General features: G+C 52.6%; 49 protein-coding genes and 3 tRNA genes (1 of these 52 running past the window's edge). 28 read left to right on the top strand and 24 right to left on the bottom strand.

The window, feature by feature from the left end; genetic code table 11:
* Window positions 1–715, top strand: partial view of a threonine aldolase family protein gene (locus ACTNE6_RS14335; RefSeq protein ID WP_442497228.1) — the 3' portion only. It extends 356 nt beyond the left edge of the window; only the last 715 of its 1,071 coding nucleotides appear in the window; its start codon lies beyond the left edge, outside the window; the stop codon is at window positions 713–715.
* 150 nt (window positions 716–865) lie between these two features.
* On the opposite strand, the gene ACTNE6_RS14330 is transcribed toward ACTNE6_RS14335, so the two are convergent.
* The 3 genes from ACTNE6_RS14330 to ACTNE6_RS14320 all read right to left on the bottom strand — a co-directional run bounded on the left by ACTNE6_RS14330 (window position 866) and on the right by ACTNE6_RS14320 (window position 2,242).
* Window positions 866–1,258, bottom strand: coding sequence for a hypothetical protein (locus tag ACTNE6_RS14330; protein WP_442497227.1), 393 nt, complete (start codon window positions 1,256–1,258; stop codon window positions 866–868).
* Window positions 1,259–1,508: 250 nt separating this feature from the next.
* Window positions 1,509–1,676 (bottom strand): hypothetical protein, encoded by a 168-nt coding sequence (locus tag ACTNE6_RS14325; RefSeq protein WP_194972184.1) that lies wholly within the window; start codon window positions 1,674–1,676, stop codon window positions 1,509–1,511.
* 110 nt (window positions 1,677–1,786) lie between these two features.
* Complete coding sequence (locus tag ACTNE6_RS14320) at window positions 1,787–2,242, bottom strand: hypothetical protein (RefSeq protein ID WP_442497226.1); 456 nt, start codon at window positions 2,240–2,242, stop codon at window positions 1,787–1,789.
* Window positions 2,243–2,398: 156 nt separating this feature from the next.
* Between ACTNE6_RS14320 and ACTNE6_RS14315 the strand changes: the two genes are divergently transcribed.
* Genes ACTNE6_RS14315 through ACTNE6_RS14305 form a run of 3 tightly spaced genes read left to right on the top strand, consistent with a single transcriptional unit; the run spans window position 2,399 to window position 6,849 of the window.
* Window positions 2,399–4,507, top strand: coding sequence for a c-type cytochrome (locus ACTNE6_RS14315; protein WP_442497225.1), 2,109 nt, complete (start codon window positions 2,399–2,401; stop codon window positions 4,505–4,507).
* Window positions 4,497–6,005, top strand: coding sequence for a hypothetical protein (locus tag ACTNE6_RS14310; RefSeq protein ID WP_442497224.1), 1,509 nt, complete (start codon window positions 4,497–4,499; stop codon window positions 6,003–6,005). Before ACTNE6_RS14315 ends, ACTNE6_RS14310 begins: the two co-directional genes overlap by 11 nt.
* A 58-nt stretch (window positions 6,006–6,063) precedes the next feature.
* A complete protein-coding gene (locus ACTNE6_RS14305; protein WP_442497223.1) occupies window positions 6,064–6,849 on the top strand; it encodes a hypothetical protein in 786 nt (261 codons plus the stop codon).
* A 333-nt stretch (window positions 6,850–7,182) separates the two neighbouring features.
* On the opposite strand, the gene ACTNE6_RS14300 is transcribed toward ACTNE6_RS14305, so the two are convergent.
* Window positions 7,183–8,457: an esterase/lipase family protein gene (locus tag ACTNE6_RS14300; RefSeq protein ID WP_442497222.1), complete on the bottom strand. Its 1,275-nt coding sequence runs from the start codon at window positions 8,455–8,457 to the stop codon at window positions 7,183–7,185.
* A gap of 587 nt (window positions 8,458–9,044) precedes the next feature.
* Here ACTNE6_RS14300 and ACTNE6_RS14295 point away from each other — a divergent pair.
* From ACTNE6_RS14295 to ACTNE6_RS14280, 4 genes are all read left to right on the top strand, one after another.
* Window positions 9,045–9,548 carry a hypothetical protein gene (locus tag ACTNE6_RS14295; protein ID WP_442497221.1) on the top strand — a complete coding sequence of 168 codons (504 nt, stop codon included), beginning with the start codon at window positions 9,045–9,047 and terminating at the stop codon, window positions 9,546–9,548.
* Between the two features lie 397 nt (window positions 9,549–9,945).
* Window positions 9,946–10,152 carry a C2H2-type zinc finger protein gene (locus ACTNE6_RS14290; protein WP_442497220.1) on the top strand — a complete coding sequence of 69 codons (207 nt, stop codon included), beginning with the start codon at window positions 9,946–9,948 and terminating at the stop codon, window positions 10,150–10,152.
* 224 nt (window positions 10,153–10,376) lie between these two features.
* A complete protein-coding gene (locus tag ACTNE6_RS14285; RefSeq protein WP_442497219.1) occupies window positions 10,377–10,850 on the top strand; it encodes a hypothetical protein in 474 nt (157 codons plus the stop codon).
* Between the two features lie 9 nt (window positions 10,851–10,859).
* Window positions 10,860–11,081 carry a hypothetical protein gene (locus ACTNE6_RS14280; RefSeq protein ID WP_442497218.1) on the top strand — a complete coding sequence of 74 codons (222 nt, stop codon included), beginning with the start codon at window positions 10,860–10,862 and terminating at the stop codon, window positions 11,079–11,081.
* Window positions 11,082–11,584: 503 nt separating this feature from the next.
* On the opposite strand, the gene ACTNE6_RS14275 is transcribed toward ACTNE6_RS14280, so the two are convergent.
* The gene (locus tag ACTNE6_RS14275; RefSeq protein WP_434485284.1) at window positions 11,585–11,845 is read right to left on the bottom strand and encodes a hypothetical protein; all 261 of its coding nucleotides are present in this window, start codon (window positions 11,843–11,845) and stop codon (window positions 11,585–11,587) included.
* A 385-nt stretch (window positions 11,846–12,230) separates the two neighbouring features.
* Here ACTNE6_RS14275 and ACTNE6_RS14270 point away from each other — a divergent pair, with 385 nt between their 5' ends.
* Together ACTNE6_RS14270 and ACTNE6_RS14265 are read left to right on the top strand one after the other, a co-directional pair.
* On the top strand, window positions 12,231–12,929 hold the full coding sequence (locus ACTNE6_RS14270; protein ID WP_442497217.1) for a pirin family protein: 699 nt from the start codon (window positions 12,231–12,233) through the stop codon (window positions 12,927–12,929).
* 11 nt (window positions 12,930–12,940) lie between these two features.
* On the top strand, window positions 12,941–13,549 hold the full coding sequence (locus ACTNE6_RS14265; RefSeq protein ID WP_442497216.1) for a nitroreductase family protein: 609 nt from the start codon (window positions 12,941–12,943) through the stop codon (window positions 13,547–13,549).
* A gap of 242 nt (window positions 13,550–13,791) precedes the next feature.
* Here the strand turns inward: ACTNE6_RS14265 and ACTNE6_RS14260 are convergent, their stop codons facing one another.
* The 3 genes from ACTNE6_RS14260 to ACTNE6_RS14250 form a co-directional block, all read right to left on the bottom strand.
* The gene (locus ACTNE6_RS14260) at window positions 13,792–14,514 is read right to left on the bottom strand and encodes a hypothetical protein (RefSeq protein WP_442497215.1); all 723 of its coding nucleotides are present in this window, start codon (window positions 14,512–14,514) and stop codon (window positions 13,792–13,794) included.
* Window positions 14,515–14,535: 21 nt separating this feature from the next.
* Entirely contained in the window at window positions 14,536–16,662 is a 2,127-nt protein-coding gene (locus ACTNE6_RS14255; protein WP_442497214.1) for a S8 family peptidase, read from the bottom strand.
* Window positions 16,663–17,193: 531 nt separating this feature from the next.
* Window positions 17,194–19,350, bottom strand: coding sequence for an amylo-alpha-1,6-glucosidase (locus ACTNE6_RS14250; protein ID WP_442497213.1), 2,157 nt, complete (start codon window positions 19,348–19,350; stop codon window positions 17,194–17,196).
* Window positions 19,351–19,577: 227 nt separating this feature from the next.
* Here ACTNE6_RS14250 and ACTNE6_RS14245 point away from each other — a divergent pair, with 227 nt between their 5' ends.
* Window positions 19,578–20,312: a hypothetical protein gene (locus ACTNE6_RS14245; RefSeq protein ID WP_442497212.1), complete on the top strand. Its 735-nt coding sequence runs from the start codon at window positions 19,578–19,580 to the stop codon at window positions 20,310–20,312.
* A 380-nt stretch (window positions 20,313–20,692) separates the two neighbouring features.
* A complete protein-coding gene (locus tag ACTNE6_RS14240) occupies window positions 20,693–21,433 on the top strand; it encodes a TSUP family transporter (protein ID WP_442497211.1) in 741 nt (246 codons plus the stop codon).
* A gap of 412 nt (window positions 21,434–21,845) precedes the next feature.
* Here the strand turns inward: ACTNE6_RS14240 and ACTNE6_RS14235 are convergent, their stop codons facing one another.
* From ACTNE6_RS14235 to ACTNE6_RS14185, 11 genes are all read right to left on the bottom strand, one after another.
* On the bottom strand, window positions 21,846–22,787 hold the full coding sequence (locus ACTNE6_RS14235) for a glycosyltransferase family 2 protein (protein WP_442497210.1): 942 nt from the start codon (window positions 22,785–22,787) through the stop codon (window positions 21,846–21,848).
* Window positions 22,780–23,982: a glycosyltransferase gene (locus tag ACTNE6_RS14230; protein ID WP_442497209.1), complete on the bottom strand. Its 1,203-nt coding sequence runs from the start codon at window positions 23,980–23,982 to the stop codon at window positions 22,780–22,782. The genes ACTNE6_RS14235 and ACTNE6_RS14230 overlap by 8 nt, the downstream gene beginning before the upstream one ends.
* Before the next feature lie 30 nt (window positions 23,983–24,012).
* Window positions 24,013–24,894 carry a glycosyltransferase family 2 protein gene (locus ACTNE6_RS14225; RefSeq protein ID WP_442497208.1) on the bottom strand — a complete coding sequence of 294 codons (882 nt, stop codon included), beginning with the start codon at window positions 24,892–24,894 and terminating at the stop codon, window positions 24,013–24,015.
* An 11-nt stretch (window positions 24,895–24,905) separates the two neighbouring features.
* A complete protein-coding gene (locus tag ACTNE6_RS14220; protein ID WP_194970171.1) occupies window positions 24,906–25,682 on the bottom strand; it encodes a glycosyltransferase family 2 protein in 777 nt (258 codons plus the stop codon).
* Between the two features lie 40 nt (window positions 25,683–25,722).
* Window positions 25,723–26,667 (bottom strand): class I SAM-dependent methyltransferase, encoded by a 945-nt coding sequence (locus tag ACTNE6_RS14215; RefSeq protein WP_442497207.1) that lies wholly within the window; start codon window positions 26,665–26,667, stop codon window positions 25,723–25,725.
* Window positions 26,668–26,757: 90 nt separating this feature from the next.
* On the bottom strand, window positions 26,758–28,071 hold the full coding sequence (locus tag ACTNE6_RS14210) for a lipopolysaccharide biosynthesis protein (RefSeq protein ID WP_442497206.1): 1,314 nt from the start codon (window positions 28,069–28,071) through the stop codon (window positions 26,758–26,760).
* A gap of 22 nt (window positions 28,072–28,093) precedes the next feature.
* Window positions 28,094–29,341 carry an O-antigen ligase family protein gene (locus ACTNE6_RS14205; protein ID WP_442497205.1) on the bottom strand — a complete coding sequence of 416 codons (1,248 nt, stop codon included), beginning with the start codon at window positions 29,339–29,341 and terminating at the stop codon, window positions 28,094–28,096.
* Window positions 29,342–29,344: 3 nt separating this feature from the next.
* Window positions 29,345–31,741: a polysaccharide biosynthesis tyrosine autokinase gene (locus ACTNE6_RS14200; protein ID WP_442497204.1), complete on the bottom strand. Its 2,397-nt coding sequence runs from the start codon at window positions 31,739–31,741 to the stop codon at window positions 29,345–29,347.
* Between the two features lie 51 nt (window positions 31,742–31,792).
* Window positions 31,793–32,911 (bottom strand): polysaccharide biosynthesis/export family protein, encoded by a 1,119-nt coding sequence (locus ACTNE6_RS14195; protein ID WP_194970166.1) that lies wholly within the window; start codon window positions 32,909–32,911, stop codon window positions 31,793–31,795.
* A 14-nt stretch (window positions 32,912–32,925) separates the two neighbouring features.
* On the bottom strand, window positions 32,926–34,350 hold the full coding sequence (locus ACTNE6_RS14190; protein ID WP_442497203.1) for an undecaprenyl-phosphate glucose phosphotransferase: 1,425 nt from the start codon (window positions 34,348–34,350) through the stop codon (window positions 32,926–32,928).
* Between the two features lie 364 nt (window positions 34,351–34,714).
* On the bottom strand, window positions 34,715–38,365 hold the full coding sequence (locus ACTNE6_RS14185) for a hypothetical protein (RefSeq protein WP_442497202.1): 3,651 nt from the start codon (window positions 38,363–38,365) through the stop codon (window positions 34,715–34,717).
* A gap of 370 nt (window positions 38,366–38,735) precedes the next feature.
* Here ACTNE6_RS14185 and ACTNE6_RS14180 point away from each other — a divergent pair, with 370 nt between their 5' ends.
* The 5 genes from ACTNE6_RS14180 (at window position 38,736) to ACTNE6_RS14160 (ending at window position 43,745) form a co-directional block, all read left to right on the top strand.
* Window positions 38,736–40,196 (top strand): ATP-binding protein, encoded by a 1,461-nt coding sequence (locus tag ACTNE6_RS14180; RefSeq protein WP_442497201.1) that lies wholly within the window; start codon window positions 38,736–38,738, stop codon window positions 40,194–40,196.
* 7 nt (window positions 40,197–40,203) lie between these two features.
* Window positions 40,204–40,776 carry a hypothetical protein gene (locus ACTNE6_RS14175; protein WP_442497200.1) on the top strand — a complete coding sequence of 191 codons (573 nt, stop codon included), beginning with the start codon at window positions 40,204–40,206 and terminating at the stop codon, window positions 40,774–40,776.
* Window positions 40,777–40,781: 5 nt separating this feature from the next.
* Entirely contained in the window at window positions 40,782–42,383 is a 1,602-nt protein-coding gene (locus ACTNE6_RS14170; protein WP_442497199.1) for a sensor histidine kinase, read from the top strand.
* The gene (locus tag ACTNE6_RS14165) at window positions 42,380–43,108 is read left to right on the top strand and encodes a response regulator transcription factor (RefSeq protein ID WP_442497198.1); all 729 of its coding nucleotides are present in this window, start codon (window positions 42,380–42,382) and stop codon (window positions 43,106–43,108) included. The genes ACTNE6_RS14170 and ACTNE6_RS14165 overlap by 4 nt, the downstream gene beginning before the upstream one ends.
* 184 nt (window positions 43,109–43,292) lie before the next feature.
* Window positions 43,293–43,745, top strand: a complete 453-nt coding sequence (locus tag ACTNE6_RS14160; protein ID WP_194970160.1) for a hypothetical protein — start codon at window positions 43,293–43,295, stop codon at window positions 43,743–43,745.
* Window positions 43,746–43,801: 56 nt separating this feature from the next.
* On the opposite strand, the gene ACTNE6_RS14155 is transcribed toward ACTNE6_RS14160, so the two are convergent.
* The 3 genes from ACTNE6_RS14155 to ACTNE6_RS14145 are packed head-to-tail and all read right to left on the bottom strand — an operon-like array spanning window position 43,802 to window position 49,713.
* Window positions 43,802–47,518, bottom strand: coding sequence for a pyridine nucleotide-disulfide oxidoreductase (locus ACTNE6_RS14155; RefSeq protein WP_442497197.1), 3,717 nt, complete (start codon window positions 47,516–47,518; stop codon window positions 43,802–43,804).
* A 57-nt stretch (window positions 47,519–47,575) separates the two neighbouring features.
* Window positions 47,576–48,463, bottom strand: a complete 888-nt coding sequence (rsgA, locus tag ACTNE6_RS14150; RefSeq protein ID WP_442497196.1) for a ribosome small subunit-dependent GTPase A — start codon at window positions 48,461–48,463, stop codon at window positions 47,576–47,578.
* Window positions 48,463–49,713 carry a M48 family metallopeptidase gene (locus ACTNE6_RS14145; protein WP_442497195.1) on the bottom strand — a complete coding sequence of 417 codons (1,251 nt, stop codon included), beginning with the start codon at window positions 49,711–49,713 and terminating at the stop codon, window positions 48,463–48,465. The genes rsgA and ACTNE6_RS14145 overlap by 1 nt, the downstream gene beginning before the upstream one ends.
* 90 nt (window positions 49,714–49,803) lie before the next feature.
* Between ACTNE6_RS14145 and orn the strand changes: the two genes are divergently transcribed.
* The 11 genes from orn (at window position 49,804) to ACTNE6_RS14090 (ending at window position 57,100) form a co-directional block, all read left to right on the top strand.
* A complete protein-coding gene (orn, locus tag ACTNE6_RS14140; protein WP_434485550.1) occupies window positions 49,804–50,367 on the top strand; it encodes an oligoribonuclease in 564 nt (187 codons plus the stop codon).
* 6 nt (window positions 50,368–50,373) lie between these two features.
* Window positions 50,374–51,081 carry a fluoride efflux transporter CrcB gene (gene crcB / locus ACTNE6_RS14135; RefSeq protein WP_331819411.1) on the top strand — a complete coding sequence of 236 codons (708 nt, stop codon included), beginning with the start codon at window positions 50,374–50,376 and terminating at the stop codon, window positions 51,079–51,081.
* Entirely contained in the window at window positions 51,078–51,395 is a 318-nt protein-coding gene (locus ACTNE6_RS14130; RefSeq protein WP_442497194.1) for a DUF190 domain-containing protein, read from the top strand. The genes crcB and ACTNE6_RS14130 overlap by 4 nt, the downstream gene beginning before the upstream one ends.
* Window positions 51,396–51,418: 23 nt before the next feature.
* Window positions 51,419–52,690 (top strand): serine--tRNA ligase, encoded by a 1,272-nt coding sequence (gene serS, locus ACTNE6_RS14125; protein WP_442497193.1) that lies wholly within the window; start codon window positions 51,419–51,421, stop codon window positions 52,688–52,690.
* A 285-nt stretch (window positions 52,691–52,975) separates the two neighbouring features.
* Window positions 52,976–53,479, top strand: coding sequence for a hypothetical protein (locus tag ACTNE6_RS14120; protein WP_442497192.1), 504 nt, complete (start codon window positions 52,976–52,978; stop codon window positions 53,477–53,479).
* 391 nt (window positions 53,480–53,870) lie between these two features.
* A protein-coding gene (locus ACTNE6_RS14115) for an IS1 family transposase (protein WP_442497191.1) occupies window positions 53,871–54,553 on the top strand; the annotation gives its coding sequence in 2 pieces (ribosomal slippage) (window positions 53,871–54,195 and window positions 54,195–54,553; 684 coding nt in all).
* 245 nt (window positions 54,554–54,798) lie between these two features.
* Window positions 54,799–55,260: a tetratricopeptide repeat protein gene (locus ACTNE6_RS14110; RefSeq protein WP_442497190.1), complete on the top strand. Its 462-nt coding sequence runs from the start codon at window positions 54,799–54,801 to the stop codon at window positions 55,258–55,260.
* 7 nt (window positions 55,261–55,267) lie between these two features.
* A complete protein-coding gene (gene gltX / locus ACTNE6_RS14105) occupies window positions 55,268–56,686 on the top strand; it encodes a glutamate--tRNA ligase (protein WP_442497189.1) in 1,419 nt (472 codons plus the stop codon).
* A gap of 31 nt (window positions 56,687–56,717) precedes the next feature.
* A tRNA-Ala gene (locus ACTNE6_RS14100) sits at window positions 56,718–56,793 on the top strand.
* Window positions 56,794–56,823: 30 nt separating this feature from the next.
* Window positions 56,824–56,899: transfer RNA gene (locus ACTNE6_RS14095), tRNA-Glu, on the top strand.
* A gap of 125 nt (window positions 56,900–57,024) precedes the next feature.
* Window positions 57,025–57,100 (top strand) — tRNA-Glu (locus tag ACTNE6_RS14090).
* A 125-nt stretch (window positions 57,101–57,225) separates the two neighbouring features.
* Here the strand turns inward: ACTNE6_RS14090 and ACTNE6_RS14085 are convergent.
* Together ACTNE6_RS14085 and ACTNE6_RS14080 are read right to left on the bottom strand one after the other, a co-directional pair.
* Window positions 57,226–57,468, bottom strand: coding sequence for a hypothetical protein (locus ACTNE6_RS14085; RefSeq protein WP_442497188.1), 243 nt, complete (start codon window positions 57,466–57,468; stop codon window positions 57,226–57,228).
* Window positions 57,468–57,650 carry a hypothetical protein gene (locus ACTNE6_RS14080; RefSeq protein WP_442497187.1) on the bottom strand — a complete coding sequence of 61 codons (183 nt, stop codon included), beginning with the start codon at window positions 57,648–57,650 and terminating at the stop codon, window positions 57,468–57,470. The genes ACTNE6_RS14085 and ACTNE6_RS14080 overlap by 1 nt, the downstream gene beginning before the upstream one ends.
* Window positions 57,651–57,671 lie beyond the last annotated feature (21 nt).

Raw genomic sequence — 57,671 nt, 5'->3', positions numbered from 1 at the left:
TGATCCAAACCACCTCATAGCCGAGATTGGGCGTTTTCCGCCTAATTTTGTACACGTAGGGCAGCCTATGGCAATTTCCATAACTCAGGCTACCGAAATCGGCACGCTTTATAAACCTGATGAAATTGCCGCCATTGCGGAAATTGCAAAAACTTACGGTTTGCCTTTGCACATGGATGGCGCGCGTTTTGCGAACGCATTGGTTGCGTTGGAACTCACCCCAGCGGAAATGACCTGGAAACGAGGCGTGGATATTGTTTCTTTCGGCGGGACCAAAAACGGTTGCTGGTGTGCTGAAGCCTTGGTTTTTATGAATCCGGAGTTGGGCAAGGATTTACCGTTTATCCGTAAACGCGCGGCACAACTGTTTTCCAAAAGTCGATTTATCGCCTGCCAATTCGATGCTTATTTGCAAGATGGGCTCTGGCTGCATCTGGCGCGCCATGCCAATGCTATGGCTGAGCGCTTGCGAGAAGGCATCGTTAGCTCTAAACGAGCCAAATTAGCGTGGCATCCAGAAGCCAATGAAGTCTTTTGTATTTTAGACAAAGCCCATGCGGACGAACTCCAGAAAAAAGGGGCGGTTTTTTATCAATGGAACCCTCCACGCGTAGGGCCAGGACTGTTGGCTCAACACGAAGTGCTGATTCGTTTGGTAACAAGTTTTGCGACAGAGGCGGATCAAATAGATCAGTTTCTTGAGCTTTTGGGTTGATATTTGAGCGTCAACCTAAAGCCGCCTTCATAATATTGATTATAAGGATCCGGGATAAATCTGTTGTGGCACATAAAATATCAGAACAGGCTCAACTAAATTTGAGCTTGAGCCTGATCGCCAGTTTGTCATTCTAAAACACAGCTGGGTTTATAAAATGGGAAAAATAATGTAAAGCCACGCCGGTTTCAGGTTTGAAACCCTGAGCCTTAGCTGATTATTTTCATTAGTCATCTTGATTGTTTCTTTGGTTGTAGGCAATCTGACTGAACCATCTTCGACAATAATTTCCTTTGGTTTTGCCAGTTTTGCGTAGTCATTGGCAATTTCTGAAAGCTGTTCAGCTGATTCGATATGGCCGAGCTGCTTAAGAGAATTCGAGATGAGGCCCAGCTCAAAGTCACACTCTTTTGCGGGCAGTCCTTTTTGCAAGATTCGACTGCTTTCCTCGCGTAGAGACCTGAACTCAGAATATTTCGCAACGATGATGCCAGAGTAAATACCTGTAACTATTGATAAAATTAATTGGACGATTTCAATCATGTATAGCGCCTAAGTTGAATAGTGAGGCTGAGCAAAGAGACCTCATAAGTAATTATCCAAACTTAGGTATTTTACATTCTTTCTCAAACTGAGCAGATAAAATAATCTTTTAGCAATTCTTTAAGCTGAATAACATCAGAAGATAGCTTAAGCATCAGTTTTGATGCGGCTAGGCTTGGCGGACTGAGGTGCTATAACAGTATGAAGCGTATTTTGAAAGCGTCTCACCAAAATTCAATGAAATAATCTATTACTCATAAAACTGGTCTACCAGCTTTTTAAACCAGAGCGGCCGGAAAATCATCACATATAAAATCAGCACTTCCAATACAGGAAGAGGTAGTACATGCAAAACGATCAATATCAGCAATACGATGACGCCAACGACCAGTTTTGAAAAAAATGACACTCTATTCATAATCGGATTCTAAATTGGCTTATTTATTGGACTGCCTCAATTGGTTCTTGTGATGAGTCTGCGATAGCGGGCATCTCACGTTGTGCAGTTCACCCATGGTGACTGCTTCGTCATGATAATCCTTCATAAAATAGCACTGTTCCGCCGCGCCGCCTGCAATCCGGATGAGGCCAACCTTGTCCTTGGACAGTTTCGGCTTCAAGACAGTATTCACGGTCCAGCTTCCTGACCTGATCGTGGCACGTGCCAATCAATCCTTCAAAGAGTCCCGTAACCACCTCATTGAGGCTCTCCTTTGTCTTGTTCATGCGGGCGTTTTTCTTTGTGTCTTGGCAGATCGACTCTATTGCAGATTCAATCAGCATTTCCATGCCAAGGCGATAGAAGCGTTGATTCGCTAACCGTATATATTTCGAATCAAATACACAATATGTATGAATACCTGTATGTACTAAATCGCATTTGATAGGCATCTCGCTCAAGGTCGCTACGTTGTAAGTAATTGCACGAATGGACGTCCTTCGAATCAGCGCCCTATATTCATCATCTCCAGTTTCGGCTTTCAAATTTTTACTAGCTAATAATCATATTAAAAACAATGGGATAGGAGTTTTTCCCGATTGATATCGTGTTATTTATTGGTAAATATTCGATGCCGTTTCACACCACATCCATTCTCTTACTTTTTCCTTCGAGGAGAGTGGGCGTTAAAACGGTTGTTTATGAGAAAAAAATCATTCCGCTTCTACAGAATAGCCGCTGCAATCCTGTTGCTGGTCAGTCTGGTTCTGATGCAAGAACCTGCGATGGCTGCACAAGAACGTCCTGATATTTGGCGAGTTTCGCCGCGTCTGGCAAAAGTAGAAAATCCGATTATGGCCGATGCATCCTCTTTGACCACAGGCAAGAGTCTATATCTGCGCGAATGCCGACAGTGCCACGGAGAAACCGGGAAAGGGGATGGCGCAATGGCCGCTTTTCTGGGCAATAAAGTGGCAAACCTGACCAGTCCTGAGGTTTTAGGGCAATCTGACGGGACAATCTACACGAAAATCAGAACGGGCAGAGCGCCTATGCCCGGCTTCAAGAATTCCCTCGCCAAAGAGGAAATCTGGCATCTGATCAATTTCATCCGTTCCGGATTCGGGCACAAGGGCAATTCATCCGGCGCCGGGCGAAACACAGCCAGCAATGCCGATGATCAGTCCGGGGAAAAAGCTCACAACGAACTATTCAAAAAGTCCGAGTTTCCTTCCGCGCAGGCGTGCGGAGCCTGTCATCAACAAATCTACCGTGAATGGTCTGTTTCGCGTCACGCTTTTGCGCAGATCAGCCCGACATTCCTGGCTTACCAAGCGACGTTGGTGAAATTGACCAAAGGCACCTTGGGCGACTTCTGCGAGCGCTGCCATACCCAGGTGGGCATGTTTTCCGGCGAGCCGATTCTCACCCGCAACAGTAACCGTTCGAAAGTGGCTTTGGAAGGGATCACCTGCGTCGTCTGCCATCGGGTTCCTGAAGCCTACGGTAAAATCACCGGGCGGTTTCCGCTTGAGCCTGGCGATATCAAAAATCCCATTTACGGCCCCCGAAAAGGGGATGAACTGCGGCGCGTGTTCGATTCACATCGGGATAATCCGCCCAGAACCCATCGTGAGGCGCGCCTTCTCGAACAGGTTTCCCAACCGGGCTTCTGCGCCCGTTGCCATGATGTGCGATTAGTCAACGGCATCCGCTTTGAGGATCTGTTCAGCGAATACAAGCAGACGCCGGCGGCTGAAAAAGGATGGACCTGCCAAGACTGCCATATGGGGCCGACTCCCGGCGTTTTTTCTGAGTACCCGCCGGCTTCGGCGGCGATCGTGCGAGGCGAGAAAACCAGGCCTGCCCGGCGCACCAACCATATGTTTCCAGGGCCCGACAGCTCCGTAGTGCATCCCGGCATCTTTCCCATTAACCCGGAGGCGCAGGAGTTCGCCACACCGGAGGAATGGTTGAGTTTTGACGTCGAAGCCGGCTGGGGTACGGAAAAGTTCGAAAACAGCGTTGCCAAGGATGCGGAATTTCCGGGCATTTGGGCGGATCCCGAAGAACGCAAGGCGGCCAGGGAAATTATCGATCAGCAGCTGGTGCTATTGGGCGAGAACCGAGCTCGCGCCACGACCTTACTGCGTAACGGATATGGTCTCGGCGAAGTCAGAATTCTTGAAAAAGAGGATGGGCTCAAGTTCAACGTCGAAGTCAAAAACTTGACCGAAGGCCACAGTGTGCCTTCAGGGCTGATCGCCGAGCGCAACGTATTCTTGCAGGTGACGGTTACCGATGCCGGCGGCGCCGTGCTTTTTCACTCCGGCGATCTCGATCCTAACGGGGATGTGCGCGATATCCATTCTTTGTATGTGCATAACGGCGCCATACCGAGGGACGAGCAGCTGTTCAATCTGCGCTCTCCAATACTAGTTGGCACTATTCACGGAGGCGAGCGCGAGCAGGTGATACCGGCCAATTACTCTTTGAATCCACTGATTTTCATGCGCCCCGCGGATACGCCGGCGGTATTGTTCGGCGGCATTCGCGACCTTCGGCTGCAAAAGAAAAGCATCGAGGCGCTGGGAAATCGCTGGGCGAACTATTCTGTTGAGCCCGAACTCCTCACCGGCCGCAAGCCTTATCGAATAAACATCAAACTCGTGGCAGGCCAGCTTCCTCCGCATTTAATCAATGCCATCTCGGGAGCGGGCTTTGAGTACGGGCTCAGCGCCCGTGCGATCGGGGATAAGCTGGTTGATCTTTACCGCGTTCTTTGGGAACGAGATGTTAATGTCGAATAAGTCCAATGCGTGCCGATATTTGGGGGTACTGCTTTGGCTGGCTATGTTCACTTTAACTGGAAATCCTCATGCGGCAGCTCAGGATGGCAAGCAGCCAAGCGCAACGGAGGTCCGGAAGCAAACAGAGCCTCCCATTGCCGAAGGCCGTAATGCCGTCAATTTCTACCGCAGCCCGGCTGAAACAATTAGCAGCCAAGACCCGTTGCGCCTGTCCAATAAGATTGTTCAATACCCGGTCGATCCGGTGGATCGACCCGATCCTCTTATAGAGATCGGCGACCCTTTTATCGGAAACGGGCCGATCCGGCCGGGATTCAAGACCTTCACCGGCCAAATGCTCCAGCCTTCGTTTTTATTGTTCGGAATATTCCGCACCGCTTTCCAGAGCTTCGAAAAAAACGGCAGAAACAACCTTGAATGGGCCAACCGGCTCGATTTGAACGGCAGCCTGAACCTTTCGGGAACAGAACGGCTGGTCTTCTCCATGCGGCCGCTCGATCGCGAAACCGGGGATTACACCGGATATAATTTCGAGCCCAACAATGATGACGGCTGGCGGGAAGAACTCAACGGCAGGCTGACCAAGCTCTATTTTGAAGGCGATTTGGGCGAGATATTTCCAGGTCTTGACCCGACTGACTCCCATACCTATGACATCGGATTTTCCATTGGCCGTCAGCCGATCAAGCTCCAGGACGGGATGTTGATGAACGATATCATCGATATGGTCGGAGTCACTCGCAACTCGCTGGTGTTTGACGGTATAGCAAACCTTCGTTTAACAGGTTTGTACGGCTGGAATCGCCTCAATCGCGGAAGCGGCGAGCTCGGCGATAACCACTACCATTCGGCAAACCTGTTCGGTCTGTTGTCGGAAGCCGATACCGCATTGAACAATACCCTGGCCCTGGATTTCATTTATGTCGCCGACGATCAGGATGAAAATGCTTGGTACATGGGCATCGCATCGACCCAACGCTTTGGCTGGCTGAACTCGACGTTCAGGGTTAACGCCTCCATCCCTGAACACAGCTCATCAAAGAACGTAGGGAGCGGCGCGCTTTTGCTGTCTCAATTGTCCAGCACGTTGCCTGGTTCCGACGATGTCGTCTATTTCAATACATTCTGGGACGTCAACCGGTTTACATCGATCGCGCAAAGTCCGGATGTGGGCAGCGCCGTGGCAAACGTCGGGATTTTGTATGGCCCGGTGGGCATGGGCCGTTACGGAATCCCGCTCGGGCAGCAGATCGACGATACCGTTGGTACGGCGCTCGGTTATCAGCTGTTTATCGGCGGTATCGATGACCAGCTTATCTTTGAAGTCGGCGCCCGTACGAGCACTCAAGAGCAAGAGGAAGGCGCAGTGGGGTTGGGTGCCCGCTATCAGCGCGCTATCGGCCGCCACCATGTGCTGCGCCTGGATGGCTTTGTGGCCGGCCAGGAACGGGAGAATGTTTCTTACGGCTTGCGTACAGAATGGATGGTCAAATTCTGAAGCAGTTCAGCAATTGGACAACCGAGTATTTCATAATCATCGAGCAAGGAAAAAAGCTATGGGTGAAACTAATTACCGTTCAGGAATTGATCGGCGTTCCGAAGCTTATGGATATAATGTGGCCTATAGACGTTTCAGACACATTTCCGTGAGTGAACGAATTTTAAATACGGCTTTTCTGCTGACTATTGCGATCGGTTATATGGTTGCCCTGGCGAATATGTATTACACGCATCAGAGCCGCGACGGTATAGCCGGCTTATCCATAGACGATGTGATCATTGCCTATCACGGCTCAAACGATCAGACTCGGTTGGGCGCAGCGATAAAAGGCATTATGGAGCCCAATTTAAAATATAAAAGCGATAAGGACGTCATATTGAAATGGATACAAAATGGCGCAAAAGAGCCGGAGTATAACGATCACATTGCCCCTATCCTGAACCGTGATTGCATCATCTGCCATGCTCCGGCCATTAATCCGTCCCTGCCGGATCTGACCCATTATTCGGGTGTGGCAGAGGTTGCCCATGCCAACGGAGCATCGCTGCCGTTTCTGATCCGGATTTCACATATTCATCTGTTCGGTATGGCTTTTCTTCTGTTTTTTATAGGCAAGACCTTTCTGCTTTGCGATCTGAATAATATCGTCAAGAGAGTTTCGATAATCATCCCTTTCGCTGCAATGCTGCTGGATGTCCTGTCGTGGTTTCTTACCAAATCCTTTCCCGCGTTTGCCTATGTGGTCGTCGCCAGTGGCGCTTTGATGGGGATCTCTATGGGCATGCAGATTCTGGTCAGCATTTATCAGATGTGGTTTTATCCCAGGAATAAATTTAGATAGGTTTGCTGTAAACCGAATGGATAAATGGCTACACATGCGTAGCATCAGTCCCTGGTTCCCACGGTCCTCAGTGGGAACGAGGAAACCGCCGCTTTTAGCGGCGGTGCTCGGCGCGGCAAACGGTGCTTGTCATAACATCAGTTATTAATTGCTGGACGCATTATGCTATCGCAGAAAAGAAAGGGCTAGATCATCAGATACGGCCAATGCCATCAGCCGTTCAAAATTTGACGCCTACAGGCGTTATGCAAGCCTGTGGGGCGACTTCAGTTGCCCCACAGGTTTTAAAATCGCTTGTTTCGGCGGTTGAACAGAAGCTGCGTAAGTCCTGGCCTATTGTAAATTCTTCAAAATTTCCCCCCCTACGCCAATATCTGTCGTTTCACAGGTATGGGTTTCGCCTAGTTCTCCGATAGTAGGGACATCTATTTTATTGCCGCATTCTTCCCGGAAAGGAACCGCAATCCTGACCGATTTCTGCTGGGGAAGAGTTCTTGCCACAGTCTTCAGATCCTGGTCAGTGTCCGATACGATGCCATCCCCGTCTTTGAAATCAATCAAACCGACCAGAGTGGACTGACCCGTTGCAATGATCGAAACATAGGCTACATCGGGCGGTAGGGGATGAGCAGTTAAGTTGTTAAGAATGTTCAAAGCGGAACTGTCTGGCTTTAAATCTTCGATTGCCACACTGTTCGGGTCTATATCCGTAGATACCAGATCGCAAATACTGACGCTGCCGGTAATATCGGGAATACCAATACTGGTGTCATTGCACGCTTCGGCCCAGAAGCTTCCCTGGTGCGGCGCCCCAACGGTAATGAGTTTCGCGACATCTTTTCGATAAGGTATTGTCGCTGCGGCATTTGACTCTCGCGCCAGGCCTTGCAGATATTCCCTGGCTGCAAGCGTCCCCATGCTATGGCTCACCAGAAGAACCTTGGTTTTGCCGGGATTTGCATCCAGGACCGCTTTGATGACTGCAGCCAGTTCGCCCCCTTGCGCATCGAGGGGCAAACCCTGATTATCAGTGAAATTCAGCGTATAGAAGTCGCCGGCATTGCCTGTGCACTCAACACCGGGAGCGGACGGGCAGGTAATGCTGGCTGTTCCGGTGGCCGGATCGTAAGCGGGGATGCCGCCGAATGTCCAAAGGCCATTGTTTATCAGGTAGTCTCTAAAGAGCACCCAAGTTTCTGCAGAAGACGCTATGCCATGAATGAATATGACCGGATAAGGCCTTTCCCCGCATCCCGACGTTCCCAGCCAAGTCGATAAACTGCCCACATCCTGCAAGGTGCCGTCCGGCCTCAGGTAATACACATGGTCGTCTGCGGAGGACACGCCCAGATAAGCATTGGTGCCCGTGTAATGACGGTAGGTGTAGGGTGAGGAAAACTGCGTGCCTGAAACCGGCGGTGAAAACAGATTGGGATAGAATGTTTGCGCCCAGTTGAACAGGCATTCTATGTTATTGAGCGTCGGTTCTGCATCCGCAGCGTGTGCCGGGAAGTTAATAGCCGCTGTTGTGTTGCAGATCACTATGAGAATTATCAGCCTTAATATCTTCGCAAGTGAGGAATAGCCTATGTGTTGTTGGTTGTTCATAGTCTTACCCCAAAGGCATGTGAAGCGATTTTCGCTTGTCTGTTTCTTGCCGTTGTTATTCGATTTCTGTTGAATCAACCGGCAAAGTTTCAAAATTCGTGAGATTGTCCTAACTCCCGATTGCCCGCTTTCCGTTCCGATTGGCCAGTTTTGTGTACTGTATTGGGATTATTATCCCTTGTCTTTCAACATTAAAATCGGCGCAAATACCTAAGCAAAACTACGCAATAGCTTGTCGGCATCGTGCAAAAGTTTGCCATGCCTGTGAATGTGCCGGAATTAATGCCTTCGTTATATTTCGGATCAAAATTTTATAGGCTAAAGTGACAGAGCTGATGAAGCATAGTCACTCAGGCTATCCAGAGAGTATTGCGATTATTTAAGAGTGGCTTTCTGAATTGATTAACTGTTAGGCACGGGCTGTTTTTTATCTCGTTTGCTGTGGTAGCGATAGGTTGTTAAACCGATCTTCAATCCATAACTTCATCATATGGATATGTCCGCATAGGTACGAATTTACTTGTGCCCCTTGCGGGTATTTGCACTAAACACCAACGGCTTATACCAGCAAATCGCTATGTTGCAATATGAAAACAGCCAAAATCATCAACATTGAAAAATGGACGCAAAGCGAAGAGGCCAGTCCTCTGAAACTGGCTGAACTGCCGTTATCTGTTGAGGAAATTGAAGCATGCATCGGACAGTGTTTTGAGGAATATACAGAACATGGTTTGGGAAATTGCTACCGGGCATTTATTTCTATCGACGGCAAAGAAGTATTCATGCGAGGGGTTGCATCAAAGAGCAACAAAGAACCGGGCGTAATAGCTCAGGTTTACAGCCACGAAGAAGATCCCGGCCTTGTTTTGACTTATGTATGCGAGCTATTAAACATCACTGGAAAAGACATGCGCTGGGTTACGGAATTTTTGTCGGAACCAAAGTTTCTGCTTTACAGGATAGATGCCAATGCCAATGCCAATGAAATTGAAATGAAGCGCTTTCATCTTGAGAGTTCAGCCAAATGGGTGGCGGAAAAATACAGTAAAGGCGGCCATAAACAGCTTTATCTGGTGCGTCGCGCAACATAAGAGGTGAATACTCTTTATTTCGGGGCAAAATGCAAATGAATGATTGTTTGAAAAAACTGGATTTGATCTGGCATTTCTAAATGCTGGTTTAGATTGAGCCTGATAGCGGCCGTTTCAGTTCGATCCTAAGCCGTCTATGCATAGCGTTTTTTAAATGTCATTTCAGGGCGATATTTCGGTCATTCAAAATGTGGCTTTAGAATTATCCCGGACCGTTTATCATGCATAAAATGTAGTTAAACCGTTTAGAAAATCTGGTACTCAAGCTCATCCTTGACAGTAAACTGTAAAAGGACATATGTTAACCGGACCTGGACAATAATTTGTCGGGCGACTGTAAAGAAATGCAAACCTGAGAACCCTCAGGGTTCACAAAACATCACAAAGGAGGCTAGTCATGGCACAGATGGCATGTCCGCAATGCGGGGCGGTGTTCGACAATAGGGATGACCTCAGGGAACACCGAAATGTATGCGGCGGGGAGTTTGTTTCCCCGGAAGGAGAATTCAAACACAAGTGCAGCCGATGCGGTCAGCGCTTCAACACCGAAGAAGCTCTCGGAGCGCATCACATTCGGGCGCATGCAGGAGAACAAGAGCCCTGACAGCAATATCTCAAAGTGGGAAGAATTGCTGTTGCGAACGCACCTGTTGGTTTTCTTTTCTTGGATCTATTGATGTTTTTATAGAAACCTATGACGCCGCCCAGCAAGACACTGCACCAGCGACAATTCCGTTATGCTCCATTGCCGCTGGTGAGCTTGGTCGTTAGGCTTTTTGTAGTTGTAGCGTTGTAGTTAGAAATATTTATAACTGAATGGAGATGACAATGGCTAAAACGGAATGTGATCTTTATCGCTCTGTAATGGATAAATCGTTTAAAAGCATTAAGACTGGAACTTATCCTGGCGATGGAGTACTCGACCCTCGTTGGGAGTCCACAGAATATTTCAGCAAAAAACTTGGCCGCATGGTGACGAGCAAAGCGGATGTTGATGTTGTAACAGGTCAAAGTGAGCCGGAGGTCCTGCCCGGTGGCGGAACGTCCTTACACAATGTTCCACATTGGTTTCCAAATCACGACTTCTGGATTCCAGAAGGCACAGAATATAGCGATGAGTTGGTGATTCGAAAAGATCAAAAAGAAAAAACCAGTCCTTACAACCCAGATTTAAAGGGTTATCATTATCAAATTGAGTGCAAAACCAGAATGACCATCCCCACAATGAAAGGTTATCTGAATAACATGGCACGGGCTGCGGTTGTTCGTCAATGTGAATTGGCAAAAATCAATTCAATGTAAGGAGTGAGCATGCCAGAGATTAGCATTGAAGCATTAATTGTTTCCATTCAAGCTGTTGCTGCTGAAATTCGCGCTCTTCGAGAGGCTATACAGAGCGGCGACGCCGAACCAGAGGAGTACGAACTATTGGAGGAGCGACAAAGAGCTGCTGAAAATCTTGAAGCAGCTTATAACAAATTGGCAGTTAATGTGCTTAACCTTCCACCCTATGAGCAACTAATATCTGGGTAATTGCCTTGAAGGAGGCACATAGGTTGCCACATCAAGTATGTAGGTGCGCTGACGACTGCATGGACGCAGGAGGTAGAGCAACGCAGGAGCAGTTGCCGAGACATGAAGCGCATCGTTTGCGATCAATGCAGTTCATATAGCGCGTACGGTGGGTTGTAATTCCTAAAGCCAGACGGGGCTTGTTGCCCCGTCTGTAATGTTTCATGCAGTTGGCCATTGCTGGCTTCACGAAAGGCAAGGTAAGCAGCGGGGTTGGAAACCCCGTCGCGCTACAGCAAAAATCGACTTTTAGTGGTCTTTGTCGGCAATCGCTGAAATGACTGGTTTATGTTTTTGGCCCAAAATGCGCGAAGCCTGCATTTTGGGCCAAAAACATAAACCGGATATTGAAAAACATTGAACAGAAGGCCGCTTTTGGAATTTTTTAATCCAAAAGCACAGATTTTCGAGATTTCCTTAAGCTTATACCCGCTTTTATGATTTATCAGGCTGGCTGATTCAGCCTATTGTTTCATGATTTCTTCGGCAGCCGCTTTTAATTTGGCTTCATTGGCTTGGACGGGTTTCATCATGTCATTTTTAGAATTTTTAGCAGCTGCGACTAATTCATCAACAGTTTTGTATTTACTTTTTAAAGTGTCAAAGCTTGGAGAAACCGAACCATTATGACAACCTTTGCAACTATCTGATTCGCCAGCGATTGATAGGGATGGCATTAAGACAACTAAAGCCAATGCAGTCATTGCTAACAGAAGTTTTTTCATTCTAGATCTCCTCGGTTTTATTAGTAATTATTAATCTTTGAGATAAAGTTTGAACATTTTTTCGATATGGCTTTGAATGCTCAAGCGATTAGACTTAGATATAGATGGTTTTATTCATCTACAAAAAACTTTCTATCATTCCCTGAATCTCAATGCAACTCTTTACAACCTTCGCACATGACATTGTGTGCGGCTTTGAATGACTGTTTTCCGGCCAAGTATCCGTCTTTTCGAAATGGCCCGATTGTCTTTCAGGAAGCGATCGTTCGAAGTCCAACGTTATTTGCCCGTAACTCTATCTACAGCAATCCCCAAATACATGATGGATAATTTTTGCCGGTTCGAAGTCTATCAGTCAATTAGTTCACCAAGTGGAGGGCTGGCGATGATTCAGATCCGGAAAGCTGGCGAGCGAGGGCGCTCCCGTCTTAGTTGGCTGGAGAGCTATCACACGTTCTCTTTCGGCCAGTATTACGATCCGCAGCACCAGGGCTTTCGGACGCTGCGGGTCATCAACGAGGACCGGGTCCAGCCGGGGCAGGGATTCGGCACCCACTCTCACCGGGATATGGAGATCATCAGCTACGTGCTGGACGGTGCGCTAGAGCATCGGGACAGCCTGGGCAACGGCTCGGTGATCCGCCCCGGGGACGTTCAGCTCATGCGTGCGGGCACTGGAGTCACGCACAGCGAGTACAATCCCTCGAGCGAAGACCTCGTTCATTTCCTCCAGATCTGGATTCTTCCCGACGAGCAGGGGCTCGCGCCAGCCTATGAACAGCGCCACTTCCCGGTCGAGGCGCGGCGCAATGGCCTGCGGCTGATTGTCTCCCCGGACGGCCGGGACGGCTCCTTGCGCATGCATCAGGACGCGGAGCTGTATGCCGCCGTCTTGGAGAACGGTCAGTCCGTGACCCATGAGTTTGCCGGGGGACGCCATGCCTGGGTGCAGGTGATCCGCGGCCGCATTCGCCTGAACGGCCTTTCCCTGCAGGAAGGCGACGGCGCCGCCCTCAGCGATGAGCCACAGGCGGAGATGACGGCCGACAGTGAGGCCGAACTGCTGGTGTTTGACCTTGGATAGGAGTGACGACGATGACCCAAGACAAAGAGGCCCATACCGACTACCCGATCGAAGAATCATTGGCGAAGAGATGGAGCCCTTACGGTTTCGCCGACCGGGACGTCGCCACGGAAGACCTGCTCTCCATCCTCGAGGCCGTGCGCTGGGCGCCGTCCTCCTACAACGAGCAGCCTTGGCGCTACCTGCTGGCGCGCCGGTCGCAGCCGGAAGCGTTTGCGAAGCTTCTGTCCTGTCTGGTCGAGGGCAACCAGGTGTGGGCGCAGCATGCGCCCGTTCTCCTCATCGGAGTCGCGATGCTCGCGTTTCTGAGAAACGGCAAGCCGAACAAGGCGGCGCTGCATGATCTCGGCCTCGCGGCGGGGAATCTGTGTGTGGAAGCCACGGCCCGCGGACTGTTCGTTCACCAGATGATCGGTATCGTTCCGGAGCGGGTGCGCGAGCTGTACGGGGTACCCGAAGGGGCCGAGCCTCTGACCGCAATCGCCATCGGCTATCTGGGCGATGGCGGTAATCTCCCGGAGGCGCTTCAGGAGCGGGACCGCACGCCGCGCTCGCGGCGTCCAATCAGCGCCTTCGTTTTCGAGAACGCCTGGGCTGAACCGACCGAGATCGGCAAATAGCGAATCACTGGGCTCCGATATGGAGGATAAAGCTGATTTGAGCGGCCAAAAGGAAGGCGATTGATCCTGACGCGTGTTCAGGCTTCTTTTACGCCGGGTCGTTTCTCCGCGAATACCAACGGTTTTATATCTGAATTTATGTCTCCGGATACTATTAGAAATTGGGGCGGGCCGGGGTGCAAACTCCGGCCCGCTTGGGAAGCAGCCTTCAAAAAATCAGCCGCTCGGCTGGTTAGCTATTTTTATGGGGTTGTCGGCGTAACTGGGACGATTGCCAAGTATGCTTTCGGCGGAATAGGAGGCTGAGGCTGTTTCTCACCCGGCATAATAATATCGCTAGAGCTTGTCCCTACCGTCATCTGAGTGACGGGCAAGCAGATCACTGATTGCCTATCCACTGAACCGCCTATTTGCCACACCCGGTAATAGCGCCGGTTGCTGATCATGTCCTGAAACGAATCCTCTTCGGTCGCTTCCGCGTCCTTCCTTAACCCATAACCTACCCATATTTCCCCGTCCCCGGCGAACTCGGCCACATCTATCGGGGCATAATAGGAAATGCTCGTCGGTATGACCGATTCCAGTTTTGATGAAATTATAAAGGCCTTGGAGTATGGGTACTGATTATCGTCAGCAGCAACCCATGTAGAACCATTGTATAGCCATAACGCATCAGGCTGGCTATTGCGGCGAAAGCCGACGAATACGTCCCCGGTTTTTAAGTGGTCTTCCGGCGGTATGAGCAGATGATGATCCAGAATGGTTTTGTCGGGCGCGCCTCGCAGAGTTGTTTGTTCAAAACAATACTGTCCCGGCTCCGAGAATTTCATGGTATTTTCCACATATTGCGCGGCACCTATGGACTCAAGTTCCGGCGCCCCGGTTTCGGCCTGCGAAAAGGGGGCACCAAGCAGACAGGCTGCGGATGCGCCGCACAATAGCGCGTGTCGGATAAAGCGTTTCATTATTTATGTCTCCGGATAATATTAGAAATTGGGGATACGAATCCGCCGATAAGTTTGGATGCCGACGGGTGCGGGCAAGCTGTAGGTAACAGGGATGCTGCCCGTGGTAACGATCCAGGCCGTGGCATCTGCGACGCTGATGCCGGGAACGGCGGCCTTGATGGCGGCATACACACCGGCAGCGTGCGGGGCTGCTTGCGATGTGCCCTGCAGTTGTTTGGTGGCGGTAGTCGAAGCGCGATCCGCAGATCTGATCAATGATCCCCCTCCGCCACCCGGAGTCAACAGGATTGGTCCCTTGTAGAGGGCAGGATCGCCGATGTTTGCAAATCCAGCAAGAGCTGTACCATTTGTGTCGTTAACAACGGAGCTTACCTTAATAGTATGAGGGGTACAGGCTGGCCAACTGATTCCATTGCGGCTCCCATCGTTCCCGGTAGCGACCACGACTGGAACTCCCCGAGAAGTCAAGCTCTCTATAACGGCCGACAAACCGTTGCCACAATCTTTAGAGTAGATTCCTCCGCCAAGGCTCATGTTGACCACATAAGGATTGTTCGTGTCAGGCGTCGTGGCCGATAATACGGCGTCGAGGACAGCCTGAATGTCTCCATTAAATGATCCTGCCTTTAAGTTCGTTTTATCATACGAGAACACTTGAGCTGAGATCAATTCAGCGTCGGGTGCAACGCCTTGAAGGCTCGATGGCGAAATATAGGGGCTTTGGCGGCCTGCCGCGATGCCTGCGACATGCGTGCCGTGCGAACAATCATGATGATCAGTAGCTGCGGCCAAAGAAGCACAGGTTGTCACGTCTGCATACGGCTCTCCGGAGCCGGCCAGGCCTAATGGGCTGTCGCCTTTGACATCCTTGCTGGGGCAGATCGAACGATAACCATCACTGCTATCCGTGCCGAAGCAAGCTTCATAGGTGACCTTGGTCACGCCATTCATTTTGAAGAGTTCGTGATTTTTTCGTATGCCGCTGTCCACGACGATAATTTTCTGCCCGGCAGCGCGATACCCGGCGTTCCATGCCGATTGCATATTCATTAATCCAGTGCTGTCGGTCAGCATCGCCTCGGCGACAGGCCGGTTCAATTCGATGCTGAGAATTCTAGGATCGGCATTTTTATACAACCGCGCTAAGACGTCGTATGGGACACGTGCATGAATAGCCCCGGTTGCGGCATAGCTTGCCACAATTGCGGACGTTGACGATGTATCGGCATCGGCCAATATATCATCAAAGGCTCGCTGATTGGCGTCGGCTTGAGCCTTTAACGCTTGGGGCGACATGAAGCCGGCCTTTGCGGAAAAAATGGCGCCGCCGCGCAGTGTAATGATAACCTCGGCCGATCCGTCGGCTTGTGCGGATTTCAGTACATCAGCCGGCCATTGGGCCGGACGGGCATCAACAAAGCCTATCGGCTTGATTGCCCTTACGTCCTTGCTTTCACGCAGTTCATAAAACGCATTTTTGTCAATTCTCGCCCGAAAACTCGGGCTGGGCGCAGGCGCCCGGGACGGACTGGCGTCATAGTTTTTGAAGGTCCGGGCAACAGGATGCGCATTGATATTATTCAGGCGCCTGGCGATCTGGTCTGACAGTTCCGGTGAAGGCCGGAACACGGTCTTGCCGTTTTTGTCGATATCGTAGTCGCCTTCATCGATGTTCAGAAACACTTCAACAACGGCAAAGCCTTTTTCATTGATAATGGATTCGATGGCGTCGAGGCTGCCGTCGGAGCCATAAGCTCGAATCCGGTAGGCCTGCGTGACATCGGGCGAGAAATCTATCGCGTTAGTGCTGTTCGCCAGAACGCTAAGACCTTTTGCATTGACATAAACCCCCACTTGGCCGATGCCGTTGTTCCAATATCCCGACGTCATCGCATCTTGCCCCAGTTCTGCTAACAAGGCTTCCGCTTTCGCTTCTGTTTCTGCGTTTACGGATGCCAAGTCATTTTTCATTCTTTCCAGCGTTACCGAGTTATCCAGCGTCACCAAGACGCGAACCGCACCTTTGGAATGCGCTTCGTTGAGCAATCTTGCATAGTCGGCAGGGTCGGATTGAGCGCCAAAGGCAATAGGCGTCGCAAGCAAAGTAGGCAGCGCCAATATGGCTGTTGTTTTTGATTCAAACATGGTTATTTTTATTATTCCATTAAAGTAAGATCTTAAATTATTTTCATACTAGCCAGTATGAACTGCGGCGAGAAAACCAGAACAGCCAGCAGGCCGGAAGAAACCAGCCTAGTAAGTAAGGTACGCAGCAGGGGGCGCACTCTAACATATGATTTCAGCCTGCACAATTTTTAAGGTCAAGAATTTCCCGTTTATGCCGGTCAGTTATGCGGCTATGCTGTGTTATCCCACTGATTTGAAAGAAAGCACGCAATCCCCTATGGGCAGTTCGATCTCTATATTGAGCGTATTGATCGAAATGGCGGCTGGTGACGCGAATGACTGCTGCATCCAGTACGCGAAGCAGGCTTTATTAGTCAGAAAAAGTAACTAATGGATCGTCTAGCGTTCTTTTATTGTTTATATAGAGTTAACGATTGATTGACACGCAAAAACAGAGGCGCTTGTATCAGCATTGAAAACAACGGCTCGATGATCCGCCCTGAGGACGCTCGGTTCATGCACGCAGGTACCCAGGTACACGCAGTGAGTTCAATCTTCTTTCAGGCCGGGAGTTTCGCGCGCTTCCACCTTCAGCTCACCTGTGACGGCGAGTACGTCATGCCGGGTCGCTTCCCCTTCGCGCCAAAAGCGGATATCGACGGTTGCCTGGCCCACCCGCAGCTGACGAAGGGTGATGTCCGGCAGCCAGTCAGGCAGCACCGGATCGATGTAGAGCGTCTTCTTGTGGGCGTCGGCATCGAGCCCCAGGATGGCACGAATCAGATGAAACACGCTGCCTGCGGCCCAGGCCTGAGGCACATTGGCGCCGAGGTACTGGACCGGGAAAGTCCCGGACCTCCGCCGGATGCCCGCATACAGTTCCGGCAGGCGATGGAACCTGAAGTAACTGGCGGCTTCGCTGATATCGCGGGCGATCATTCCCGCTTCTTTCGCAAATCCGTAGCGCTTGAAGCCCATGGCGATGATCCCGTTGTCGTGCGGCCACACCGAACCATTTTGATAAGAGAACGGGTTGTAGGCCGGGTTTCTCTCGGAGAGCGTGCGAATGCCCCAGCCGCTCCACAGGTCGGGCTTGAGCAGCCGCCGGACCACCTGTTCGGCGCGCTCCGGGCGCACGATGCCGCTCCAGAGCAGATGGCCGGGATTGGATGCGATCGTCTTGACTTGTCGCTTGTCGCCGTCCAGGGCATAGGCGTAGTAGCCGAGATCCTCGCACCAGAACTGCTCCTCAAAGCGACTCTGCAGCTCGGAGGCTTCTTTCCGCAGCCGTGCGGCGTGCTCGGCATGGCCGAAGTATTCCGCCCCATCCGCGGCCCGAAGCTTGGCATCGAAAACATAGCCTTGAAGCTCGCACAAGGCTTTCGGCCCTTTGACCAGCGAGCCGTCCGGATAGACCACGGCATCGCCGGCGTCCTTCCAGCCCATGTTTTCGTAGCCGCGCGCGGAACGGGTCTGATATTCCTGGAAGCCGTCACCGTCGCGGTCGCCGTAATGATCGATCCACTCCAGGCACCGCCGTACCACGTCTTCGTAATGGGGGAAAAGCAGATCATCGCCCAGCCATTTCCAGGCTTCATGCAGCGCGATCAGATACAGGATGGTCGCATCGGCCGTGCCGTAATAAGGCGTGTGCGGTATGCGCCTGAAATGCGCCAACTCGCCGGAGCGAAGCTCGTGGGGCATCTTGCCGGGTTCGGCGTCCCGGTAATCGTCGATTTCGGTCGCTTGAAGATCCGCCAGACGCTGCAGCGTACCGCGGGCGAAATCCGGATATACGATCAGGTTCTGCAGGCTCACGATCAGGCTGTCACGGCCGAAAACACTGACAAACCAGGGCACTCCGGCCGCCGCGAGTATCTCGTGCCGATGCTCACCACCACGGGGCAGGCGCAGTGCCGCCATGTCTTCGACGGATTGCCGATACAGTCGATAAAAATCTTCGTTCGAAGTGGTGATCTGAGTGGTGACCTGCTTCCAGCGCGAGAGATTGTGGGCGGTTTGGGACCGATAAAGCGCATGGGCGCATTCCTTTGGCGCCACATGGAGGAAGTTGTCTTCGAGGATCTCGTATTTGCAGCAGGTATGCCAATTGCCGCCGGGCGGGAGATCCACCACGAAATTGATGCGGCCGTTGCCGTATATGGCCTTTGAGGTACAGTGCTCCATCCTCACGATGAAAGATCTCTGAAAATCGTCGTGGGAATAGCGGGTGATCAACTGCTGGGAATCGCTCTGCCATTCGGTTTCGATGTGCCCCCTGCGCGTAAATTCCTTGGCTTTGACTTCGAAGATATCGGCAAAATCGGAGCGAATCAGGATCTCGAGATTGAAGTGCAAAGGCTGGCAACTGTAGTTCCGGATATCGATGTCCTCGTGCAGCCCTTCAGCTATGACGCGGCTCAAAGCGAGCCCCAGGATTGCCGGCGCAATTTCGCCATGCTCCGTGACAACCCTGGGATTCACGAGGTAGGTCCGCGACGCGTAATAAGTGACCTCTGCTGAGTTCAGGAGGGTCCACGGCTGACCATCGATGTAGAGTTGATGGTGGCTGATGTAGCGGGTATCCCGGGAATAGAGTCCCTGGTCGGAAGCATTCGTGATGGAACCGTCGAATTCGGAGACCAGGAAGGTATTGCCATAATTGATGGTGATGACGGGAGGGCCGACCGTGATTTCCAGAGCCATTGAACTGTCTCCACAAAGAGGAAAGCATGCAATTGGACCTGGCGGATTCAGGCAGGTTCATGCCGCCCATTTGGGCATTCTTCTTTATTGGCGTGCGTTATGAGCTTGTTTTCTTAGAATCTGTTTGGGAACTCCCGCTTCAAGCCAGGCGTTCGTAGCTTTCGCGGAGGCGATGCGGGTAATTCAGCCAATCGGCGCGCTCGGCCACTGTCCCGGTCTCACACAATTTGGATTTGACGATAGAGCATCCAGAACCCATTGCTTTATACTATATTCTATCTGTACTTCAGCGATTAGTCGGAAAATTACTGTTTTGGTTTAAACATAAAGAGCTCACCATGAATTTGATTTCTAAGAATCATGCACCCATTCTACACCGTGGTCATTATTTAAAAGCAGCCGGTCTGCTGTTAACCGTTATGGCCTCGGCTGGATTAACATCCGCCTATGCCGCACCTAAACAAAGAACAATATGGGTTGACCGCGACGGCTATCTTGCCGATCCCAGTGAAACTGCAGACTGCGAGGATCAAGCCAGCACAGCTGATGAAGGCCCGGCAAGCCAGGATATGATGAGTATCCTTATCGATGTAGCGACCAAGGCCTTGATTCCGGCAAATCAAATCGATAGCTGCATGCAGCAAAAAGGCTACCTGAAAAAAGTGATCACGGGTAGCAGACTGCCGCCGACCAGACCTTATGGTTATCAACAGCCCCAACAACAAGGTTATCCGCAGCAACAGGGATACCCGCAACAGCAAGAATATTACCCTCAGCAACAAGGCTATCCCCAACAACAGGGCTACCCGCAACAGCCAGGATATTATCCCCAGCAACAAGGCTATCCGCAACAACCAGGATATCCTCAACAACAGGGCTATCCGCAGCAACAAGGCTATCCCCAACAACAGAGTTACCCGCAACAACAAGGTTACCCTCAAGCCCCTGTTTATCGGGAATAAACCAAGTCAGATAGTTGGGAACAGCTTGTGTAGGCTGGGGTGGAGTTTTAGCGGAAACCCAGCCTACCGCCGCTAAAAGCTGCGGTGCTCGGCGCGGCAAACGGGATAAAATCGTCCATGTACAACATCAATTTATAAGTTTAAAAAATTAGCGCGGCATTAAATAGCCGCTTTTAAAGGCCTTTGCCGATATTGAAGCAATTTTTTTGACAGAGCGCTTCTGGCCGAACTGAGACTGTCAGTGTCAGTATTATTTGGGTTCACTTCTTGCTAAACTAGCGCGACCTGAATGGCCGTGAATTATCCGAGAAATAAAAAGATTGATAAAGCGGACACTGAAAACCGGTAATTGTTGAGCGCCGTTTTATAATTTTTGAACTATGTTACTCGATTTCTCGCTTGATCAAACGCTGGTCATCGCCGTATTGTTTGTCTGGGCTGGCTTTATAAGGACTGGCCTTGGTTTTGGCGGCGCCGCATTAGGTTTGCCGCTGATGCTGTTCGTACACAATGATCCCCTCTTATGGCTGCCTATCATCAGTACGCATTTACTGTTTTTTTCCGGTTTAACATTGCGTACCCGCCTGCATAATGTCGACTGGCGGTATTTGCGGCAGTCTTCGATTTATATTATTCCTCCGGCCATCATAGGCGTATTCGGATTGGTGAACCTGCCGACCTTGTGGCTGAACGTGTTCATTTATTCAATCACCTTGTTTTATGGTTTGACATGGCTGTTCAACCGCGCCATCGAAAGCCGCCGGAACTGGGTGGACAAGCTGCTGTTAATCTTGGGCGGCTATATCGCCGGAACGTCTCTGACCGGCGCCCCCTTGATGGTGGCCGTATACATGCGCAATGTCAGCAGGGAGCAATTGCGCGATACCTTGTTTGTACTATGGTTTATCCTGGTCAGCATCAAAATGACGACCTTCGTCGCCCTGTCGGTTGATTTACATTTTCTGGCTGCGCTGACGCTGATACCGATTGCCGCTGTCGGACATATGCTGGGGCTGAAAGCGCATGACGCCATTATGCGCAATGACTTGCTGTTTAAGCGCTGGATTGGCGGCGGTCTGGTGATTGTCAGCGCTTTGGGGTTATGGAACTTATGGATCTGAAACAATCCCGGAAAGGCCAGCTATCTGAAGGGCATCCTGCTTATAAACTGTTAACTGATGTTACGCAGTTAGTTGAGATTTAATCAAAGTGTCGCTAGCGCGACGGTTTTATTTAATCGGGTTTATCGCACCCGAAGGCGAGTTACTTTCTTTTGCGCGGCCAAAAGAAAGTAACCAAAGAAAAGGCCGCCCGGTTGCCGCTTGTTTCCTGCGCTTCTCGCTTTCGCCGAGGGTTGCCAGAAGGGCCATCCTTGGCCCTCTGGCAACGCGCTGCATCCATGCAGCGCCCCTGCGGGCTGTTCTCGCCGAAAGCTGCGGTGCTCGGCGCGGCAAATGGGATGAAACCGCTCATGCGTAATACCAGCTGTTTATAGCTTTAGCAGGATAACTCTACCTGCAATACGGGCGTTGTCTACATTTGTTTCAATTTTGCCTCAGAGTCCGGCAGGATGGTAAGCCAATAAGAGCGATGCAGACTGAGGTACTGGCTGACGGCCCGAGGCAGGGAGCCGCCCATCTTGAATCCTAGCCACTTGAGCATCGTTCGCAGCACGGCGGAAGGAATCAGCCACGGCGCTTTTTTCAGCAGATAACGCATCTCCGATATGACATAGCGCCGCCCTTCGCCGGATGCGCCGCCAAATAACTGCTGGAGCCACGGCGTATGAGTATGGAAAACGCCGATATCGAAGTAGCGCTTGAATTCATCCATAAAATGGTAGTTGTGAGAATGAAACACTTGGGCTTCGGCGCAATAAGCGATTTGCCAGCCGGCCGCCAACATTTGCCCGGCCACATGCGTGTCTTCATTCATGATAGTGTCGACAGGGAACCCGCCCACATGGGTCAGCGTGCTGCGCCGATAGGCGGCGAAGGAATTGGAAATAAAGGCCGTTTTAATGCCAAAACGTGCCCGGTCTTCCAGACCGCGCAGCTGGCTCTCCGGCGGATAATTGAAAAGACGGGCATGGGCGGCAATCGGCCCGGCATTCCGATGCGGAAGCTGGCGTCCATAAGCCGCGCCGACCCGCTTATTCTCGAATACGGCTAATAGCTGCTCGATGGCATCGGGGTTGGCCAATAAGGCATCCTGCGTCAGGAACACGATGATTTCGGCATCCGGCATCATCTCCACGCCCATTTGGCGCGTCCCGCCGTGGTTGAAATCGGCCTTGGCGATCACTTTCACGGTAAAGCCATGGGCGCGCGCCAGAGCTGCGGTATTGTCGTTGGACGAAGAGTCGATCACCAGCAGGTAGTCCGGTTTCCGGGTTTGTTGTTCAAACGCTTCAAGCCAGGATTGCCAAAGCTTGCCGGCATTCAGGGTAGGGACGATAAGGCCGATCTTACTCATACGATGAACCCTCCGCCAGTTTTTGCTGCGCACGGCCAAGACCAGTCCTTGTCAACACCTGCCAGACCCGATCGCCCAGCTTGACGGGATCGAGCTGTTGCTCGACGTATTGCCGGCCATTGGATGACAGCTGTTGCCATTCCGGCAGGTTCAGCGCTTGAGCTTTACGCAGAACCTCGCATACCGAAGCTTCATTTCTATCGAAGATGAAGCCGGCGCCTGCAGATTCGATATGGTCCCAGGCCAGTCCTCTGGCCACCAGAACCGGGCGCCCCGCCGCCAGGGCTTCAGCCACCACATTGCCGAAGTTCTCCCGCATGCCGCCGGCTTCTTCCAGCCCTGAAGGCAGCACCAGAAAATGGCTGGACGCCAGCAAATCCATGACTTCATCGCGCTGCAGATAGCCCCGGTAAGTGATAGCGCCCTGCGCCTGTTCGACCAGCGCCTGAAACTCTTCGAAATAGTCGCCGTCGACGCTTCGGCCGGCGACTACCAGCCGATCGGCGGGCCGGCGGACTTTCAGCCAGGCCCTGATAAAAGCGTTGATGCCTTTTTCCTGCTGAATGTGGCCGAGAAAGCAGAGCTTCATGCCTTCTCCGGTCGGGTGTTGGGCCACTTCAATTTCACGGCTGTCGATGCCATTGGGAACCAGCAGTATGCGGGCATCTTCGCCGAGCACGTTGCGCACGCCTTCAGCCTCGGTGTCGCTGGTGCAATGCACGGCGATGGCCCGGCGCAAGGTCGGAAAGGTCAGCCATTTATAGTAAAGCCATTTGTGAGGTTTCTGCCGACGGATCAGATCGACATGCTCAGGCATCAAGCCGCCATGCACGGCAACCATGAACGGGCGGCGCAGCAGCACGCAGAAAACAGCCGCCAGCGTGGAAGGCCAGGTGGCGATGCCGTGGATATAGACGACCGGCGCCCGCAGGCATAATTTGAACAAGGCCGGAATGGCGCCGAGCCCGAAGCCCCAGCGTCTGAAGCCATAGCAATGATAGAGATAGACCTCCACCTGTTCGCCAAGCTGTATCTGCTCAGGGCGCAGCCGGCCGTCGATGGATTCGTCGGACGAAACCACCGCCATCCTGTGCCCCCGTTCCGCCCAGGCCTTGGTCAAAACGCTGGCTGTGACGGATACGCCGCCGTAACCTTTGGCCGGAGGTATATGCGTGGTAACGATACCTGCATTCATAATAGTTTTCCTGAATCTGTCTGTGAATAATTAAAAACTGTTGTGGGGCTCGCGTTCGGGGCTTTGATAGGCCAGAAACCCGCGCCAAACGCCGACGAAATTGTAAAAAGAGTAGGCCAGCTTTTTCGGGTTCAGCAGAACCAGGGCCAGCAGCATCTTGATGGCGGGCGCGACGAACATCTTGCGAACGATGTAGTACAGAATGAACACGTCCAGCTGATTGGCGAATTTTCTAATGTAAGCGCCAACGCCGGTGGAGTACATGAGCATCCGGCTGGTGCCAAGCTTATAGTGATCCTTGTCGGCGTGATAAATCCGGATGTCCGGCGTATAGAAAGCAGTGCAGCCGGCGCGCAGCAGCCGATACAGGAGCTCAAAGCCTTCGCCGCCGGAATATTTCGAGCCAATGCCGAAGTCATGATCCATGTAAAACTGCCTGCGGTCGATCCGGCTCATGTTGAAAAACTGCGTAAACTCGACGCCCATCATGTGAAAGCGTGAAAAATATTGGGCTTTGGGACTGTTGACGCCAATGCTGAACCGGTCGGATGCAAAGTCATACGAGCCCGCCACCAGGATGGCGAGGTCTGGGCGGCTTTCAAATTCGGATACGACATTTTTCAGCACATCCTGATCATAGGCGCAATCGTCATCAGGGAAGGCGATGATGCCGCCTTTGGCAAAGCCGATACCATAATCTCTCGCCCTGGCGTTGCCGGCAAAATTCACTTTGATATGGTTTACCGGAAAGCAGTCCTTGAACGATTCGACGATAGCATCAATTTTGCCGTCCTTGTTCTGGTCGATAATGATCAGCTCAAAGTCTTTATAGGTCTGCGCCTGTAAAGACTCCAGAAAAGAAACTAATTCGCGGTCTCTTCCCAGCGTTGCCAAAACGAGTGAAACTTTCATATTGATTACCTTCACTGAGTGGCGGCCTTCGCCTGGACATAGATGGTTGCCTCATACCAGGTAAACATGAGCGCAAACTCCAGCCCTGCAAAGCCGTCCAGAAAACCACCTCGCAACACGAAGTGGTATAGAAACCGGGCGACAATCCTTAGCCAGGACCGCCCCAATAAGACGCTGAGTCGCCCGCGTGTAGTCATCACGGCGCCGGTGGTCGGCTTGAGCTGCACTTCCTGCGCGGCCTTGCCGATATGTTTGTGCATCCATTCAATGATTTCGCCGTGGTAAAAATAGTGTTCGTAAGGAATGTCGGTGTAGCCGATCCGGCACGTGTTAACAACGGCTTCTCCGTGTCCTGTATGGTTGCGGACAAATCGCGTGGTTTCCCTGCGCACCAGTCTCGGGTGATAAATGGGATAGCCCGGCGCGTAATCCAGGCGCTTTTCCCGAAGATACAGGATAGACGGCACCATCAGCACATCGATCGCTTCATTGTCGGGCATCCCGGATTCAAACCAGTCATAGAATTTTTCAGGATAGATTTCATCGGCGTCGACAAACAATATCCAGGGCGTGTCGATGCCGCACTGATTGATGGCGAAATTGCGCTGTTCGGCAAAGCCGGGCCACGGGTTGTGGTAAATCCTGCAGCCGCGGCTTTCGGCGATGGCCAATGTATTATCGGTGCTGCCTGAGTCCACGATGACGATGGGATAGCGGTCGGGGATGGCTTGCAGGCAACGGGGCAGGTTGGCTTCTTCGTTTTTGGTCAGAATAGCGACTGTCAGCATAGGTTCTTTCTGAAATTTCCGGTTTGCATGCACGGCAAGGTTATTTCTTGACCGCATAGAGATTGATGTAAATGCCCAGTCCGAAGAAATTCATCAGACCGGCGAACGGGATTTGCACAAACCTGACCAGCGCGTCGGCTGCGGCAGCCGGTCTCCCGCTTAGCCCCAAGCGTCTGGATAGCGCATTGAACGGCACCCGGGTGATCTGCTCCACCTTAACCACATGGAAGCCGTTCTGTTCGAGCAGGGCTGTCAGGCCTTGCTCGGTAAAGTAATTGACATGCTCCGGCACCCACAGACAGGCATTATCCTTCGTGCCCAGCAGCTTGACCAGGAACGAATCATAATTAGGCACGGCGCAGGCCAGAACGCCGCCGGTGGTCAGCAAGTCTGAGACTTTGCGTATGGAGCGGTTCGGCTCAAGCAAATGCTCCAGCACCTGCGACATCAGCACCACGCCGAATGGTTCGTCCGGTTCAAACTCCTCGAACATGACAGGAACCGGCTCATCGCTATTCAATTTTCGGAACACTTCGTTTTCGTATTCGCCCGGATTGATGCTGATCGTCTGATAGCCCGCTTTTTTCAGCGCCCGCGTGTAGAAACCAAAGCCTGAGCCGATATCCAGCGCGCGGCGGTTGTCGGAATAATTGTACTGGTCCGCATGCTTAGCCATGCGTTCGGCATCGACCGTGCAGTTGGGAAACTCGGCTTCTCTGGCCAGCACATCCTCTATGGTGACAGGTTGGGTCAGCGCCTGCCCCGAGTATTGGTAAATGGCCTGCAGCCATTGCACATGCGGAGGCTGGTTCAGGAAACCGGTGCCGCAGTCGACGCAGCGATAGATATGGAATTCCTTGTTGTCAGCGCCATCCGTGTACTGATAATTCTTCGTCCGCCAATAGCTTATTTTTTGGCTGCCGCAGGCCACACACTCGTGTAAAACGTCGCCATAGATTTCTGATGTTGCCGGTGCATACGCCATAATGTTTATTTTTCCTTTAACGGGCCTGTTGGTTAAAAATAGGGTTCAACAATTTTATCTCTCAATCATTAGCCGATCATTACGAACGCTTCAGGCTGCGGCATTGCAACTTGCCGCCTCGATTTCGTCATTGTGCTGCAAGCTGATGACTCGCCACGGCTTGGCTAACAGCGCCAGAACCAATGTCTCGACGCCGTAATAGATAGGGTTGGCTAAGGCGGCCCCCATCAAGCCGTAGTATTTTACCATCAGCGGAATGCTGATGACCGCCGCCACAGCGCCGCAGGCGCGGCCAAGCAAAAACAGCCGGGTTTTTTTATTGGCCAGCAGCGGCTGGCCCACGACAGTTCCCAAGGCATGCAAGGCAGAACCGACCGCGATGGCCGGCATTAGCGCAACCGCTGAATGATACGATTTTGCCAACAGCAAAGTCGCCACCCAATCCTTGGTCAACAGCAACAGCGTCACGCCGATAATGCCCATGGCAATCACGCAGCCTATCCACAGCCACAACAGCTTGCAGCCTTCCTTCATGCGGTTCTGCGAACATTTTTGAAAGTAGGCCGGCTGAAAAGTGCGCAGCAGCACCATCGCGCTACGGTTGAACGCCTCGTTGATGATCAGGTAAGTCGCCGCATACAAACCCACGTCCGCGGCCGTCATCATGTAGCCGATAACATAGCGGTCGCCCAGGCCGTTGAGCCAGAAAATCAACTCCATTGGAATCAAGGGCAGAGCATAGGCTAGCACATCCCGCCTGAAATTACGGGACCTGACCGGCCGGCGCTGTTTGTCCTCAGCTTTCACACGGTGGATCAGCGACCAGACCGTATTGGAGACCAAGCTGGCCAGGATGTAGCCCAGCAAGATCCATTCGGCCTGCCGGCCCAGATACCAGACCAGCGAGATCGAGAGCACCGGCCGCAGGATGCTGTCGGTGGTCTGCCACAGGCTCGCGCCCCGTTGCTTGCGCTCGCCGATCAGCAACTGAATGCTTAGTTCCCGGCGCACTGTCACTGCCAACAGGATGCCTGCCAGCGCGTACAGCCAGCTGTCGTTGTGGGTAAGATAGCCATAGGCGGCACCGCCCGATACCAGAAAAACGATCGCAACCATCGTGGAGTTTCCAGTCAGGTCGGACACGACGCCATGCAGATCGGCGCGCTCCTGCCTGTTCTGGCACTCCGGCAATATCCGCATGCCGGCACAGATGAAAGGATAGGAAAAGAGACTCACGCCCAGCGCGACAAAGCCGTTCAGCAGGGCGACCTGTCCGTAGGTCTCCGGCGCGACCAGTTCGGTCAGAATGCGCGTGCCTGCCAGCAAGGCCAGAGCCGATGCCAGTTGTCCGAACAGCGCCCAGAACGCATCGCCGAATAAACGTCTTTCTTTCAATAGTCCCATAGTGTCTTTTAAAGGCTTGCTGTCAGTTGGGGCGCTGATAATAGGAGTCCGAAGCTACCGGGCCGGATTTCAACGGAATCGCATTGGGAAGTCCGGTTCCCAATACGGTTCCCCACAGGTACATCAGCATCGCATTCTGCGGAAAATACTCCCACATATTGAAAGTCAGTCCCGCCACCAGAATAAACATGATGACCAATCCCTTATTGGAATGGACGGATACCTTTGTCGTCATCCATAAAAAGCCGACATAGGCCAACAGGCCGATCACGCCATAGCCATTCAGCAGGAATAAATACAGACTGTCGGAATCGAACTGGCCAGGGAAATATTCGGCGCCATAGAGGACGTTGATTGTATTGGAGCTGAGCCCCAGACCCCAGCCGAACAGAACATCCTCAGGCCCATCAATATAATTGGAAAAGATCCGCTGCCACAAGTCCAGACGGCCGTCCTGGGTCGGGTCCGCGTCGTCGCGGCCGGAAAGCAAAGGGCTGGAGGCCAGGACCAAGGCGCCGACAGCCAGCAGCGGCGCCGGCATGACCAGTGCCCAACGGTCGCGCGGACGCAGCGCCGCATAAATCTGGAAGAACACCACCAGCAAGGAGCTGATCAGCGCAGTGCGCGAGCCGCTCAGCAGCGCCAGAAAGATGCTCACCGCCATCCACTTGCGCATGCCCGGCACCAAAGCGAACAGCAGCGAGCAGGTCGCCATGGCCGCGCCGAACAGGTTGGGGCTGACGAAGGTGCCGAAAGGCCGGCCGCCGCCCAGCAGCGATACGCCCAGTATCGGCGGCGCCCACAAGGCCTGGGTGATCGCCAATACGGTCTGGAGTGCAATGTAATAACGCAGATAATGCGCGAATTTATAAAGGACATATTCGCCTGCGCCCAAACGGCTGGTCGCAAAACCGATCAACGCCACGGGCAGATATTCGAAAATACGCAGCCCCGCCATCGGCACGACCAAAGGCAGGTCCAGAGAAAGCGCATAGACGATTTCACCCAGTACATAAGTGGCTATTACGGTAAGAAAGGCAAACACGGGCGCGATCAAGATGCCTTGCCGCAGGCGCGTCTCAAGAAATCCATAGACGATGAGCACCAGCAGCATGACTTCACGCAGTATGCGCAAACCGAAATCCTGCTCGCCGTAAACCTCTTTCACGCCGTTCCAGTTCGACTCCATCTGGGGCAGAGCCGCCACGGTCGATGCGCAGACCAACGCAAACAGCAGCATCGGCAGATCTTTCTCCAGGCGCAGATTCATCGCTTAAGTCCGTTCCTCATCCATTACTAAAGGCAGTTCATCATCCATCGCCAAAGGCGGAAGCACTTCGGTTTCCGGCTCCTGGTTTCTTCTGAACCACTCCTCGACCGCCTGATAGCCGGGGATTTTTTCAGACAAGCTCTTTTGGTTCGCGTCGATTTGGGTGCTGTAGGCGTAGCCATAATAAGGCGAGTACGATGAGCCTTCCTTCATGTTGTTGATGATAAAGCCGTTCGGTTTGATGCCGACCTGTTGGAAGCGCTTGAAGCTGACTTCCAGCTCTTGCGCCGTATAGCGGCCTTCCTTGACGACCAGGAAGGTGGCGTCGGCGTGCTTGCCCAGAATGGCCGGGTCTGTGGCGCCCAGAATCGGCGGCGAATCGATCACGATATGGTTGTAAAAGCTCTTCAACTGTTCGATGATCTCTTCCAGATTGCCGATCACCAGTAATTCCGCCGGATTCAGGACCGTGTTGCCTTTTGGTATGAAGTCCACGCCGACTTCGGGCAGGCTGATGATGACTTCGCCCAGCGTGGCCCGGCCGGCCAACAGGTCGGAAAGCCCGGGCTGACGGTCGACGGAAAACGCGCTGTGCAGTTTGCCGTTGCGCATGTCGGCGTCGATGACCAATACGCGCTTCTTGATGCTGGCCAGCAGCGCCGACAGGTTGGTGCTGACGAAAGACTTGCCCATGCCGGGCGCCGGGCTGCTGACCATGATGACTTTGCTTTCGCTGTTGGCCAGGGTCGCTTCCAGCGTGGTGCGCAGGCCGCGCAGCGACTCGACGGAAATGTCCTGAGGGTCCTGGCTGGCCAGAATGCCGGGCTCGCGCGCCTTGCCCTGATCGATCAGGCGCGCCAAGCGTTGCTGCTTCTTGCTGTGCGGGATGGCTGCGTACAGAGGCAAGCCCACCTGATATTCCAGCAGGGCCGGATAATTGTCATGGCGCTGCAGGGAATATCTCAGAAATATCGTAGCCGAACCGCCAGTCAGGCCCAGCAGGCCGGCGATGGCCAGTAGCAGGCCGGGTCTGGGCCAGTAGGGTTTTTCCGGCGTGACCGCGTAATCGACGATGCGCGAGTTGCCTAAGGAGCCGGCCGCGGCGATACGCTGTTCCTGCGCGCTGTTCAACAGCGAGGTATAAAGCTCGGTGTTGACCTGTACATCACGAGACAGGCTGACCACGCTCTGCTGCGTGCGGGGCAGATCCTTGATGCGCTTGTTCAGCGCCGCCAGCTTGCCATTGACGTGCTTGATCTGGGTGTTGGTGGCGATCATGTCCGGATGTTCGGATTCCAGACGCTGGCTTTGCTCGTCGTGCTTCTGTCTGAGCTGGATGCCCAGGGTTTCCAGGTCCGAAGCCTGTTTCAGCAGGATTTCAGCTTCGGCGGAAATGTCGACCGCGCCGTGTTTCTGCCGGTAAGCGCTCAGGCTTTGCTCCGCCTTTTCCAGCCGTTCCTTGACGATAGGCAGCTGGCTTTCCAGGAACGCCAGTTTCTGTCCGGCTTCGGCGGACTCCCAGTTGACGGTCGCGTTGACATAAATCGTGGCGATGTCATTGACCGATTTAGCCAGTTGCTCCGGGTCCTTGCCTTTCAGCTCGACGCTCAGGATATCCGTGTCCTTGGAGACTTCCTTGACGGAAAACGCTTTCTGTAAGGTTTCGATGGCTTCCAGCGAAGTTTTGCGGGTCAGATCGAAATGCGCGCCGGGATTGGCTTCAAGCTCGGAAAGCTTGAGGATCACGGGCGTGCTTTCGCCGATATCGGCGCTGATGGACTCGCCGACCGAGCCTTCGGCCAGCGGCTCATCCTTCGGGCCCAGCAGCTGGAAACGGCCCGCTTCCAGCGCGATCAGGGTAAATTCCTTGCCCAGATAGCGATCGGGCACATCAAAGGTGTCGACCTTCAGCTTCTCGCCGCCCCAGGCCCAGCGGCTGAATCCCAGCCAGGGGCTGGCCAGGCCGTCATGTGCGTCATGCTTGCGCGCCAGTGTCTCACCGATGACAGGAAAATAGCGCGGGGAGGCTTGTACGGTCAGGTTGAGATTTTCCACTACTTTGCCCAGCACTGAACGGGAACGCAAGATTTCCACTTCACGCTGCGCATTGGGGCCGTCGGCTTCGGCCGGCGCCTGGTTCTTGTCGCTGTGCAGCGGCGCCGCCAGCAGCGCCTTGTTCTTGTCGATCCGCAGCATCGCGTCCGCCTTGTAAGTGCGCGGCGCCAGCACCAGATAGACCGTCGCTATCAGCAATGCTGACAGGGTAGCCAACAGAATGGTCTTTCTGCCTTCGACCAACAGATCGACATAATCTCGAATACTTACGCTACGTTCTTCAATCCGCGGGAGCGGTTGCGGATTCAGCGGCGGGATTGAGTTAACTTCATTCTGTAAATACATAATCGTTTTTTTCCTGATCGTGTGAAAACAAACTTTTTCCTTCGAATGCCATTACATGCCCATGAAGGCGGCGCGCGACATGACCGAAGTGAAAGATGACGGCAGGATTTGGTTCAGTACGCGTGACCACTGGGTAACGCCTGCCGTGCCTACGAAAACGGTATCATGCGGCTGCAGGGCAAACTGGTCCGCAAGAATCATGGAGTCAGGCGACTCCCCGTTCAATTGGAAGATTTCCGGCTTCATCTCACTGGTGCGGATCACGTAAATCTCTTCCGGACGGGACGAGTTGAAATCAACGCCGTAAGCTTCCGCAATCGCCTGGGCCAGCGTCATCCGTTGGCCGCTGCCGATTTGCAGGGCCTGCTGCCGGCCGACTTCGCCCATGACGAACACTTTGTTGTCTCTAAGGTCGGGGATGTTAAGCACGTCACCGTCCTTGAGCATCAGGTTCTGGTCCATGCCGCCTTTTTCGTACAGTTTCATGACGTCGATCTTATAGAGCTTGCCGCCGCGAGCCAGCGTTACGTTGGCCGTATCGGCTTCCTCGGTCACGCCGCCGGCGCGGCTGATGGCTTCCGCAATGGTCATTGGCGTCTCGTTCATGGACTGGACGCCGGGCGTTTTGACCTGGCCGACGACGGCAGCCCGATGGCTTTGGAATGACAGCACACGGACATCGAGTTTGACTTTCTTGAAGTATCTGGAAAGTCCTTGAGTCAATGACTCGCGCACTTCATCGACGGTTTTTCCGGCCACGGGAATATTGCCCACATAAGGATAATAGAGCGTGCCGTCGTCCTGAACCGTCTTGCCGGCCAGCGTAGGGTCGATTTTCTCACTACCTGGATCGTTCAGCTCCGGATGGTCCCATACGGTGATTTGCAGCCGGTCGTGCGGACCGATCTTGTAAGGCGTTACCGGCGTGCTGTCGGTCGGCAGGCTGTTCATGGACGCCTGCTGCTTCAGGTTTTCTTTCTCGATGATCAGATCCGCGGTAATCGGAATGATCGGCGCTTTTTCCTTGACCAACTTGCCGTTTTTCATGGTCGGCACTTCGATATGCGACAGCGGGCTGTTGGTCTCCATTTCCATGCCCGGCGTCAGGGAACACGCCTGCAACATCAAGACGGGTAACAGAGCAGTTGATCTAAAGAGGGATCTAAACATGGACGTAGGTTTCCTTAATAGGCATTTTTGTTGATGAAGCCGGACACAATCGTGCGCAGCGCAATTTCCAGGTCGAACCAGATCGACCAGTTCTGGATGTAATACAAATCGTGTTCAATGCGGCGGTTCAGGTCGGTATCGCCGCGCCAGCCGTTCACCTGCGCCCAGCCGGTCATGCCCGCCTTGACCATGTGCTTTTTCATGTAGTTCGGCACCTGGTCCTTGAACACTTCCACGAAGTCGGGGCGTTCAGGGCGCGGGCCCACCAGCGACATATCGCCTCTCAGCACATTGATCAGCTGCGGCAATTCGTCCAGGCTGGTTTTGCGCAGGAAGCTGCCGAATCGGGTAGCACGGTTCTCGCCGGCCTTAGCCCAGACCGCGCCGGTTTTGGCTTCAGCGTTTACCGGCATGGAACGGAATTTTAAAATGGTGAACTTGCGGTTGTTCCAGCCGACCCGTACCTGACGGTAAAACACCGGTCCCGGAGAACTCATTTTGACGCCAAGGGCGATCAGCAGCATCAACGGGCTGATCAGCGTCAGGATGATGAATGCGCACAGGCGGTCTTCCAGTTCCTTGATATAGCGGTTGACGCCGTGCAGGGGCGAGACCGATACATCCAGCGTCGGGATGCCGGCCACCGTGTTCAGGCTCAGGAATTTGCTTTGCTTGAAAGCGAAGCAATCGATGACCAGTCGGATGCTGACCGGCAGATGGCGCAGTTCATGCTGTACGCGTTCCGCTTGCGATACGCCTTCCAGCGGGAATGAGACCCACACTTCATCGACGCTCTCCCGCGTGACGATGGCTGCCAGATCGTCCAGCTTGCCGAGGCAGGGCAAAGACTCGTCCGCCGCAATTTGAGCGCCGGACTGATCGTCTATATAACCGATGACCTGCAGGCCCGCCCAAGGGGATTGATTCAACTGGCGGCTGGCCGCAATCGCCATCTGGTTCAAGCCGACCATGACGACCCGACCCTGCGACAGGACATGCGCACGCATCCAGCGCAACAGACGGGAAAACAGGCTGCGGGCAACCAGGACGTATGCCAGTCCCAGTCCGCCCCAGGTGGCGATCCAGCGATAACTGGAACCGAACCAGAATTGCAGACGAACCAAGGCGACAATGGAAATAACGGTTGCCAGGGCAGAGAACCAGGCTCTGACGATGCGGGCGACTTCGCCGCGCATCACGTCATTGTGCCAGGGCCGGTAAACCTGTCCGATTTCGAAAAAAATGATGGCTCCCAAAATGCCAAGCGCGATGACTATGCGGTGATAGGTATCGATGACGAGCTGTCCGTGCCATAAATAGTAGGCAGTCCAGGCGGCGCAAAACAGCATGGCAATGTCGATAAACCTCAGCAATAAGATCGCCGTATGTCCATATTGCTTGAAGAGTCCGTTGAAGATATTTCCAACACTGGGTGGCATATTCGCTAAACCTCTATTTTTTATATGCTTGATAATGATCGGCAGCAACCGCGTGTCCCGAAGGTCAACTTGAGACTGGCGGCATAAGCCGACCGCATTGATTTAGCGTAAAGATTACAGAGGCAAGATGAGAGACAACCGAAGAGTTTGATTAAGATTAGATGAAGATTTTATTAATTTTGGATGAGGAAGAGGGAGGAGGGGGCTGGGCCGCCGCGCTAACCCGGATATTAACAGCCTGACGGGGCATGTTGCCCCGTCAGGGATGTTTGGCGTTGGTCAAATGCGCCATTTGGTCCGAACATCATGGAAATGTTGGGGACGAGATTGCAAACCTCGTCCCGCTGAGGAGCTATTGCCGGCGTCAATTTCCGGTCAGCCGTTCATAATCGGCTCGGGTCAGCACATAGACCGGGCTGGCGGAAACGGGAATGCCTGCGTTTCCGACCGCATCAACCTGAAGCGCCTGGACATGGCCTACCACGTCGACGAGCACCCAGGATTTGCTCGAATCCAGCCTTAGCGGCCAATCGCCGGCTGCCTCATCCGTTCGCCAGATCATCAAGGTCGGGCCGAAGTAGGCCGCCTGAAGGTTGGCGTCTTGAGTATCGAAAGCTTTATAGGGCAGGCCGTCAATCAGGGCGCTGGCCGTATATAAAGCCGCTTCCCCTGGCTTGTGTCCCATGGAATAGTCCCAGAGCCGGCCGTAAGCCAGGTCGTATTCATGCGCTATGCAGAACGCCAGCCCCAGGTAGTCGTTGCGGCTGTTGACCCAGGCAATTATTTTCGCGGCCTGTTCCGCCTGCCAGCGCCGTCCCGTGAAACCGTGCATCGCCTTGGCGCCGGTCTCGCCCAGCCAGAACGGCAGGCTGTTTTTCTTGCCAAGACTGGCGTAAGCGGCCAGCACGCCTCGCTCATCTTCGCTGTCGCCATTGCCGATAGGCCCGCCGAAACGGGGCGGTTTTTGCGGATAGGCGTGCACGTCCCAGGCGTCCTGATACTGATCCAGGCCGAGTTTCAGGACCTCTTTAAACCACTGGCCCGAGCCGTTGCCGTTCATATCGCCCGGCCGGACCAGGCTGCCGCCGACATAATGGGCGTCACTGCGCGCCTTGTGCACCTGTTCGTATTCCCATTTGGCCCGCTGCACCCAGTGCTCGGGACTGCGCAGTTTTTGCCATTCAGCTTCCGGGCGGATGTCGATCTCGTTGGTCGCTTTGAAAAATCGCGTAAACGGCGCTGCCGCGCTGATGAATTTCCGGCCGTCTTCGGGATTGTCGTTGAGCCAGGAACTGTCACCCGAGGAATCGGCGAACAGCGCCAGGCCGCGTTTCTTGGCCTGCTCCCACTTGGCGAGGTACTGCGGATCGAAGCCCGGGTAAGTGCCGTAGCTTTTGTAGATGCCCATCCGCTCCAGCCAAGCGAAATAACCGCCTTCCTGCCCGAAGCTCTTATCGCCGTCGGCCAAAGCATAGTAGTCGTTGTTCCACAGTTTTTTGCTGTCCAGCCTGCGCTTTTGTTCGGTGTTTCCGGCTACGACCGTAAAGCCGTCGGCGGGATAGGCCATGATCAACCGGTCATCGGGCGTATACAGGGCAGGGTAAACCGCGTAATAGCCGGTCTCCGGCGCTTTGCCGAAATCGACTTCGACTTGGCCGGGGAACAGTCCCGCTACGTCTTTCGCCGCAACCTCGTTGCCGCTGTAATCGACCAGGCGCAGGCGCAACGTGGCCTGAAACCGTGGCAGCGGCGCCTGCAACTTGGCTTCCTCCAGGATCGGATGCCAGCGCATATCCACGCGTAGTTTGAGCGGGTCGCCCGGACGAGGCAGATTGGCCGGTGCATCTACGGAGATCAGCGGGCGCAGTTTGGTAGCCATGCTGTTTAGTGCGGGATCGACGGCGGGATCGGTCAGCTGTGTCTTGATCGAATCCAGCGGTCGGCCGGACGTATCGGTAAATTTGCCGGTAAAGGAGAAACGCTGGCCCTGGTCGTGCTGCATCACCAGTTTGACCAGCAGACTGTGCCAGCCCGGCGAAAGGTTCAGTATTGCGACCTGCGGCGCTTCGGGGCGCTCGGATAAAGCGGTCGCCACTAGTCCTTCCGTGGTCAAGCCTTTGAGCAGGTTTTTTACCGTTTCGCCGACTGACGAGAAACCGGACGGAGGGTTAGAGTCGTTGGTTAGTTTGACAGGTTGCCCATCCAGCCAGCCGGCGGTCCGGATGCCGGATTGCTTAAGGTGCAGCAGGGCCTGCGTGGCCTGATCGACGTGCAGATAGAGCTGCGCATAGCCGCTGCCGCGCGACCAGCCGTAGGAATGCCGGGTACTGGGCTCGATAACCGCAGTACCGTCGGATTCCGTAGCGGCAACCTGCCATGTCCGCATTTCCCCGCCCATCATTTGCAGGCTGGGATAGGGCTGATCGGGATTCGGGCGCAGAACAGTCTCGCTATCCAGCCCATAAACCGAAACGCCCGCCAGGCCGTCTTGCAGGCCGCCGACCAGCCACGCTTCGGGCATGCCGCCATGAAGCGGTTTGGGTTCAGCCTTGTTGACCGCGGCAGGCTTGGGCATCACGCCGGCTTTAACCGGGTCGGCAAGGAATTTCGCGGCATCCGCTTCGTTGTTGGGCTGAGCCAGAACACCAAGAATAGTGTAATGATCATCAGTCATTACAACGGCCGGCAGTGCCGGCAGATTCAACTTCTGGGCCAGGGATTCGGCTTCCGGTCCGATCAGATAGGATACCGAGAATTTGCCGTAACTTGGCCGCGCAGCATCGGCAGCCAGACCGCGGAACAAAATCTCATCTTTTTCGCCTTTGCCGTCGAGCACATAGAGATGTTGTTTGGCATTAGGCTCTGTTTTGGTCAGCGCCAGAAAGCGGTTTCTGGCCTGGGCCTGCTCAGGGTTCATCCAGTCCCCAAGCGGCGCTTCCAGCTTGAGCAGGAAAGCGTCGAAGACTTTGGCGCCATCGGCTTTGCCGGAATTGTTGATTTCCAGCCAGCGGTCGCCGGGCAATACGGTAACGGTCGACGGCGATTGCAGCCACTGGTATTCCCAGGGCGAGGTGTTAGTCAGATCAAAGCTGCCGCGTGCAGCCAATTCGTCTGGCTTGGCACCGGCCTTGACTGTGAAATTCTGAGTCACCTGGGAGACTTCACCGCCGCTTTTGTAACGGGCGAAAACCCGATACTGTCCGGGCGTAATCACGGGGTTAAGTTCGAAGCGAAAATTGGCGCCCCAGTCGCCGAAGCCCTGATGGAATACCTGAACTTCGTCCTTTTCAGTCAGCAGCGATCCGGCTCCGGGACCGGGCGTGGCAGTGCCGAGCTGGACTTGCACGGCAGGGTCTTTTTCCACCGATGCGCTTGGTGCCTTGCCTAAATCCAGAAGCACCAGCGGTCTGTCCGCTGTGCCGCTTGCGGGCAGGGGAGGCGAGAGCAGGAAGGCGTCGAAGACCTTGGCGTCATGCCCGGCACCATTATCGCGCACCTCGATAACGGCATCATCCGCCTTGAGAGTTATGGGCGACTCCGCGGCTATCCAGGCATAATCCCAACCCTTGGGCTTCATGGACAGTACGGTGCGCTGTTCCAGCCTGGACTGGTCTGGTCCGGCCCAGATTTCGAAGGACTGCACGCAGACATCGGGCTCGCCGCCCTGCCGCCAGCGCGCCCAGAAAGTATACGGCTTGGCAGGTGCGCCGGGTTTTATCTTGAAGCGGAAGTTGACCTTCCATGTGCCGAAGCCGGGGTGCAGCGAGGTGATTTCATCTTTGTCCGTTTGAATCGAAGCGTCGCCCTCATGACCGGAAACCACTCCTCTGTAGACCTGTACGGCCTTGTTGTCGACGCCGGCCGGTTCACTGCCCAGTTCTAGGAGAAGCGCAGGGTTCTCAGCCGTGCCCGTTATCGATAATCCCGCGAGCCCGGCGGCGCCGGCATTGGATAACCCGGCCGACACAACCAGCATTGCCTGTATTATAAGAAGGAATATTTTCAATGAATTCATGAGGTTAAATGTTTTTTGGCGGGTAAGGCTTGATGCGGCACAAATGAAGCAAAAATTAATCTTGATCGATTAAGCCAATATTAAAGGTTAAATCCTAAGATGAGCTTAAAATTTCACGGAGCCTGGTAAATAAATGTATCATAGTGACCCTATCCGAATCAGGGTTGTATAGAATACTTGGATTTTCAATGCCGGGAACAGGCTTTCGTGCCGCTCTGGTATCTCAAATGGATTATCGGAAAGCAAGGTTACTTTTGACGATCCAACACAACAATCAATGAAAGATTTCAGTTCCTCTTTTATTCAAAAAAACTTCAAAAAACCGGATTTCTCCATCCTATGGAGCGGGTTTGCATCGGTTTGTGCGCGGATGAAATTCAGAAACATCCTGTCGTTAAAATCCCTGATCGTTCTGGGTTTTGTCGTCGCGGTCATTCCTCTTTTCCTGGATGTGATGTATGCGGCTTACGCTATGCGCGACACGGCGACATTGGGCCGGACCATCAATTTCCAGGTCTTCGAGCAGACCAAGACCATCCGTCAGGTTCTGCAGAAAGCTTCCGATATCGAGCGGAAAGCCAGGCTGTTCGTTCTGCTGTCGGACCCGTCCCTGCGCCAGCCTTATGAGCAGCAATCGTATGAAAATGCGCGGGCATCGTTCAAGCAGGGCCTGAATGAATTGCTGAAACTGCATGTGGATAACAAAATCGCCCTGCTGGTCAACGAACTGTCGGAAAAGGAAAACCTGATTTATCAGCAGATCATGGGCGCGGCGGATGAGAATAATCCCGAATTGCCGATCGACGAGGCTTTCCAGGGCTTGCGCGAAGCCTCCAATACCCTTTCGCGCGAATTCGAAAAACATGTCGATCATGAATTCAACGAATTGCGTCAGCAGTCTGAATCCCTTGAACAGGCTCTCTTGGTCAAAGGGGCTGTCTTGCTGCTGATTTCAGTTGTCTTCATCGTGATGCTGCTGGTCGTGCTTTCGCGTTCGATGCGGCAGCTCGATGCCTCCATTCGCCGCCTGGGGTCCGGAAATCTCGCAGAACCCATCCTGGTGACAGGCCCTTCGGATTTGCGCTATCTCGGCAATCGCCTCGAATGGCTGCGCACGCATTTGATGGAACTGGAGGTTTCAAAGCAACAGTTCATGCACAACGTCGCCCGCGAGATCGAGGCGCCGCTGGAGAGCATCCGCGAAGGCGCGCAACGGCTTGCCGACGAGGCGGATGGCGAATCGGACAGGGCGCGGCAGGAGATCGCGCTGACGCTGTGCGCCAACAGTGAAAAGCTGAAAACCGTGTCCGAGGAACTGGTTCGCTACAGCCAGATCAACTCGATGCCGGAAATGAAGCTCAAGAATACTGTCAATATGAAAAGCTTGCTGGAATCCGTCATCGAGGATTTTCAACCCCTTCTGCAGGAAAAATCCATCGCACTGAAGAAGCTGGTCAGGCCGGTCGAGATTTCCGGCGTTCATGAGCAGTTGCAGGGCATTATCGAACAGTTGCTTGACAATGCTGTGAAATACTCGCCTGTAGACGGCGAAATACGCATCATGCTGCGCGATGCGGGCACGCAGATGGAATTGGAAATTGAAGATGAGGGGCCCGGCATCGATCCTGATGAACGCTCGCATGTCTTCGAACCGTTTTATCGCGGCAAGACTGCCCAAAACGGCGACTACGCTCAAGGTCCCGGACTGGGGCTGGCCATGGTCAAGGAATATGTCTCCAACCACCAGGGCAAGGTCGATATTATTGACGCAAGAGAAGATCAACAGGGGGCCCGCGTCCGGGTTCAAATACCGTTAACCGGAGAAGCCTGAGAAAACTATGCTGTTACAACCTATACGATTTATATGCCTGGCGTCAGTCTTGCTGATGACGGGATGCGCCCAGTTTAATCCCGGCTTCGGGGGCGGGTTTTCAAACAATTACAGCGATCCCTATGCCCGGTCCGATTATGAAGAACTGCTTACTTTCGGCGACAACATGGCCCACATGTCGGCCTCATCGCGCGCCGACGTGTGCCGGACATTAGTGCGACGGCAGAAAGGATCGCGCGATCCCGGCATTCAGCTGCACCTTATGGTGGGCCGCCTGCTTTCCGATTCCTGCGGTTCGATTTCTAAAGTGCTGAGAGGGGTGGAGACGGTTCCCCTGACCGACTCTCGTCTGCAGCGATTTGTTTCCATCAATACGGAAGCCTTGAAACGCATGAACAGCGGATCGAGGAGGTCATCCGGTTCTGTGGACAGCAGACCGAAAAAAGCCCAAACCGTGTATGAACCGAATGATTCAAAAGGATCAAGGAAAGATGAAAACCGGCTGTTGCGGGAAAAGCTGGAAGCCATCAGGTCCATGGAAAAGCAAATGGACGAGAGCGAGAGCGCCGACGAAAATTAGTCCGTATGTTTCGCTTTCGATTGGCGGTAGTTATCGCCGTCTCGTTTGGTTTTGTCCTGTTTCTGGGGCTTGTGCTCCATTGGGGTTCCGACCGGGTTGAATTGTATTTTCAGCGTAGCCAGGCCGCGTACGAGACTTTCGATCATTACGAGCAGCTGTCCCAGAAGGCCTATCGCCACTTCAAGCAGCGCATGGACCGGCTGGTGACGGATACGCCAGTTGCGGGCGCCGGCGTGGAATCATCCAAACAGCATCTCTACGAGGCGATGGAGGTGCTCAGGAACACGGCGATAAACACGCAGGCCACCGGGGATTCTGCCGAAGATTGGCAGGACAAACCGGGCGAGCTGGAACGGGTTGCCCGTTTCACCGCTTTCCTGGAAGCCAGCGAATACCGGTTCGATGAAGTTGAAAGGCTGCGCCAACAGGGCAAGCGCGATATGGCGGTGCTGGCGCTATCGAAATTTTCCGAAGAAGAAATCGACGGAAAATTTCAGCCGTTGATCGATGCCGCCATCAACGCCGAACGGGAAAAAGCAGGACAAGCCAGGGAAGAACTGGAAGCGTTGGTTGCCCAATCACGCTGGATCGCCGTTCTGGCGGCAGCGAGCGCGGCGCTGTTCAGCCTCATGTCCGGCGTGCTGCTCTTTCGCGGAGTTAGAAAGCCTATCGAAGCCTTGATGCAAGGCACTGATGAAATAGCCTCGGGCAATCTGTTTCATCGCATTGCCCTCGATACGCGCGATGAATTCGGCTATCTGGCCGCCCACTTCAATAAAATGGCCCAGAAGCTGGAGGTTCAGCAGGAAAAGCTGCAGGAGGGGCGCGCCGTGCTGGAGAAAAAGGTGGCGGAGCGTACCTTCGAACTGCATCAATTGAATGAAGAATTGAAGCGTATGGATGTCGAGCGGTGCGAGTTTTTGGCCGATATCAGCCATGAATTGCGTACGCCGATTACCGTTATTCGCGGCGAGGCGGAAGTGACGCTGATGGAAGACGAATTGGATACCGAGGAGTATAAGGACGCTTTGCAGCGCATCCTCGAACTGTCCATGCAATTGGGCAAATACGTCAACGATCTGCTGTTTCTTGCCCGCGCCGAATCCGCCAATATGCAATTTGAATGGGACAGGCTGGACCTGGCTGAACTGGTGGCCAGCACTGTAGAGGATTTTCAGGTCATGGCCCAGGAAAATTCGATTTCAGTTTCCCTGGATGCGCCGGCCGAGCCAGTGTGGGTGCACGGAGACAAACAGCGGCTTCGCCAGGTGCTGTTCATTCTGGGTGACAATGCCTGCCGATATTCCAATCCGGGAGGGCACATCGCGGTCGAATTATTCACGGACGGCGATGAGGCATATCTTAGTCTCAGCGATCAGGGCATTGGCATACCCGCCCAGGATCTGGAGCGTATTTTCGACCGCAACTTCCGCAGCAAAAACGCGCTTCATATGCGGGCAGACGGCACCGGCCTGGGCCTGCCCATGGCCAAGTCGATCATTAAGGCGCACGGCGGACGGATCGCCGTAACCAGCGCCGAAAATTCAGGCTCGAAATTCACGATAACGCTGCCGCTGATTTCGGCAGAACAGGACACTGTTGCATGAACGAAAAATACCTTAAACCCGATAGCCTGTCAGGCGCCGGCTACATGCGCGTGCTGCTGGTGGAAGACGATGAGCGTATTGCCGATTTTGTCCGGCGAGGGCTGAAGGCCGAGGGCTTTTCCGTAGAAGTGGCCCGCAGCGGCAAGGAGGCCATCCCGCTGGGAACCGAAGGGCAATTTCAGGTCATCATTCTGGACCGGGGCCTGCCCGATCTTAACGGCCTGGAAATTTGCGAGCGCCTGCGCGGCAATGGCGTCGACACGCCGATTCTGATGCTGACGGCGAGAGATACGGTGCAGGACAAGGTGGCCGGCCTGCGCGCCGGCGCCGACGACTATATGACCAAGCCTTTCGCATTTGAGGAGCTGCTGGCGCGCATCGAAGTGTTGATGCGCCGCCGCGGCGTCGATGTCAAACCGGAAAGCAAGGAATTGCGCATAGCCGATCTGGTCCTGAATATTGAAACCCATGAAGTCAGGCGCGGCGATGCTTTAATCGACCTGACGCCCAAGGAATTTGCCCTGCTGGAATGCTTCATGCGCATGCCGGGCAAGATGCTGAGCCGAACCCGCATTCTGGAACAGGTCTGGGGGTACAGCGCCGATCCGTTGACCAATGTGGTGGATGTGTACATTCGCCAGTTGCGGCGCAAAATCGATGACGACTATGAGCTGAAGCTTCTCAAGACCGTGCGTGGGTTCGGCTATAAAATGGATGCTTCCTGAGCGTTGCTGCAATGATGTGAAGATCGTTAAAGTCTTTATTCTATATTTTTGCGCCTGATCCGACATAAAGGCGAGATAATTGCTCTCATGTATTGGAAGATGTCCAAGTGTGCGTTTCCGCACCGACACTGCCTGATTTTACGGCCAATATTCCGGTTCAAATGCTCCATAAAGGAGGTTAGCGATGAAAGACTCCGTTGATACTTCAGACAGGGTGCGATCCCATACCTTACCAACCATTAATCGTCATATAGACCGAGAGATCGAGGCTAGGGTTCGTCGGTATGTGGCTCGAAGCAGAGAAGACATTACGCGCCGCATATGGGAGCTTGACCGCGAATGGGATATAGAACGCGTGCTGGAAACCAATGCTTCAGCTTTAGCTTTTACCGGTCTTTTCCTCGGCAGAAAATACGACAGGCGCTGGTTCTGGCTTCCCACTATTGTGTTGCCGTTTTTATTTCAGCATGCCGTCCAGGGCTGGTGTCCTCCAGTCCCGATCTTACGCCGGTTGGGCGTTCGCACACGCAAGGAAATCGATCGGGAGAAATACGCCTTGAAGATTTTGCGGGGCGACTTTGAAAAGAGCCATATCGGCGATCGCGCCGAGGCGGCTTTAACTGCGGTAAGAATGTAATCGCAATTTCAAGGCCATGCCGGTGCAATTATAGGCACACCGGCATGGCATAGAGTTTATGGCCGATCCGCTTCTTTTTGTTTTTCCAGCAGATAGTCCAGCCAAAGATTGGTCAACTTCTCCTGTACCGAATTTTGCCGCAGCCGTTCATGCAGATGCGTAAAGTCCACACGGTCCAGTTCCTGATCCTGGTTATAGCAGGAATAGACGAAGTATTCTTCGCCTGTTGTCGGATCCGTATGCTTGCACAGGCATTGCGCGCAAACGCCTTTCATCATGCATTGCATCGGCGAGTTGATGGAGCCGATGGCTACGTGCGCTTTCAGGTACGGTTGCAGTACGCCGAAGCGGGCTTCCTTGACGGCCGCCATCATGCGGTCCGAGCCGATTACAACCATATGGTCGACCTCGGACAGACTGATGGGCTGGTCGCCCAGCTTGCCGCCGGCATAGGCGAGCATGGCTTCCAGAATATTGCCGATAAAGGTTTTATCCTGCGGACGTGACGGTACGATAGGTTCTTCAACATCAGGCGTTTTGTCGACGGACCAGATGATGATGTCCGAGGCCGCTTCGATATCCTCGACTTTGAAAACATCATGCTTGTTTTTGTAGCCGGCAAAATAAATGACGCGATTACCTGCCGCCCGCAGCGCTTTGCCGATAGAGAACAAGACGGCATTGCCCAGGCCCCCTCCTAGCAGCAGCACGGTTTCGCCATGCGGGATTTCCGTCGGCGTGCCCGTAACGCCCATGACGATGAGCGGATCGCCGATATTCCAGTTGGCGCACAGGCGCGTGGAGGCGCCCATTTCCAGTGCGATCAGCGAGATCGTGCCTTTTTCCTTATCGACTTCGGCGCCGGTCAGGGCGATGCCTTCAGCCGCCAGCACCGTATCTTCAACGGCCGGCGCCAGGGCTTCATAGTTCTGCACCCGGTAGAACTGGCCCGGCCGGAACCGCCGAGCCTGCATCGGTGCCTTGACGACGACTTCGATAATGTTCGGCGTCAGCCGGTTGATGGCGACTATGGTGGCTGTCAGGGCTTCATCGAGAGCCGTAAAAAAGGCCTGAAGCGCTGCATCGCGTTGCGGCTGCTGGGCCGGGTCCAGGTTGGCCAGTTCTTTCTCGAACAGCTTGACGATGTAAGGATAACCGTCTCTGGCGCTGGCCATGGCTTTGACGACATTGCCGGCATAGACCGGATGGTTGTCGCCGCCGAAACTGATGAATTTATCGCCTTTCCGGTAGGACGTCAGCGGTGCCGGCTTGCCCAGTTTCGGCGCGGCTTTGTCGGCCATAGGTACCAGTTCCAGGCCGCCGTCCAGCCATTCCGGCTGATAGCGCTGGAAAAACTGCCGGTCCATCTCGAAGGTGCCGGGATGCTCGCTTTGGTAAATCGTATTGGGCGAGGTGCCGGCGGCGATATAAAGGTTGCGCAACGGCACGGTCACGTCGTTTCCTGAGATGACCCAGCTGCCGTCATCGTCCTGAACCATTTTTTCAAACTGTACCGCTTTCAGATGGCCATACTCATCGGCCAGCGCCTGCATGGGGCTCATGCCTTCGGCCAGGGCGATGCCTTCAGTGAGCGCTGACGTAATTTCTTCATGATTTTGCCGGTAGGCCGGGGAATCCTTGATGCCTCTGCGGTAGAACAGGGTGACGCCGCCCCACTTTTCAAGCAGCGGATGGAAGTTTGGTTTTTCGCCGGCCGCTTCGGCGCGTTGGCGTTCGGCGCGTATTTCTTCGCCATGGGCCAGGAATTCGTCAAGGATTTTGATTTCTTCCTCATCATAGCGAATGCGAACGGTTTTTTCGCCGAACACCTGCACCAGTTTTTCATAGCGCGTCAGTGTTTTTTCGACCTGCACCGGATAATAGGCCAGAAGCTCGGTGCAGGTGTCGATCGCGGTCAGGCCGCCGCCGATGACGCCGGCCGGCAGGCGCACATGCAGGTTGGCCAGCGATGAGTCTTTGGCCGCGCCGGTCAGCTGCAGCGCCATCAGGAAATCGGAGGCTTTGCGGATGCCGCGGATCAGGTTGTTCTTCAGGTTAATAACGGTCGGCTTGCCGGCGCCGGTGGCAATGCTGATATGGTCGAAGCCCCTGTTCCAGGCATCGTCGATAGTCAGCGTGCCGCCGAAGCGGACGCCGCCGTAGGCGCGGAAGTTCCGTTTCCGCAGCAGGTTGATATAGATGACTTTCAGGAAGTTCTTGTCCCAGCGCACCGTGATGCCGTATTCGGCCACGCCGCCGAAGCCGGCCAGCCGGCGTTTATCCAGTTGCTCATAAAGTTCGCCGAAATCCTTGATCGGTTCGGGCGGCGCATCGGCATCGCCGACCAATTCGACGGGCAACGGCTCCAGCTTCAAGGCATCGATGGCCGCAACGCCGAAACCTTCATTCAGCAAGTAGTGGCTCATAGTGTAGCCGGCCGGCCCCAGTCCCACGACCAGCGCGTTTTTGCCGTTATAGGGCAGGGCATAAGGGCGCTTGACGTTCAGCGGGTTCCAGCGCGTCAGCAGGCTGTAAATTTCAAAGCCGTAGGGCATGAACAGCACGTCGGTCAGGACATTGGTTTCGATCTGCGGAATATTGACAGGGTCGGTCTTTTGAAAGATGCAGCCCTTCATGCAGTCGTTGCAGATGCGATGGCCGGTGCCGGGGCACATGGGGTTGTCGATGATGACGATCGCCAGGGCGCCGATATTGTCGCCTTGCCGCTTGACCACATGCATCTCGGAGATTTTTTCTTCGAGCGGGCAGCCGGTGATGGTGACATCCAGCGGGTTGGTTTTGAAGGTCTGGGTCTTCTTGTTGCGCATGCCTTTGGAGCAGGAATCCGTGTCGCGCTCGTGGCAATAGATGCAATGGTCGACTTCGTACAGTACCTGTCTTTCGTTGAAGCGCGGATCGGTCAGCGCAAAGCCGTCGCGCCGTTTGCGTAATTGCTTGGGCCCCACCCATGCTTTGTAGAGTCCGCGATCGGCGATTTCATGTTCGACGAGATCGTCAAAGTCCTGTTTGCCGGGTGTTTTGAAGCTGAGCCAATCGTTGACTGTCCGGCTGATTTGTTCGTCGTGGAGCGCTGCAAAGCTCCAGCGTTGAACGATGTCCAGCAGACGGCTTACGAATTCTGGCGCATCCTGCAGCGCCAGAATGTCGGCAAAGGCGACAGCCGCTGCCCCGTGCGTGTTCAGATTCCGGCGTAGCGCCTCTACCGCCTGATCGGCATTTTCATAGTCGCTGTTTTGGCCTTTGGCTACGAGAGCATAATGTTTGGTCAGTCGCGCCAGTTTGGAGCCGGCACGGGCTATGCGGTGTTCGGCATCGGTGTTCGTTTCCGGGAATCCCGCCTCAATCAGCAGGTCAAAACGGCTTGTTACGGCGGAGATATCCCACTGGCTGACGTCCTGGCCTTTAAACAGGGCATCGAGCTTGTCGACGACTTCGTGTTTATAGGCATAGACCGTATCGAATTCGTCCTTGATTTTGAGGGTTTGAGCCTGATGTTGCCCGGTTACATTGAACAGTTTGGCGACGAACTGGCCGACATAAGGCCCCATGCGCACAAGCAGATCGGAGATTTCCGTCGGCTCCAGGCCTTCGCCCTGGCTCAGCCGATAGTCTTGAAAGGCCCTGAACAGTTCAGGGTTTTGCTGTTCGACCGTCGTGTCGAATACGTCCAGCAGGTCTTTCAGGCGCGTGGCGTCATAGAGATCCGCGTAGTGAAAGCCGGGGATTCCCAGCTTAAAGGTGTTCTGTGCCATACTTTCTTTACTCCGATCAGCTCAAAAATCTGTTCAGGGCTCTTGATAACTAAGAGGCTATGCAGGCGGCATTTTCTCCCTAAGCTTCAAAAATCGCTGATAGCGCTTCATTGAAATTTCGCCATGTTCGGCCGCCGCCCGCACGGCGCAGCCCTTATCGTAGACATGCCGGCAATCGTTGAACTGGCAGTTGTCAATCAACGGTTGAAACTCCCTGTAACCGTATGCCAGTTGCTGTTCGTTAAGACCTGCCAGTCCGAAAATGGCTACGCCGGGGCTGTCGATCAGATCACCGCCCTGATCCATGTGATACAGCGTCGCGGCCGTGGTCGTGTGACGCCCGTGTTTGGTCGTTGCCGAAATGGTATTGGTTTTAAGTTCTTTATCGGGGATCAGGGTATTCGTTAAAGATGATTTGCCGACGCCTGATTGGCCCGCAAAGATGCTGACCTGGTCTTTTAACGCCTGTTTCAGTTCTTCCAAACCTTCGTGTCCCGGAATTCTGGTGCTGACCCGGTATAACGGGTAGCCCAGTTTCTGGTAATTCGGCAACTCCTGTTCGATAGTGTCCGATTGCCCCAGATCGATCTTGTTGAACACTAAAGCGGCGTTGATATTATGGTTTTCACAGACAGCGAGGTATTGATCGATCAGTAGAAAATCGCAGCAAGGCTCGATGGCGAAGACCACGAAGACGGTGTCGATATTGGCGGCCACCGGGCGGACTTTGTCGTTTCTGGACGGACGGGCCAGTAATGAGCGCCTGGGCAGAACTTCTTCTATACGGCCCTGATCGGGAGCAGATTGCATCCATAAAACCTTATCGCCGACGGCGACGGTATCAAGCCGCCGGCGGGTCTGGCACAGGTAGATTTTGCCGTCGGTTTCGACGGCAATGCCCTGGCCTAAGTGGGAGAGGACCAAGCCTTCAAGCAGTTCAGCCATTATGCGCTCTGCATTTTGGATTCCAGGTGGGCGATACGGATAGCCGCCGGCGGATGGCTGTAGTGGAAGGCCGAGTAGAGCGGGTCCGGCGTCAACGTGCTGGCGTTTTCCTCGTACAGCTTGACCAGTCCGCTGATCATTTTGCTGGCCTGAGCGTTTTTCGAGGCGAAATCGTCGGCTTCAAATTCAAACTTGCGTTGAAAGTACGCCATGACCGGTTGCATGAAAAACGTAAAGACAGGCGAAACCAGCGTGAACAACAATAAGGCTGCGGCATTGGACGGTTGTTGTACGCCGAGTCCGGCATAGAACCATTGCTCATTGATCAGCCAGCCAAGAATAGCCAGACTGATCAAGCTCATGAGCGAGGTGGCGATCAGCATTTTAATGACATGCTTGCATTTAAAATGTCCCAATTCATGAGCCAGCACGGCTTCCAGTTCTTCATCTTCCAGTGAATTGACCAGCGTATCAAAGAACACGATGCGCTTGTTATTGCCAAGACCTGTAAAGTAGGCGTTGCCATGGCCTGAGCGCTTCGAGCCGTCCATGATGAAGATGCCCTGGCTGTTGAAACCGCAGCGGGCCAGCAATCCCTGGATCCGGTCTTTCAGCGCGCCTTCCTGCATGGGCGTGAATTTGTTGAACAGCGGCGCGATGACGGTAGGGTAAAGCCAGCTCATCAGCAATGAGAAACTGATCAAAACTACCCACGTCCATAGCCACCAAAGGGAGCCGATGCTGTCCATGATCCACAAAATCAGGGCCAGCAAAGGCAGGCCGATAGCGGCAGATAAAGCCAGTTGCAGAAACTGGTCTTTGATGAACTGTTTGGGAGTGCTTTTGTTAAAACCGAATTTTTCTTCAATGACGAATGTCTGATAAATGCTGGTCGGGAGATCAATCAGATGCATGACCAGAAAAAGAGTGGCTATGGCTCCGATGCCGGCTATTCGCGGCGACAAGTCAAAAGAGGCCCATAATTCAAAAGCGGCATTGATCCCGCCGCCCACCGTCAGCAGCAGCAAGACGATTACCCCGATAATGCTGTCGATATCGCCGAGTTTTCCTTTTGCGATGGTATAGTCGGCCGCTTTTTGATGGGCCTCCAGAGAGACGCTGTTTTTGAACGCTTCAGGCACGGCGTTGCGATGACTTTTAACATAAGCGGCCTGGCGTTTGGACAGCCAGAATTGAACCGAGTAGGAAATAATCAATGCGATTATGAAGATAATGGTAAAAGTATTCATGGGTTTGAAGCAAAAGTTTAAGAATTAGGCATACAAGATAGCCAATGCTACAATTTACCGCAACCTTATTAATATTATGGAAACAATAATATGGCGCAGGACTCACAGAATCTCATCTGGATAGATCTGGAAATGACCGGATTAAATCCTGATACTGATTTAATCATTGAGATTGCCACGGTCATTACCGATAAAGATTTGAATATCCTGGCTCAAGGGCCTGTGCTGGCGGTCCATCAATCCGATGCAGCGCTGACGGCTATGGATGACTGGAATCAGAAATACCACGGGCAGTCGGGCTTGATTGATAGAGTCAGAGCTTCAACCATTGATGATGCCGAAGCCGAACGGCTGACTCTGGAGTTTATCAAGGAATGGGTGCCTGAAAACAAATCACCTATCTGCGGCAACAGTATTTGCCAGGACCGGCGTTTTCTTTATCGGTATATGCCTAAACTGGAAGCCTACTTCCATTACCGCAATCTGGATGTGTCAACGCTGAAGGAACTGGTTGCCCGTTGGGCGCCGGAATTGAGAAGCGGCTTTAGCAAGAAAGCTACACACATGGCTTTAAGCGATATTATCGAATCGATTGAAGAGCTGCGTTATTATCGGGATCATTTCATTGCCTATAAGGGCACAGGTAGCGCCTGAGTCAACATGAATCAATTGATCGCTGTGGCATTGGGCGGCTCGCTTGGCTCGGTGCTGCGCTTTTTAGTTTCAACGGGAACTTATCAATGGCTAGGGAGAGGATTCCCTTATGGCACGTTAGCCGTAAATGTGATCGGCTCGTTTTTAATCGGCTTGCTGGCTGAAGCCCTTATTCTGCAACGTATTGCCTTCGCCTTGGAATATCGGGCCGGAATTCTGGTGGGTATTATGGGCGGCTTTACGACGTTTTCGAGTTTCTCGCTGGAAACGATTTATTTGATCGAACAGGGCAGTTTCGCTAAAGCCGCACTGAATGTCTTGGTCAGCATTGCGGCGTGTCTGCTAGCTGTCTGGCTGGGGCTGCTTTCCGGTCGATCGTTATTCCTTTACTCGGGCGGCGCCATACAATGGCCGGGCGGATTATTTCCTTATGCATTGGTTATCGTGAACGCCATCGGTGCTTTTTTAATAGGTATTGTAGCAACTATTTTATTGCAGAAAGCGTCACTATCCATGGAGTATCGGGCTGCGATTATGATAGTTATCGTGGGCCTTTACTTAACCTTATCCGGTTTATATTTAATTTTATATATGATCGAGCATGGTTATTCATTTGAAAACCATTTGAATTTAATGCTCGGCATTTTTGCCGGCAACGGTTTGATCAGTATCTTGGTGCTCTGGACGGGCTTATGGGTGGGCAGACAGATATGACTACAACTGAAATCACAATTGCCAGAGTTTATACCATGGAAGGGCGCGATCATCTTAATCGGATACTGGATATTCTGCATAACGAGGAGAAGATCAAGGGCCTCACAGTGATTCGCGGTATTGCCGGAGCGGGCGCGTCAGGTGAGATCCATACCTCGTCGCTGCTTGATCTGTCACTGGAATTGCCGTTGATCATCGAGTTTTACGATGAGCCTTTAAAAGTCGAAAAAGCCATCCATGAACTTCAGTCAAGGCTGAATCTCAAACATATCGTTAGCTGGCCGGCAAGGGCACATATTCATTCAATTTCTTAATTTTAGAAGGTAACTACACCGTCATGTTAGATCCCCATTTATTTAGAGCTGATCTTGATTTTGTAAAAGAACAATTAAACAGACGTTCATTCAGTTTTGATTCGGAGTTCTACACCGCGCTGGAAGCCAGACGCAAAGACATACAAGTTAAAACCCAGGAATTGCAGAACGAGCGCAACAGCCGGTCCAAAGCGATTGGGCAGGCCAAGGCCAAAGGCGAAGACATTCAGCCTCTTCTGGATCAGGTTCAGCATTTGGGCGATCAATTGAAAGAGGCGGAAACGGAATTGTCCGAAGTCCAGGCGCAAATGGCTGCCTTGATGGAGGGTATTCCCAATATACTCGATGTCAGCGTGCCGGAGGGCAAAAGCGAAGACGATAACGTTGAAATCAGCCGCTGGGGCGACATTCCCGCATTCGATTTCGAGCCCAAGGATCACGTCGATCTGGGGGCAAAGAGGGGCATGGATTTCGAGCTGGGCGCCAAAATTGCCAGTGCCCGGTTTGTGGTTTTGAGCGGTCCATTGGCAAGGCTGCAACGCGCAATCATTCAATTGATGCTGGATACACATGCCCTGGAGCATGGTTACAGCGAAACTTACGTGCCGTTTTTGGTCAATGCGGATAGTTTGCGCGGTACCGGCCAGCTGCCGAAGTTTGAGGCCGATTTGTTTAAGGTCGAAAATGACACGCCTTTCTATCTGATTCCGACTGCTGAAGTGCCGGTCACGAACATGGTCAGAGACGTTATCGTCGACGCCAAGGACATGCCGCTGAAGTTCGTATCCCATACGCCCTGCTTCCGCAGCGAAGCCGGTGCATACGGGCGGGATGTGCGCGGCATGATCCGTCAGCATCAGTTTGAAAAAGTCGAGCTGGTGCAGATCGTCAAGCCTGAAGATTCCGCCAAAGCGCATGAAGAACTGACCGAGCATGCTGAAAATATCCTGAAAAAACTGAAACTGCCTTACCGCAAGGTGTTGCTGTGCGCCGGTGATACCGGCTTCTCCTCAGCAAAAACCTACGATCTCGAAGTCTGGCTGCCGGGGCAGGGCGCCTATCGCGAAATATCTTCCTGCAGTAATTTCAAGGATTTTCAGGCCCGTCGCCTGCAGGCACGCTGGCGCAATCCGGAAACCGGCAAACCTGAACTGGTGCATACTTTGAATGGCTCAGGCTTGGCGGCCGGCAGAACCTTGATCGCGATTATGGAAAATTATCAGGACGGCCAGGGACGCATTCGCATTCCCGATGTGTTGCTGCCTTATATGGGCGGGCTGGAGATTATTGAGTAATTGAATATCAATGTATTCATTAAGTAGACGGCAGATTATGAAATCTGCCGGCTATTTTATTAATCGAAATAAAAGCGCGACAATATTCGATTTTGTGCTTAACGGAATAAACATACAGTTCCACATAATATTTTTTTAAATGAATTATATAATGATGCAAGTGACAAATTTCGTAACACATTTTCCTTAAAAAAAATGCGAGCCGGTTAACGCTTTGTTAAGTTTTAAGCGTATATACTTATATCCAATATGTATCATGGTGATACGTATATTTGGGAGATAATAATGAAAAAATTTGGTTTAAGTTCTTTGGTTGCCGGCTTATTGGCGGCTAATGCAGCGGTAGCTGCTCCTACTGTAGTAGAGGGCGGGGCCGTTTTTACAGCGGCTAATGGTTTCTTAACTGTTCGATTGGTTGATGCAGTCGATCCGCTCAAGCTGGTTCCGCCATCAGACGCTTCGTGTCCAGCGACTACTCCAGTACCCAATGCAACTGATGTCGTTGTTAAAGATGGCACAGCATTTGTTACTACAAGCACTGGAACTGTGGCAACAGTTGATGTCAGCACGTGCGTATCAAGCTATTGCGATGCCGAGCCGGTTGTTAACTTGAATGATGGGCATAAAGGAGAGTTGTTCATTCCTTGCTTAGATGTCAACGGTAAAAGATATGATATTACAATGGAACAGCGCGGCAGTTCCATGAACTGGGAAGTCGTTGGATTCCCTGACTCAGAACATCATCATGGCCATGACGATGATCATGCTGATGACAATCACAAACATTAATTTGTAAACAATCATCCAAGAGGCCGAGGATGTAGAGTTGCATCCTCGGTTTTATTTTTTAAATTCATGAGTGACAAGCGCCGCTATGCTTGTGAAACTTGCAGAACTTTAACTTGGTTCCCGCTTGATTTACTCAAAGTTAACCCCTTTTTGTCTGCCTTTCTTATATTCAATTCATAGCTGTGCTTCCAACAGTGTATTTGATGTATTAAATCGGATGAGCTGATTGTCCCTGGGCATTAGCCCCGGCTTTTAGGAACGCCGCCCCGTCATCATCGACTTCAATTGCGACCGGTACGGCAGCATTTTAGTAAAATGCTATAGATAAATTGGCATTGTTAATTTGGTATGGTTTGAGCTAAACTAGCCGATTTTTACCGAGTCAGTGATCATGGTTAGATGCCCCAAATGTAGCGCAGAAGGCTGTACTAAGGATGGGATGGCGAAAGGCAGGCAGCGTTACCGCTGTAAGGTTTGCGGTTATAGACATACAGTCAGTTACCGAGGCATCAATCCAGCCATTAAGCGGCAAGCGCTCCAGCTTTACCTTGAAGGCTTGGGTTTTCGTTCCATTGGTCGAATCTTGAACTGCAGTCATGTGGCGGTCTATAACTGGATCAAGGCCTATGGCGAATCCATTGAGTCCATTCGCTCTACCGCCGGCGTTGAGGTCATCGAACTCGATGAGATGCATACCTATATCGGTTCCAAAAAAACTATTGCTGGATCTGGGTGGCTGTTGATCGAAATGGCAAACGATTCCTCCACTGCGAAGTGGGTTCCCGCGGCACAGAAACAGGCCGAAAGTTATGGGAGGCCATTGAAGCCCAGCCCATAACCCAGGTCATGACTGATTATTGGCGCCCTTATGAACAATTTGTCCCGAAAGAGCTTCATACGCAATCAAAAGCCGAAGCCTATACCGTAGAAGGCTATAACAGCTTATTCAGGCATTTTCTTGCTCGGCTGCGCCGAAAATCAAAATGCTATAGCAAAAGCAAGATCATGCTCAAATATTCCGTCATGCTTTTGATGCTTAAATGGAACGGTGAATTGGATACTATACTTAATTAACAATGCCGATAAATTTACTTATATCGCCAGGAATGCCGATGCTATCAACTGTTATGTCGTAATTGCAGTTCGCAACATTCCATAACTTACCTAATTTTTATTTTTTCTCTCTGATTATGCTGAGTGGAAATATTGATATTTCTATTTACTATCAATTAGTTAAAAAATGCAGATCATTGATTTTTCATAAATGAATAATTCATCTTTATAATATGACGTGAAATAATACAAATGGTTTATTAACTATGGGGTTGGAAATGATTAGAGTATTGGTTTTATCAGTGCTGTTATTGTCAAGTATTGCCATACAAGCAGTCGAAAGCGATATCCAACAAATGGCGGAGCAGGGTGACGCTTTAGCTCAGGCTAAATTGGGCGCGATGTACATATTGGGGCGGGATGGCGTAGACAAAGATGAACAGAAAGCGGCCGAGTGGATGCTGAAAGCCGCAAAGCAGGGGCTTATTGAAGCGGAAGTGGTTATGGCGGCGCTATATGACAGAGGAATGGGGGTGCCGCAAAATGTTGATACGGCAACGCAATGGTATGAAAAAGCCGCTGTCAAAGGTCATGGTGCCTCGCTTGCACTTCTGGGAAGGAATGAGACGGCTAAAGGCAGCGTTGCCTTTAATTACAAAACGGCCCGCTTAACTGCAGCCAGGCAAATTCCAGCAGAATATGCGAAAAAAATTTTACTGAAGAAATAAATATCAAATGAGTATCAAAACACGATTTGCCCCGAGTCCAACGGGCTACTTGCATATAGGTGGCGCTCGTACCGCCTTGTTTTCCTGGCTTTATGCGCGCAAGCATGGCGGGAGGTTTATCTTAAGGATCGAGGATACCGATCTGGAACGTTCAACACAGGAATCGGTGAATGCCATTCTGGAAGGTATGACCTGGCTGGGGCTGGAGTACGATGAGGGACCTTTTTATCAAACTCATCGCTTCGATCGCTATAAAGAAGTTATTCAACAATTGCTGGATCAAGGCGATGCCTACTATTGCTACTGTAGCAAAGAAGAACTCGAGCAGTTGCGCGCCGAGCAAATGGCTAACAAGCAAAAGCCGCGCTATAACGGCAAATGCCGGGATTCTGCCGTACCCCACGGCGAGGGGATGCCGGTCGTTCGTTTCAAGAATCCGACTGACGGGGTTGTTACCATTCCTGATCTGGTTAAAGGTGAAATTGTCGTCGCTAATAAAGAACTCGATGATTTGATTATTGCCAGGGCTGATGGTACGCCAACTTACAATTTGACCGTTGTGGTTGACGATATGGATATGGGGGTGACGCATGTTATTCGCGGCGATGATCATATAAACAATACGCCTCGGCAGATGAATATCCTGAAAGCATTGGGCGCTGAACTGCCGAAATATGCTCATCTGCCTATGATACTGGGATCGGATGGCGCCAGGTTGTCAAAGCGGCATGGCGCCGTCAGCGTCATGCAATACCGTGATGATGGCTATCTGCCGGATGCGCTGCTTAATTATCTGGTCAGGCTGGGTTGGTCTCATGGCGATCAGGAAGTCTTTTCTTTGGATGAAATGGTTGAATATTTCAGGCTGGAAAACGTCAATGTATCGGCCTCTACATTCAATCCTGAAAAGCTGTTATGGCTGAATCATCAGTACATCATGAACAACGATCCGGCTCATGTCGCACGCCATTTAAGCTGGCATATGGGTGAACTGGGCATTGATCCTTCGGAAGGCCCGGATCTGATTGATATCGTAAAAGCGCAAAAGGAACGCAGCAAAACATTGGTTGAAATGGCGGCCGCAAGTGTTTACTTCTATAAAGACTTCGATGCCTATGACGAGAAAGCGGCTAAAAAGAATTTCACGGCAGGGACGGAAGAAGTGTTGGCCCGATTGCATGATGAATTTTCCGCAATCGCCGAATGGGAAGGCGAGAAATTACATCAGATCGTCGTCAACCTTGCCGAAGAGATGGAACTCAATTTGGGGAAAGTGGCGCAGCCCTTACGTGTCGCTGTTTCCGGGACTTCTGTTTCACCGGCGATCGATGTGACTTTATCGCTGCTTGGTCAGGAAAAAACCCTTTCCAGAATACTGCGAGCGATAAATTTTATAAAAAATCAAAATAATAGTGGACAAGGCTGAAAAATCCTGTAAAATGGCGGTTCTTAACTAAGGGGCCATAGCTCAATTGGGAGAGCGCAACACTGGCAGTGTTGAGGTCGGCGGTTCGATCCCGCCTGGCTCCACCAAGAAGCCAAAGGCTGACTAAACCCATTTTAGTCCCCATCGTCTAGTGGCCTAGGACACCGCCCTTTCACGGCGGTAACGGGGGTTCGAACCCCCCTGGGGACGCCATGAATTCAATAGACTTATGTTTTGCATGGTCTATATGAGACATGGGGTTTATGTAATTTAGTTAAGAAGTAGCTGTTAGCAGACTTTATAGTCTGCTAAAAATTAGGCTGACTAAACCCGTTTTAGTCCCCATCGTCTAGTGGCCTAGGACACCGCCCTTTCACGGCGGTAACGGGGGTTCGAACCCCCCTGGGGACGCCATATAATAGAAGGGCTATCTTGTATTGGATAGCCCTTTTTTTATGCCTGCTGTTTATTTGGCTTTTCTAAAGTGCCATTTCGGCATATTCTTCTTTGTCTATAACATTCGCAATGGGATCGCCAAGTTATTGTTTTTGCTTTGTATCAGCGAAAAATCCCTGTAACTGCTTGATACTATGACATGACTGACATTGGCCTTCGTTGAAATAAGTTTCAAGCTGCGGATTTTGAGCGAGGGCTTCAGCGGTAAAATTTTTTTGTTGTATTGTTTGATTTTGCCTCTTGTCTTTTGGAAGTTCTGATGCCTGCGAACTGACAAGTATTGTAATACACGTTAAAGCGACAATAATGAAATATTGCATAGTCATTAGAAGTTATGGCTTAAAGCCGCTTTATTGGGCATGAGCTTTTCATTTGTATCATAGATGATTGCTAATTCAGTATAACCAGGTTCAACAATCATATTCTGATATTCCCATAGGTCCTTGTCGCTTTCGATAGTACTTTGTTGCAGGGCATGAAGCGTTTCATTAGTGCAAGAGGCAGCCATCTTATCTCTCCAGTTTTCGTC

The sequence above is a fragment of the Methylobacter sp. sgz302048 genome, assembly GCF_052162025.1.
Classification (GTDB): domain Bacteria; phylum Pseudomonadota; class Gammaproteobacteria; order Methylococcales; family Methylomonadaceae; genus Methylobacter.
The sequence above is the reverse complement of the archived record's forward strand: the minus strand, read 5'-3'. Positions and strand labels throughout refer to the sequence as shown.

What these genes read in the sequence shown, in the direction of transcription:
- ACTNE6_RS14295 (WP_442497221.1), top strand. Translation starts at nt 9,045, where the DNA reads ATGAAAACAGCCAAAATCATCAACATTGAAAAATGGACGCAAAGCGAA.
- orn (WP_434485550.1), top strand. Translation starts at nt 49,804, where the DNA reads ATGGCGCAGGACTCACAGAATCTCATCTGGATAGATCTGGAAATGACC.
- ACTNE6_RS14230 (WP_442497209.1), bottom strand. Translation starts at nt 23,982, where the DNA reads ATGAATGCAGGTATCGTTACCACGCATATACCTCCGGCCAAAGGTTAC.
- serS (WP_442497193.1), top strand. Translation starts at nt 51,419, where the DNA reads ATGTTAGATCCCCATTTATTTAGAGCTGATCTTGATTTTGTAAAAGAA.
- ACTNE6_RS14080 (WP_442497187.1), bottom strand. Translation starts at nt 57,650, where the DNA reads ATGGCTGCCTCTTGCACTAATGAAACGCTTCATGCCCTGCAACAAAGT.
- ACTNE6_RS14160 (WP_194970160.1), top strand. Translation starts at nt 43,293, where the DNA reads ATGAAAGACTCCGTTGATACTTCAGACAGGGTGCGATCCCATACCTTA.
- ACTNE6_RS14165 (WP_442497198.1), top strand. Translation starts at nt 42,380, where the DNA reads ATGAACGAAAAATACCTTAAACCCGATAGCCTGTCAGGCGCCGGCTAC.
- ACTNE6_RS14235 (WP_442497210.1), bottom strand. Translation starts at nt 22,787, where the DNA reads ATGAGTAAGATCGGCCTTATCGTCCCTACCCTGAATGCCGGCAAGCTT.
- ACTNE6_RS14270 (WP_442497217.1), top strand. Translation starts at nt 12,231, where the DNA reads ATGATTCAGATCCGGAAAGCTGGCGAGCGAGGGCGCTCCCGTCTTAGT.
- ACTNE6_RS14120 (WP_442497192.1), top strand. Translation starts at nt 52,976, where the DNA reads ATGAAAAAATTTGGTTTAAGTTCTTTGGTTGCCGGCTTATTGGCGGCT.
- ACTNE6_RS14220 (WP_194970171.1), bottom strand. Translation starts at nt 25,682, where the DNA reads ATGCTGACAGTCGCTATTCTGACCAAAAACGAAGAAGCCAACCTGCCC.
- ACTNE6_RS14250 (WP_442497213.1), bottom strand. Translation starts at nt 19,350, where the DNA reads ATGGCTCTGGAAATCACGGTCGGCCCTCCCGTCATCACCATCAATTAT.
- ACTNE6_RS14260 (WP_442497215.1), bottom strand. Translation starts at nt 14,514, where the DNA reads ATGAAACGCTTTATCCGACACGCGCTATTGTGCGGCGCATCCGCAGCC.
- ACTNE6_RS14205 (WP_442497205.1), bottom strand. Translation starts at nt 29,341, where the DNA reads ATGAATCTGCGCCTGGAGAAAGATCTGCCGATGCTGCTGTTTGCGTTG.
- ACTNE6_RS14265 (WP_442497216.1), top strand. Translation starts at nt 12,941, where the DNA reads ATGACCCAAGACAAAGAGGCCCATACCGACTACCCGATCGAAGAATCA.
- ACTNE6_RS14190 (WP_442497203.1), bottom strand. Translation starts at nt 34,350, where the DNA reads ATGCCACCCAGTGTTGGAAATATCTTCAACGGACTCTTCAAGCAATAT.
- ACTNE6_RS14290 (WP_442497220.1), top strand. Translation starts at nt 9,946, where the DNA reads ATGGCACAGATGGCATGTCCGCAATGCGGGGCGGTGTTCGACAATAGG.
- ACTNE6_RS14305 (WP_442497223.1), top strand. Translation starts at nt 6,064, where the DNA reads ATGGGTGAAACTAATTACCGTTCAGGAATTGATCGGCGTTCCGAAGCT.
- ACTNE6_RS14180 (WP_442497201.1), top strand. Translation starts at nt 38,736, where the DNA reads ATGAAATTCAGAAACATCCTGTCGTTAAAATCCCTGATCGTTCTGGGT.
- ACTNE6_RS14275 (WP_434485284.1), bottom strand. Translation starts at nt 11,845, where the DNA reads ATGAAAAAACTTCTGTTAGCAATGACTGCATTGGCTTTAGTTGTCTTA.
- ACTNE6_RS14330 (WP_442497227.1), bottom strand. Translation starts at nt 1,258, where the DNA reads ATGATTGAAATCGTCCAATTAATTTTATCAATAGTTACAGGTATTTAC.
- ACTNE6_RS14240 (WP_442497211.1), top strand. Translation starts at nt 20,693, where the DNA reads ATGTTACTCGATTTCTCGCTTGATCAAACGCTGGTCATCGCCGTATTG.
- ACTNE6_RS14225 (WP_442497208.1), bottom strand. Translation starts at nt 24,894, where the DNA reads ATGAAAGTTTCACTCGTTTTGGCAACGCTGGGAAGAGACCGCGAATTA.
- ACTNE6_RS14145 (WP_442497195.1), bottom strand. Translation starts at nt 49,713, where the DNA reads ATGAATACTTTTACCATTATCTTCATAATCGCATTGATTATTTCCTAC.
- crcB (WP_331819411.1), top strand. Translation starts at nt 50,374, where the DNA reads ATGAATCAATTGATCGCTGTGGCATTGGGCGGCTCGCTTGGCTCGGTG.
- ACTNE6_RS14155 (WP_442497197.1), bottom strand. Translation starts at nt 47,518, where the DNA reads ATGGCACAGAACACCTTTAAGCTGGGAATCCCCGGCTTTCACTACGCG.
- ACTNE6_RS14315 (WP_442497225.1), top strand. Translation starts at nt 2,399, where the DNA reads ATGAGAAAAAAATCATTCCGCTTCTACAGAATAGCCGCTGCAATCCTG.
- ACTNE6_RS14110 (WP_442497190.1), top strand. Translation starts at nt 54,799, where the DNA reads ATGGGGTTGGAAATGATTAGAGTATTGGTTTTATCAGTGCTGTTATTG.
- ACTNE6_RS14130 (WP_442497194.1), top strand. Translation starts at nt 51,078, where the DNA reads ATGACTACAACTGAAATCACAATTGCCAGAGTTTATACCATGGAAGGG.
- ACTNE6_RS14210 (WP_442497206.1), bottom strand. Translation starts at nt 28,071, where the DNA reads ATGGGACTATTGAAAGAAAGACGTTTATTCGGCGATGCGTTCTGGGCG.
- ACTNE6_RS14185 (WP_442497202.1), bottom strand. Translation starts at nt 38,365, where the DNA reads ATGAATTCATTGAAAATATTCCTTCTTATAATACAGGCAATGCTGGTT.
- gltX (WP_442497189.1), top strand. Translation starts at nt 55,268, where the DNA reads ATGAGTATCAAAACACGATTTGCCCCGAGTCCAACGGGCTACTTGCAT.
- ACTNE6_RS14325 (WP_194972184.1), bottom strand. Translation starts at nt 1,676, where the DNA reads ATGAATAGAGTGTCATTTTTTTCAAAACTGGTCGTTGGCGTCATCGTA.
- ACTNE6_RS14300 (WP_442497222.1), bottom strand. Translation starts at nt 8,457, where the DNA reads ATGAACAACCAACAACACATAGGCTATTCCTCACTTGCGAAGATATTA.
- ACTNE6_RS14170 (WP_442497199.1), top strand. Translation starts at nt 40,782, where the DNA reads ATGTTTCGCTTTCGATTGGCGGTAGTTATCGCCGTCTCGTTTGGTTTT.
- ACTNE6_RS14255 (WP_442497214.1), bottom strand. Translation starts at nt 16,662, where the DNA reads ATGTTTGAATCAAAAACAACAGCCATATTGGCGCTGCCTACTTTGCTT.
- ACTNE6_RS14200 (WP_442497204.1), bottom strand. Translation starts at nt 31,741, where the DNA reads ATGTATTTACAGAATGAAGTTAACTCAATCCCGCCGCTGAATCCGCAA.
- ACTNE6_RS14310 (WP_442497224.1), top strand. Translation starts at nt 4,497, where the DNA reads ATGTCGAATAAGTCCAATGCGTGCCGATATTTGGGGGTACTGCTTTGG.
- ACTNE6_RS14215 (WP_442497207.1), bottom strand. Translation starts at nt 26,667, where the DNA reads ATGGCGTATGCACCGGCAACATCAGAAATCTATGGCGACGTTTTACAC.
- ACTNE6_RS14085 (WP_442497188.1), bottom strand. Translation starts at nt 57,468, where the DNA reads ATGACTATGCAATATTTCATTATTGTCGCTTTAACGTGTATTACAATA.
- ACTNE6_RS14195 (WP_194970166.1), bottom strand. Translation starts at nt 32,911, where the DNA reads ATGTTTAGATCCCTCTTTAGATCAACTGCTCTGTTACCCGTCTTGATG.
- ACTNE6_RS14175 (WP_442497200.1), top strand. Translation starts at nt 40,204, where the DNA reads ATGCTGTTACAACCTATACGATTTATATGCCTGGCGTCAGTCTTGCTG.
- ACTNE6_RS14280 (WP_442497218.1), top strand. Translation starts at nt 10,860, where the DNA reads ATGCCAGAGATTAGCATTGAAGCATTAATTGTTTCCATTCAAGCTGTT.
- ACTNE6_RS14285 (WP_442497219.1), top strand. Translation starts at nt 10,377, where the DNA reads ATGGCTAAAACGGAATGTGATCTTTATCGCTCTGTAATGGATAAATCG.
- rsgA (WP_442497196.1), bottom strand. Translation starts at nt 48,463, where the DNA reads ATGGCTGAACTGCTTGAAGGCTTGGTCCTCTCCCACTTAGGCCAGGGC.